We start from the raw sequence: 57671 nt of genomic DNA on the forward strand, positions 1-57671 counted from the left end.
GAGTGTTTTGAGCAGCGTCTGAAAGAACGCTGGTCAAAATGTATCGAGAACCGTTTTTAATTCTTTTTATAAATAAGCTTCTCGATAATTTTTTCAACCACTACCATATTTGAAAAACACTCGAAGTGACAGCGAGATCATTTTGTCAGTTCGAGTGTTTTGAGCAGCGCCTGAAAGAGCGCTGCTCAAAATGTATCGAGAACCGTGGTTCGATTTTGGCTGTTATACGCTTCTCGATACTTTTTTCAATCACTGCCGTGCTTGAAAAACACTCGAAGTGACAGCGCGAGATTGTATTGTCAGTTCGAGTGTTTTGAGCAGCGTCTGAAAGAACGCTGCTCAAAATGTATCGAGAACCGTGGTTCAATTTTGGCTGTTATACGCTTCTCGATACTTTTTTCAATCACTGCCGTGCTTGAAAAACACTCGAAGTGACAGCGCGAGATTGTATTGTCAGTTCGAGTGTTTTAAGCAGCGCCTGAAAGAGCGCTGCTCAAAATGTATCGAGAACCGTGGTTCGATTTTGGCTGTTATACGCTTCTCGATACTTTTCTCAATCACTGCCGTGCTTGTAAACACTCGAAGTGACAGCGTAAGACTACATTGTCAGTTCGAGTGTTTTGAGCAGCGTCTGAAAGAACGCTGCTCAAAATGTATCGAGAACCGTGGTTCGATTTTGGCTGTTATACGCTTCTCGATACTTTTTTCAATCACTGCCGTGATTGAAAAACACTCGAAGTGACAGAGCGAAATCATATTGTCAGTTCGAGTGTTTTGAGCAGCGTCTGAAAGAACGCTGCTCAAAATGTATCGAGAACCGTGGTTCGATTTTGGCTGTTATACGCTTCTCGATACTTTTTCAATCACTGCCGTGATTAAAAAACACTCGAAGCGACAACAGAGTATTTGTTTAATACCGCATTACTCAATAATATTCAGAAATTTCAATCCAAAAATAACGGCATCACCTTGGTAACCATTTTGGTAGGAACGTACATAATCCACTCTTAAGAATCTGAATTTTTTAAACCCAATATTGTCTAAGCCTATTGAAAATTCTTGATATGGTTTTTGGCGTTCTGTAGCGAAAGCATGTGCCCCAATAACCAAGTTGTAATTTAGTTTATTGAGTAAGGGCACTCGGCTTAAGAGCAAACCTTTAAAATCGTGTTCCGCGTGCATTTCTAAATAGGATGTATTTGTGCTCAATGCGTAATACGGCAGATTATTGAATACATTCAAATAGGTGCTAGAAGTTCCCACATGGGTTTCATTGCCGTTGGGATGATAGTAATCCATAAATCCGATGTCATCTGCGTTGATAAAAGTGCCTGCTTTAATATTGTATTTAAAATCGCCTTTATTACAGACATTAAATTGTTGGGCCAGTCGTAGTTTGAGCTGATCATAATTATACTGTTGTTCTGAAGCGGCAAATCCCTTTTCGTAACCTGCATAAAGTGTGGGGAATCTACTATTAGGAATGTTCACCTTACTATCTGGGTAACTCAAATAGTCTTGGCCGAAATTAAAACGCATATTAAAATTAAACTTTAATAGCTGATGGGTATCAAATGCCGGCACCTCAAAGGAGTAGGGCAATTGCGGATTGTTACTGGTATAAGCATCTTCTTCCTCATTAAAAAACACTTGATCTGTAGTGTTCACTAAAGCTTTACGACGTTCATAGGCCAAATTGCCATACATATTTATACCATTAGAAATTTCTTGGGAGTAGCCCACTTCTGCGAAACTCCGATCAAAAATCTTCATATAATTGTCCTCGAAAAAAAGTGAACTTACTGAATTTAATAATGGCAAAATAGGTTGGGCTTTATTAAACTGTTGTGTTTCTACACCTCCTGAAATGGATAAAAAGGGTTTGTTGATATTGTTGAACTTATATCGAAATCCTGCAGTAGCTCTTAAACGTTCATCGGAAACGCCATATTGTAAAGTGGCATTCGCAGAGAAAAACCGTCGGTATTCATCTTGATTTCTCCGGTAGTAAAAATTTAATTTCGAATTGTAGCCTTGAACCGTATTGAATTGAAAATCTGATAACGGTGAGCTGTAGCCTATTGACCAATCTTCAAAGGAATTTCTATGACTGTAACCAAAAAGCAAATTTTGTATTTTAAAGCTATTATTTTTTGCATCGATAGAATCGAGGTAAGGTTTAGATTCCCTAACCGTTTGAATACTATCTTTTACTAAGTAATCACTCACTTCTTCATCCGTTAACGGCACTGGCCGGATACCTTTCCAATAAATAGAATCCTTTTTATTGGCTTCAGAAGCGAAAGAAAGAATTTCCTTTCCAAATGATTTTTTAGTGAGTTCTGGTGAAAAATTATAATCGCTATACACGGCAGTATAACGGCCATCACCTTTAAATCCAAATAATGAATACCCAAAATCAATACCCTGTGACAGTTTTACCCACAGTTGATCTTTGTCTGAGTACGAAAAGTTTTGGGTGATGGTAATAACTTCTGCTGGCGGAATCTGGGCTTGAATTCCAGTAATGTCCAGTGTTACTGCATAAATGGTCCACTGATTATCCACAATATAGATATGTCCAGAGAAAATGCGGTCATTCTCACGTTTCGGGATCACTTTAATTTTGTTTATCAAATTCCCTTTGTCATCATAAAACACACCTTCCAATTTGTATCTGTAATAATTGAAGGCATAATCAGCAATGGGTGAAATAATTTGATTGCCCAATTCGATCGTATTGTTATAAAAATTGAAATCGACATCACTGGCCGTGTTAAAACTGAATCCATTATTATCGCCGCTGACTTTGGATGCTATAATTTTTTCCTTCAATTTATCTGGCCGCAGATACGCTATTTCGGAAATAGTTTCAGATAGATATAAAATGCCGGTGCGCGTAGAATCTAGTCCAACCATAAAGTCATCCAGTTCCTGACCAAAAAATTTCTCGGGAGCGTTTTTTATGCGAATTAATCCGCGCGAGTAGAAATTAGCCTTAAAAGCATTGATTTTTTCCAGATTTGATTTTCGAGAAGCGATAGCTTTTCTCATGATGATATCCGCAGGATTTTCTTCACTATTGATCACGACTTCATTTAAGGAAATCTGTTCTTCAATAAGTGTGGCATCCAATGTATAAGGGAAAGCATTGATCTGAACTTCTTTTCTAACCGTTTTGTAGCCTAAAAACTGAAAAACTATAGTATAAGTATCCGTGGAGCTGAGGTTAAGTTCATAATAACCCTTATCATTGCTGGTGGTTCCCGTGAAGGAGTTTTCGAGATAAATATTGACAAAGGGGAGGGGTGCATTATTTTGGTCGGTAATTCTTCCTTTTAATTGTGAAAATGCTGAAAAGCTTGTAAAAATAAGACAGAGCGTGAGTAATTTTTTTGTCATTTAGTTGGATTTAATTCAGCCTTTTCACATATACAATTGATCCTATGGATTTTGGGTCTCTCAAACTTAACGATAAAAAGCACTGCTGTTTGTTATAGCAATCTTAAATTACTTGCTGCATGACGTATTTTTACAAGAGAATCTAACTGTAGATTTTTTTGATTCTGTCAAGGTTTCTCTTATTTTCACGATCCCTGATGGTGTCGCGCTTGTCAAAGAGTTTTTTACCTTTTCCTAATGCAATTTCCACTTTAGCGAAACCCCTGTCATTAATAAACAAGCGTAACGGTACAATGGCGTACCCTTTGGTTTGTACATCCTTATGCAGCGATTTGAGTTCTCGTTTATTCAGCAGCAGTTTACGCTCTGCTTTTGGTCTATGATTGTAGTAATTGCCAAAAGCATATTCTTCAATATTCATATTGATGACAAAAAGCTCGCCCTTCTCATTAAATTCGCAAAAACTCTCAGCGATGGAAGCTTTACCGCTTCTAATGGATTTAATTTCCGTGCCCGTTAAAACGATACCGGCGGTATATTTATCCAACAGTTCATAATTAAACCGTGCTTTTCTATTTTTTATGTTGATGTTTTTCTGCATAGGAAGTCAAAGGTAAAACATTTAAGATAACTTTTAAAGAAGAGCCGTCTGTTATCTTTAATTTTGCACACTCAACATGAAACTACACATGATATTACGTAATGCACTAATTATAGCCTTAATGCTGACTTTCTTCAATTGTAAGGAAGAAACAAAGAAACCTGTAACTTCGGAAACAGCTGAAGACATCATTAATAAATCGATAAATGCTGCAGGAGGTGACGTTTTTGATCATTCTAATATTAATTTCGATTTTCGCGACATACACTACAAAGCTCAGCGTGATAGTGGTAAATTCCGCTTGGAACGTTATATAAAGGATTCCGTTACTGAGATTAAGGATGTCCTGAGCAATTCCGGATTTGAGCGTTTTGAAAAAGATGCCAAAGTAGAATTGTCAGATTCGTTGGTGGCGCTTTACAGTGCATCTGTCAACTCCGTGCATTATTTTTCCGTATTGCCATACGGACTGGATGGAGGCGCAGTTTTTAAAGAAGATTTAGGAACCGAAGAAATAAAAGGCACCAACTATCATAAGATAAAAGTGACCTTTGCTGAAGATGGCGGAGGGGAAGACCATGAAGATGAGTTTTTGTATTGGATTAATAAAAACACCTACAATGTCGATTATTTGGCCTATTCTTATGAAGAAGTTGATGGTATGGGCTACCGATTTAGAGAAGCTTATAATGCGAGAATGGTAAATGGTTTACGTTTTGTAGATTACAATAATTACAAACCTACCAGCGTCAATTTTAATTTTGAAGACTTAGGTCTCATGTTTAAGAATGGCGAATTAGAGCTCCTTTCTAAAATAGAACTTTCAAATATTACGGTGGAGCAGTTTAATTAATGCGGAGCACTATATCAGTGACGTTGCCGTTATTTAGCGTTACAATATAGAGATTGCCATTATTGTCATCGTCCATATGGTCGTATTTTTTTCTTCCTAAAACTGCATTTACAAATTCGGGCGACGTATTGCTGTGTCCCACAATGAGTACTGTTTTTCCTTTAGTTGCTGTTTGAAAAACGTCATCAAAATAGTGTTCTGTTGTGTATATAGTAAGGTCTAATTTATTTCTATCGGCAATAGGTTGCCCCGTTTGTTTTGTCCTATAATAATCCGTAGAATACACGGCGTCAAAAGTGACGTGTTGTAAAACAGTATCCCAATTTTGAGCTCTTTCGTGACCTTTTTCTGTGAGATGCGGATTGCCTTCAGTGGGGTCAGTACGGTCTTTTTCGGCATGACGGATAAAATAATAGGTCGTAACATCAGAATTGGTTTTCACTTGCGCTTTACAGCCCATAGCAAATAATGAAATACAGATGATAGTCAATTGTCGTAACATACAAAAGCTGTTTTTAGTGGTTTGTCTTAGGTCAATTCGAGCGCTACGTCAATCATCTCTTTAAAAGTTGTTTCTCGCTCTTCAGCAGTGGTGCGCTCACCGGTGACCAACGAATCAGAAATGGTAAGAATACTTAACGCCTTTACTTTATGTTTGGCTGCTATGGTATAGAGACCTGAACTTTCCATATCTACACAAAGTACACCAAATGCTGACCATTTTTTATATGCTTCAACATCATCACCATAAAACTCATCGCTGGTTAAAACATTTCCCGCTTTTAATGTGATGTTTTTGATTTTTGCCACCTCCAATGCCTTCTGGAATAATCCAAAATCGGCGGTAGGAGCGTAGTCTGCACCATTAAACCGCAACCTATTGATCCCCGAAGTAGAGGAAGCTGCCATAGCCAAAACAATATCTCTGACCTTGATTTCTTTTTGATAGGAGCCGGCACTGCCAACCCTAATAAGGTTTTTAACGCCATACTCCGTAATTAATTCATGAGCGTAAATGGAGATACTTGGAACACCCATACCGGTACCCATTGTCGAAATCGGTTTGCCTTTGTATATGCCGGTATAACCAAGCATGCCTCTCACATCGTTAAATAATTTAGGATCTTCAAAATAGGTATGTGCAATCCATTTTGCTCGTAATGGATCACCTGGAAGAAGTATGGTTTCAGCAATTTCGCCCATTTGGGCTTCAATATGTACACTCATGGGCTTGAATAAACCCTAAAGATAAAAATTAATCTGGTTTTAAGATACTTTGTCAACCATCATTGCAACACCAGAAGAGGTGCCAATACGGTCAGCTCCTGCATCAATATATTTTAATGCCGTCTCCAAATCTTTGATGCCGCCTGAGGCTTTAATTTTAGCCTTGTCCTTTACGATTTTTTTGATAATCTTGACGGCGGTAAGCGTTGCGCCGCTTTTGGAGAATCCGGTAGATGTTTTTATAAAATCGACTTTAGCATCAATACAAATTTCACAAGCTTTTACGATTTCATTTTTCGAAAGCTCGCTAATTTCAAGTATAACTTTTAAAGGTATGGTACCTAATGCTGTTTTAATATCGGAAAGTTCTTTAAATACGGTCACGTAATTTTGGCTTCTTATTAAACCTATGTTGATGACCATATCAATTTCATCCGCACCATCTTTAACCGCATTCTTTGCTTCAAAAACTTTAGCTTCCGCAGACATCGCTCCTAATGGAAAGCCTATTACAGAAACTATTTTAACTTCAGAGTCTGAGAGCAGCTGTTTGGCTAAAGCAACGTAGCAACCGTTAACGCACACCGCGTAGAATTGGTTTTTTTTTGCATCATTGCACAAATCGATAATTTGTCTCTCCGTGGTATTCGGTTTTAAAAGCGTATGCTCAATAAAGGTATTGATATCCATTACAAATTCATAGGTTAAGTGTCGCAAAAGTACGTCAAACGGTGGTTTCTAGGGAGTTTATTTTCATCTTTTAGACGAATGGTAACCCTTGCTTTTTTAAACCTCATGCAATGAGTCCAATAGCAGTGCACTTTCTAATTTTTAAATTTCAGATTTAAATGAACGCTGACGTACGCCTACAAAAAGACTATGAAAATCTTAGATCTGGACTAACTTTTTATATTGTTTAACAATTTCAGAACCATTCGATCATGATCAAGCTTATGAAAATTCTTTACGAATCTCAAGCTTATCTAAGCTCATTATAATTTTTCTAAAAGACTGTGGGCCCAATCCAATGCGCCGCTTAAATCGTCAAAAATTTCATAAGGTTTGTCAAAAAACGCGCGTTCATACTCGGCATTTTTACGCATCAGCTGGGTTTTAGGAATCATTGCGATGGCCACCAAATTCGGAATTTTTTCTGCTTTAGGATAAATTAAGGGATCAACTGCATAGGATTTAGCGCGATTGGAAATATAAACCATGTTTTTTCCACTAAAATGTTTCTTTATACAATTGTTTAAAAGCACGTTGTGTTGGGTCTCGATTACAGCACCTTCCTTAACCTGATTAATGATGAAGCCATCAAAAATAAAAGCTTCACTATCTTTAAAATCATAATATTTTATTATGCCCATATTCTTAAGAGTTTAGATTAGAGTTTATGAATTTATTATAGAAACTCCAGACCCATTGCCCTTATCGAGAGGAACACTATCACAATAAAAAAACGGCACTCCTCCTTTTAAAGAGTTGTGCCGTTAATTACCAACTAATTGCATATCGCTTTGATATACATGACTATATTATGTAATTCTTATTCTTTTGCCTCATCTACCAATTGGCTTTGGTTTCTAAAAACCAATTTATTATTGAAAGAATCCAATAAAACGATACTATCTGTAGTGATATTGCCAGAAAGTAATTCCTTGCTCAATTCATTGAGGACTTCTTTTTGAATAACTCGTTTAACTGGTCGTGCGCCATATTCAGGATTGTAACCTTTTTCTGCTAAATACGCAGTTGCCTCATTGGTCGCATCAAAGGTAATACCTTGATTGGCCAACATACGAGTTAGGCCTTTCAGCTGCAAGCCCACAATCTCCACAATATTCTCTTTTGAAAGCGGCGTAAACATAATAATGTCATCAATACGGTTTAAGAACTCCGGTCTCACACTTTGTTTTAACAAGCCTAATACATCTACTTTTGCCGACTCTAGGGCCGATTCAATATCCTGAGTAGCTTCAAAACGTTCTTGGATAATTGAGCTTCCCATATTTGAGGTCATGATAATAATCGTATTTTTAAAGTCTGCAACCCTACCTTTATTATCTGTCAATCGGCCTTCATCAAGAACTTGAAGTAAAATATTAAAGGTGTCTGGATGTGCTTTTTCAATCTCATCAAGCAATACCACGGAGTAGGGCTTTCTTCTTACGGCTTCAGTTAGCTGACCGCCTTCGTCATAACCCACATATCCTGGAGGTGCACCTACCAACCGACTCACACTATGACGTTCTTGGTATTCACTCATGTCAATACGCGTCATCGAATTTTCATCATCAAACAAATATTCTGCCAACGCTTTTGCTAATTCCGTTTTACCAACACCAGTGGTTCCCAAAAAAAGGAAGGTTCCAATTGGTTTCTGCGGATTTTGTAGCCCTGCACGACTTCTTCTCACGGCATCACTCACCGCGATAATCGCTTCTTCCTGACCAACCACACGTTTGTGTAATTGTTCTTCGAGTTTCAAAAGTTTTTCTCTATCACTTTGTAACATTTTGGTAACTGGGATTCCGGTCCATTTTGCCACAACTTCTGCAATATCTTCATACGTTACTTCTTCTTTAATTAAAGAATTTCCGGATTGATTTTGTTGTAATTCCTTTTGAAGTTTTTCAAGCTGTTCTTGTACCTCTTTTATTTTTCCGTAACGTATTTCCGCTACTTTTCCATAATCGCCATCACGCTCCGCACGTTCTGCTTCCAACTTAAACTCTTCAATGCTCGATTTTGCAATTTGAATATTGTCAACAACTTCTTTTTCGCTTTTCCATTTTGCATTGATTTCGTTGCGCTCTTCTTTAAGATTGGCTAATTCCGAACGCAAGGTTTTGAGTTTAGTTTCATCTTTTTCACGCTTAATCGCTTCAATTTCAATTTCCAACTGCATGACCTTTCTGTCCAAAACATCCAATTCTTCAGGTTTCGAATTGATTTCCATACGCAACTTAGAAGCCGCCTCATCCATTAAATCGATGGCTTTATCCGGTAAAAATCGGTTGGTGATGTAGCGCTCTGAAAGTTCAACTGCACCTATAATGGCTTCATCTTTAATACGCACCTTGTGGTGAGTTTCATACTTTTCTTTAATACCCCGCAAAATGGAGATTGCACTTTCCGTATCCGGCTCATTAACCATTACTTTCTGAAAACGACGCTCCAACGCCTTGTCCTTTTCAAAATATTTTTGGTATTCATCAAGGGTCGTGGCACCTATAGCACGAAGTTCTCCTCTGGCCAATGCAGGTTTTAATATATTTGCTGCATCCATTGCACCTTGTCCGCCACCAGCGCCAACAAGGGTGTGAATTTCATCAATGAACAATATAATATCGCCTTCACTAGACGTCACCTCTTTTATGACCGCTTTCAAGCGTTCCTCAAATTCGCCTTTATATTTGGCCCCTGCAATAAGCGCACCCATATCTAAAGCAAACACTTGTTTGTCTTTCAAGTTTTCAGGAACATCCCCATCAATAATACGGTGAGCAAGCCCCTCCGCGATGGCTGTCTTACCAGTACCTGGTTCTCCAACAAGAATCGGATTGTTTTTGGTACGACGCGATAAAATTTGAAGGATTCTTCTAATCTCTTCATCACGTCCAATGATCGGGTCTAACTTTCCACTCTTCGCCATTTCATTGAGATTCTTGGCGTATTTATTCAGAGAATTATAAGTGTCCTCTTGACTTTGCGAAGTCACTCGGTCGCCCTGACGTAATTCATCAATACCTGCAGTCAACGCTTTTTCGGTGACGCCTTGGTCTTTTAGCATTTGTGCAATCTTACTGTTCGATTTAAATACTGCAAGGATCAAATGTTCAATGGACACATAATCATCCTTTAATTTATTGGCAATGATTGCCGCCTCATTTAAAGTTTTGTTGGCTTCTCTAGACAGCATAATATCACCTCCAGAAACTTTCGCATAGCTTTCCAATTGCTTGTCTAAGGTCTGTTGTAAAAGGCTCATATTGACATTCAATTTTTTAAGAAGGAATGGCAATACATTTTCGTCTACTTCAAAAATGGCCTTAAAAATATGCTCATTTTCTATTTGTTGGTGACCAAGACTTTGAGCAAGCTGTTGCGCATGCTGAATGGCCTCCTGTGATTTTATGGTATAATCGTTAAAATTCATAATTTTGTCCCGCTAATGGGTATGTTTTTATAGGTTAGTAACACTAATTTAATTTTTTATTGTGCGATAATAATTACACTATTCATCATACTATGATGTGTGCGTATGCGGTATAAGTCAATTACCTTACCAATTGGAAACCACCGACAAAAAGTCACCTAAACGCAGTGATAGCAAGACATTAAGTCAGTTTGTAAGCATTTAAGATTGTTGCGACTGATGTAATAAAGATAGTTATTATAGGAACTGCGTTCCGTTAATCTAATTATAAAATCTAACTTTGAATTCAGGAAATTCCGAAGTCAAGGGATAAAACACGAAACATATTATGGGATTATTTAATAAGTTATTTAACAGCGATTCAACTGAATCAAAAAGTGGTGAAGGGAAAAAATCAACAGGCGATTTACCTTGGATAGAGCTCAACACTTTAGCGCAATTAGACGAGATAAAAGAGCGATCTAAAACCAAAACACAGTTTATTTTTAAACACTCTACCCGTTGCGGAGTGAGTAGAATGGTAATTAGCCAATTTAAAAAAGACTACCAACTTGAAGAAAGTCAAGCCGATTTATACTATTTGGACTTGCTGAACCATCGTGATATTTCCAATGGGATCGCGAGTCAATTTAATGTCATGCACGAGTCACCTCAATTATTGGTATTGAAAAACGGCGCAGTGGTAAAACATGATAGCCATGGCGGCATCAATAACTTGAATTTTGAAACATTTATTTGATAGTCTTTGAATAAAAGTTGCACCGCATTTTTAAAATTAGTTAGCTTAGAAGCTTTATTACGTTATTTATAAATTGTATATTGATTAATAGAACGATATATAATGATGGACAAACTATTTAATATTGATAAAACGAAGTACGCTTCAAATTTAATTGGTGATCAATTAAGGCAGCATATTGAAGAGGTTTTTGGGCGAAGTGGCTTAAACTTTGTTGGAAAATTTACAGGTGCTAATGAATTTGCCGTCTATGATAAATGGACCTACATCACCTGGAATGTCCCCAATTTTAAAAGGAAATCGGCTTATTTAACAGGGAAACTCATAGCGTCAGGCAAAGGCACCTTGATAAAATTAGACCTTAAACCAAATCCTGTGATCTCTGTTTTTCCTATTATAACTGTTTTACTTGGCGTAATTTCCATCATTATCGCACAATCAACTAACCAAAATGATAGCGTCATAATTTTTGGACTCATATCAGTAGTAGTCGGATGTTTATTTTATCTGTTAGGAATGTTTTTCAGAAATAGGCTGAAGAATAATTTTAAGAAGTCATTGACTTTGTAACAGCTGTAATACGAGAAAATACGCTTCACATCCAAATTATAATTTACAAAAAAAAATCTTCAGTCGTTTTCGGGCTGAAGATTTTTTAGTTGAGAGAATATTGTAATAAGCTATTGGGTAATTGCTAATTCCGAATTTTATAAGAATTAATAATCTGTTTTAATTGGAGTTTCAAGTCTTCTCCTGTATCATAAACCATCTCAATATCACTTGGGAATAGGAGTGGTTTAAAGCGAAGTAAATCAAAATCAGCTTGATTTAGTGCCCGTTTATCGCCTTTATAAATCGCATAATGGTTTTCAAATACAAACTCACTTTTAATTGGAAACACATCTAAGGTGCGGTTGTTTTTGAGGTCTACATATACCACCTCAGCTAGCACTTGAGTTGATTTTACTTGACGATATTCAATGTATCCCGCTCTTGCAGTAACAATTTTATCAATTTTAATATCCTTACCCAAGCTGTCCTTCATCACATTGCCAGCGCGATCTAATTTGTATTTCCAGCCATCCACAAATTCTTTTTCTCTTAGAAATTCTTTTTCATGAAATCGCTCTGGAGAAATATTAATCTGTTTTAGTTGCAATGCCATCGCATAATCATAATCAATATCACTATCAGGATTGGCATGATACACCGTCCAAAATTGACTTAAACCATAAGTATCAAAATTAAGCAAGTCGTCTTCCAACCGTCTTGGGATAATTTGCCTGGTCTGGTTCTCTATCGTTACAATCACATAATCCGTTCCGCGGTGGTACGCTTCTTGCTTTAAATTACGGACATTTTTATAGTTAGGATTGATTTGATCAATGTAATGAAAGGTGTTATAAGCGTCCTTTAAATCGTCTTTAAAATTTGATTTTAAAAGCTGTAAACCTTTAGTGTAAAAATGCTCAGAAACGTCAGCGCGAGAGCTTACAATGGCGTCAGAATAATCGGGAAATTCTAAAACAATAGTCTTGCCGTTAAGCTGTAAGGGGACAACAGGTTTTACGGCGTTTTGACGCGCCTCCAAATTGAGATATAAATCATAGATTGTTTTATACTGCTCAGGATTAGCATCTTTTTGAAGATGTTTAATATTTTTTAAATCGCGCTCATTCGCCTTTTCATAAGCCGTTTGTAGCATTACCACAAAATCTTGCTTACGTTCATTATCCTTGTTGTTTTCGAGCTTTCTTAGTGCATCTTGTAAGGCTTGATTGTAATTACCAGAATAGAGCGCCTTTTCAATTTGCTTTTTACCGCTGCAGGACATTAAAAGCAAAATTAATACCGCATAAAGTAGTTTTGACGTCATAATTCTGTGAGTTTGAAGGTTAAAGTTAGAGGATTTCAATTTATATGCCAAATGTAAAGGGAGTGGCTAACTTTATCTGACGCCTAAACATAAAAAAGCACGAAGATCAGTGATGTGACGCGTCGTGCTTCAGTTTTAAATATGTTAAAATGTTATTTTTTCTTGTTTTTCTGCGAATTATAAATTGGTAACAATTGGGTAGAAACTTCGCCGAAACCAATTCTCGTACCGTCTTTCTCACAATGTCCTCTCATGATCACTGTATCAAAATCATTGATAAATTTGCGTTCCGTGCCGTCTTTCATGGTTAATGGTTTTTCGCCTCTCCAGGTCAATTCCAACATAGATCCATACGATTCTTCCGTAGGACCTGAAATTGTACCACTTCCCATCATATCACCAGAATTTACCGGACAACCATTAACCGTGTGATGTGCCAATTGCTGGGACATATTCCAATACATATATTTAAAATTGGATTTGCTGACAATGGCTTCTTTTGCATTTTTTGGACGAATGGCGACTTCTAAATTGATGTCATAACCTTTTTTGCCTTTAGATTTTAAATAAGGCAGCAATGGTTTGATTGGTTTTGGACTTTCTACTTTAAAAGGTTCTAAAGCATCTAAGGTTACAATCCAAGGCGACATAGAAGATGCAAAGTTTTTAGCTAAGAATGGTCCTAAAGGCACGTATTCCCATTTTTGGATATCACGGGCAGACCAGTCGTTAAATAGGACCAATCCAAAAATATATTCCTCGGCTTCATTTACTGGGATTGGTTCTCCTAAATCGTTGGCATCTGTTGTAATAAAAGCCATTTCCAATTCAAAGTCGATCAATTTGGAAGGACCAAAAATCGGTTCGGTAGCTCCTTCTGGCATGGTTTGACCTTGTGGTCTATGTATCGGAATTCCCGAAGGAATTATCGAAGAGCTACGCCCGTGGTATCCCACAGGAATATGCAACCAATTTGGCATTAACGCATTATCAGGATCCCTAAACATGGTGCCCACGTTGGTGGCATGCTCCATACTCGAATAGAAATCAGTATAATCACCAACTTGAACCGGCAATTGCATTTCAATTTCATCCAATCTAAAAAGGACGATTTCTTTATGTTTGGTATTGTTTTTTAAGATGGTGTTGTTGCTGTCAAAAATTTCAGCAATTCTATCTCTTACGGCACGCCATGTTTTGCGGCCATCAGCAATAAAATCATTCAAGGTGTCCTGCAGAAAAATATCATCCGTCAGTGGGATACCTTCAAAATAGCCTAATTGATGCAAAGCACCAAGGTCAATGGCGGTATCGCCAATTCGAGATCCAATGGTAATGATGTCATCTCGTGTTAAGAATACACCAAAAGGGATGTTCTGTATAGGAAAATCAGAGTTCTTTCCCACGTGAAGCCACGATGTTCTATCGGGGTTATTTGCTGATAAAGGCATAGTGTTGCGATTAATTAGTTTTTGTTTAAATGTATTCAAACCTACATATTTTTTTTAATTAAAATCCCAAAAAAGACTTAAAATTATGTGGCTTCCAATCAATTTCAAGTTCGATTTAAATGATATGAAAAATTCTTTTTTTGTCTGAAATAAGTATTGTATTTAGTACTTTTGGTTAAACTAAAAATATTCATTAAATCCTTTATTTAAGGGGACTAAAAACACAACATTTATGCAACGTGACCAACAAATATTTGAGCTTATAGAAGCTGAAAAAGAAAGACAATTACACGGTTTAGAACTTATTGCTTCAGAGAATTTTGTGAGCAATCAGGTAATGGAAGCCGCAGGATCAGTTTTGACCAATAAATATGCTGAAGGCTATCCTGGAAAGCGCTATTATGGTGGTTGTGAAGTGGTAGATGAAGTGGAGCAATTGGCCATTGATCGTGCTAAAGCGTTATTTGGTGCAGCATATGCTAACGTGCAACCGCATTCAGGAAGCCAAGCCAATACTGCAGTATATTCTATGTGTTTAAAGCCTGGTGATAAAATACTCGGGTTTGATTTGTCGCATGGAGGACATTTAACTCACGGGTCGCCCGTAAATTTTTCTGGAAAACTTTACAATCCTTCATTTTATGGTGTTGATAAGGAAACAGGATTAATTGACTATAATAAATTAGAAGAAACGGCAAAAAAAGAAAAGCCAAAGATGATTATTGCAGGCGCATCTGCTTATTCTCGCGATATGGATTTTGAAGCCTTCAGACAAGTTGCTGATCAGGTGGGGGCGGTATTGATGGCTGATATTTCCCATCCTGCTGGTTTAATCGCCAAAGGGATCATGAATGACCCAATGCCACACTGCCACATCGTAACTACCACGACCCATAAAACTTTAAGAGGCCCAAGAGGAGGTATGATTTTGATGGGCGAAGATTTCGAAAACCCATTTGGCATGAAAGCACCAAAAGGAAATTTAAGAATGATGTCTTCTGTTTTAGATTCGGGTGTATTTCCTGGAAATCAAGGAGGACCTTTAGAGCACATTATTGCAGCAAAAGCAATTGCGTTTGGTGAGGCATTGACGGATGAGTTCATGCACTACATGCTGCAAGTTAAAAATAATGCGGCGGCTATGGCCAAGGCATTTGTGGATAGAGACTACCACATAATTTCTGGTGGAACAGACAACCATATGATGTTGATTGATTTAAGAAACAAAAACATTACAGGAAAAGATGCTGAACAAGCTTTAGTGAAAGCTGATATTACCGTAAATAAGAACATGGTGCCGTTTGATGATAAATCGCCATTTGTAACTTCTGGGATTAGAATAGGAACCCCGGCCATTACTACGAGAGGTTTAAAGGAATCTGATATGGATGCTATCGTCGGTATGATTGATGAAGTACTTTCCAATCACGAAAACCAAGATAAATTGGATGCCATTGGCGCCGAAGTGAATGAAATGATGAAAGGAAAACCTTTGTTTGCATAAATAATTGGCCCCCTTTTCTGGGCACGGATAGACCTCACATGTTTTAATACTTGTGAGGTCTTTTTATTTTATGCAATAATCGGGGTAGAGCAGTGGTTTACTCTTCAAATACCATATGTTGGTACGCACCTAAATCTGGTGCAGCAGTTCTTGATTGTTTGAGAAGGTCAAAAGGCACCTGATTTGAATATAAATTTGGCCCAACCACATTTATGGCGGCTGAATTCTGGCCAATGCTCAAATTATTCTTTTGAGGATCTCGGAAATCAGGATCTTGGTTATACACCACGTTGTCGTATAAGGCCGTGTTTTTAAAATCGTAATTTGCGTCGGTTCCAAAACGGTTATTGGGATCGTCAAATTTGACCAAACTATTGGTGAATTTAAAGTTGAAATCGGCGCCCGGTTCTTCTTCTAAGAGAAATTCAGGATTGTCATTTCCGTAAATGATGCAATTATTAAAATTGGCTGCTGAAAGGGCATTGGTTTTAACTGAATCATCTTCTAAAATTTCAAAATTATTAAGGTAGAGGGCAGGAAATTGTCGGAAACTATTTGACCAGTAATTGGCTATGGTGCAATGGGTGAAATTATAAGATCCTCCGTAAGTGCCTGCAAAAGCTGATTGCCCCGCGATATTAAACACCACGTTTTCTGCAGTAATTGAAGTGGCGCGACCTAAAATCCCGAAATTACTCGAGTTATAGATTTTAGAGTTTTTGATGGTTAACTTCGGGATGTTTGTGTTTTGATTATTCTCCGCAAGAATTCCAATGGTGGCATTCTTAATGGTTGCATAATTAAACTCATTTTCCTTGCTCCCCTGAAACAACCAAATAGTGCCCCATTGTCCTGGAATATTTTTAAACAACGGTTCTAAACGGTCGCTTTCAAAAATGACTTCATTGACCATAGTGGTTTGGTCAGGGCTAAATGCACCGTTCACCTTTAAGGATGCGTTTTTAGTTATCAAAATACCTGAATTAGAATGAAAATGGACGCGTGCGCCTGCATCTATTGTGAGGGTTTTATTCTCAGCGACTCCCGCATATCCATAAATGACGTAAGGTTTAGCGTTAGTAAACTTCAATTCTGAATCGTTTAAAAATCGACCTTGAATCTCAGTTTTATCGGCAACACCATCGTCATCTAAGTCGAAGGTTAAGGTTTCTACTAGTCCTTGCGAATCTTTATTCGGATAGATGAAAACGGCATCTTTCACCAGGGTGACCAGATTAACTTTCTGCAGATTGGTACCACGATCAAATTCAATCACATCCGTATATAAAAACTGATTTTTTGAAGTGACGAGAGTCTGAATATCGATGGTTGTTTCAATAAATATGAACAGGCTGTCTTTGGCTAATATTTCAACATTCTGAAATTCTTTTCCCGCCATACCATCAACATTAAGTCGGTAGCTTGAAGCCTGACCTTGACCCAATCGTAAAGTTGGAATGGAGATGTCCTGATCTGATCTATTAAACACTTTTAAATTATAGGTGCTGGAGCCAATATTTGTAAATACAGTATCTAAATATACCGTGTTTTTGGAAAAGGTTAATTCACCTTGACTCGGTTGAAAGTCGAAATCTTTACGGCATGAACTCCATAAAATTAGGGTAAGACATGTAAGACAAAAGTAAAGGCTTCTTTTCATTGTGACGTTCCGTTCATATAAGATTCAAAAATATAACTTTTGAAATTATGAAGTTGCTTGAACGCTTTAATTAATTTAGTAATGTCTCAAGTAAAGCAATTTTTATAAGCAGATTCTCAAAAGATTAGAAAGAGTATTAAAGCAGCAGATGCAAAACTTTGGTTAACGCTGTTGACTTTCGGCAAGGATTACTCTAAATCCCTCACTATATTCTAAAAATTTGTCAATTAGATAAATGCTGTTTTCGGACTGTAGAAGTAAGGAAGACATGTTTTTCGTCTCACAATATGTAAAGAAAAGATGTTTATAATCTTTGGTAATATTCAAATTTAGGAGTAGAAAGTTGTCGTTAAAAAAAGGATCCTTTTCAAATAAAGTGGCTAAATCTGATGCTTCTACCGTGGTTTCAACAACTTCTTCTGGCTGGTTATCTTTTGGCGTTTTACGAGCGAAAAGTTTTTGAATGCGCCTACCAATCTCTAAAAAATCAATTGGACCGGCGTTCGCATTTGGTCTTCTGTACAAGTGGGGGTTGCGCTCGACATCCGTCTTAAATTGTTTGTTAATCCTATTGGTCTCTTCCTTTTCGTCCATTTTTTTTTCGGCAATAGGTCCTTTAATATCCACTTCGTCCAATTCATTGAGGATTTTTTTAAGTTCGAAAACCTGATCGCCTTCCATATGTGTTTTTAAAACGACAACTTGTTTGGTGTGATGAAATAGCGAACTGAAGAGCAGCGTATCGTTGATTTGCGCGTAAATTGTAAAATTACCACGACCGTCAGTTGATGTGATACTTTTGGAACTGACGTTCATTATTTTGGCACCTGAAATAGGCGCTTCCGCGTCATATAGCGTTCCTGTAATTTGTTGTGAAAACATTATTGAAGTGCACAGACAGAAGAAAAACGTAATTTTAAACACTAGGGATTGGTTTGGTTGAGAGTAAATTAAACCAATTTAGGGGTACGCAAGTGGTTTGTTAAGAGACTTTAACAGCTTTTTTAATTTTAATTTAACTAAAAAGTGTTCGGATCTCGTCGGTAATTCGTGCGGGTTTCATATTATGTTGTGCCACCAAGCACCATTTGGTCGCTGAAGACGCCAAAAGCTTATCGGTATTCTTGTTATAAATTTCGACCATTCGGATGCAAGTAACTCCACCAGATTCTTTAATATACGTTTTAAGAGTCAACACATCACCTAGAATAGCAGGATTTTTGTAAGAGATGTCATGATTTAGAAGTACCCAAAAATAGTCTTCGAGCATTTGTTTAGTAGCAGTGGTATTCCAATGTTGTTCCGCGACATCTTGCACCCATTGCACATACCGGACATTATTGACATGGTTGAGGTGATCCAGATCATCTTGTGTGACAATGATATGTATTTCGAAAGTTTGCATAGGATTTCAGTTAATCGTTATTTGACAATGTAAAGTTATTCTGACCTCATAAATAACTGTAACTATTTCACGAAAACTTCTACTTCAAACAATTTATCCCAATCTTTTCCCGTCACAAAAATGGTCTTTGTGGTAGGGTTGTAGGCAATACCATTTAACACGTCCAAATCTGGATGTTGTTTTACTAGCTTTTGTAGTGGTGAGAAATCAATCACGCCTTCTACTGCGCCATTTTCGGGATTAATGATCAACACGCCATTTCGTTGATAGATGTTCGCGTAGATTTTGCCGTTGATGTATTCTAATTCATTCAAATTATCAATTTTTCCGGTATTGGTAAAAATTTGGATATAGTCCTCTTCAGCTAAAGTTTCTGAATTAAGCTTCCATATCTTATTGCTGCCATCTGATTTATAAATAACTTTTCCGTCATTACATAATCCCCAGCCTTCTTTGCTCTTCCCGTAATTAAAACTTCCAGTTTTCTCTAATGTTTCTGCGTTGTAAACTAAACCAATGCCTTCTTTCCAAGTGAGTTGATATACCTTATCATTCAGTACCGTAAGACCTTCGCCAAAAAATTGATTGTCGAGATTGATACTTTTAATATTCTCTCCAGTTTCATGCTTTACCTTGCGCAATTTAGATTCGCCATATTGCCCTGTACTTTCATACAATATTCCGTTATAAAATTCTAAGCCTTGAGTATAGGATGTGATGTCGTGTGGATATTCATTAAGAATTTTGTAGCTATAAATAACCGGAGCTTTATCATTTAAAACTGTAATGTTTGTAGAGGTTTCCTCCGAAGTATCCTCATACGTTACTTTGGCCGTCAATTGATGCACGCCTAAAGGTAAATTGTTGGTCGTAAAATTATCTTCTACTGTTTTACCATTTAAGTGATAGGTGATTTCTGAGATGGTTTTGTTTTTTGGATTGTCAATAGACAATTTAAGGGTCTCACCTAAGGCAATTGTATTGTTCGTAGCACCTGTTTTAAGAGAAAAGTTGCTTTTTTTACCGTTTGGATTATCACCACATGTCCATAATAAAAGACTTAAGACAGTGATTATAAAAAGTTTAGTTGAAGACATCATTGTTTTAATTTTTAAAGCAAGGTATTTAATTAAATTCAGTTTAAAAAATCATTGCAAAAGTAGTAAAAGATTGTATCTTTGCAGCTGGCAAGTCCTACACAACCAGCTCCTGCTGAATCCTCCAGGGCGGGAACGCAGCAAAGGTAAGTGGTCGTAGCGGTGTGATGTAGGTAGCTTGCCTTTTTTTATGCGCTATAGTGAAATCCTTTTCTTAAGGAAACTTCTTTTACATATCTTCTTCCTATTTTAGCTTCCAGAAACGAGTTCAAACTCAAATTACACATTTTTTAATCAGTTAGTTTACATGTCTAAAGTTGTATTAATTACCGGTGGATCATCAGGAATTGGTAAATCTGTGGGTGAATATTTATCCCAAAAGGGGTTTACGGTTTATGGCACCAGCAGAAGCCCTGAACGTTACCCTGACAGTATGTTTAGTTTGGTGAAATTGGACGTGGCGGATTCAGATTCTATAAATGAAGCCGTTAAAACCGTTTTAGCGAAGAGTGGACGTTTGGATGTTTTAATCAACAATGCTGGCGCTGGCATCACTGGACCGATTGAGGAAATTCCAGATGCTGAAATTAAACGCAATTTCGAGACCAATTTCTTTGGACCAATCCGTGTTATTAAAGCAGTATTACCACAAATGAGAGTCCAAAATTCGGGTCTTATTATTAATGTCACTTCAATTGCGGGATATATGGGCTTGCCTTACAGAGGTGTGTACAGTGCTAGTAAAGGAGCGTTAGAATTAATTACCGAGGCCTTTCGAATGGAAATTAAAGCATTTAATATTCACATGACCAATGTGGCACCGGGAGATTTTGCCACCAATATAGCTGCAGGACGGTATCATGCTCCAATTTTGGAGAATTCGCCTTATAAAAAACAATATGCAGACACCCTAAAATTGATGGACTCCCACGTCAGCAGTGGCAAAGATCCGCAGCTCATGGCCGATGCGATTTATAAAGTCATCACGATAACACATCCTAAAATTCATTATAAGGTAGGGGAGTTCATGCAAAAATTTTCTATCGCACTAAAGCGCATCTTACCAGACAAGGTGTACGAACGTATGCTGATGAATCATTATAAATTATAAGCCTAAAATCCGCGCTAAGCTGTTGATATGTTTTAATTAAATTAAAACAGACCTCGTACATATTAATTGTAACTTTGCAGCACTTTAAAAACACAACTAATATATATTATTTTCTATGAAATTTTTTATCGATACCGCTAATTTAGAGCAAATTAAAGAAGCCCAAGACATGGGTATTTTAGATGGTGTTACCACCAATCCGTCATTAATGGCTAAAGAAGGCATTACAGGAACGGACAATATCATGAAACACTATGTTAACATTTGCAATTTGGTAGATGGAGATGTTAGTGCAGAGGTTATTGCTACAGATTTTGAAGGCATGGTAAGAGAAGGAGAAGCGTTAGCGGAACTTCATGAGCAAATTGTGGTGAAGTTACCAATGATTAAGGACGGCGTAAAAGCGTGTAAATATTTTAGCGATAAAGGCATCAAAACAAATATGACTTTAGTGTTTTCTGCAGGGCAAGCGTTATTGGCAGCAAAAGCGGGTGCCACTTATGTGTCGCCATTTATTGGTCGTTTGGATGATATCTCAACGGATGGATTGAACCTTATTGCAGAAATCAGAATGATTTATGATAACTACGGTTTTGAAACTGAAATTTTAGCGGCTTCCGTGCGTCACACAATGCACGTCATTGATTGTGCTAAATTAGGAGCTGATGTTATGACTGGTCCATTAAGTTCTATTACAGGCTTGTTGAAACACCCATTGACGGATATCGGTTTAGAGCAATTTTTAGCAGACTACAACAAAGGAAACTAATTTTTTAGCACCTATAGATTAAAAGAGGCTCCAAAACGGAGCCTTTTTTTATTGATTTAATTCTTTCAGTTTATCTTCAAATGTATTGTGGAACATGTTGTAGTATGTATCTACAATGCGTAAATCCTCATCTATCATAATCATTTTGTAAACACTATTAATGACCAGGGTTTGCTTCGCGTTGATAGGATCTTTAAATTGATATTCATTCTCACTGGAAAACTTGAATTCATCTAAAGTTTTTTTCCAATATTTCTTATCATTATCGTTGATGTTAATGGCTATAAAATTAATATTAGGATACTTTTTCTTTAAGTCCATGATCTTAAAATGGCTGTTCTTATAATGTATCTTCAGATTAGAAGACCAGAAATAAATAACTGTGGGCTTGCTAATGATGGTGCTGAGCGCGAGGACTTCGTTATCATAATTTACCAAGTCGACATCAGGAATAACCTTGCCTGGTTTCAATTTCCGAATAGCGGTAGCTAAACCTTGGATGTATTCTTTATCTTGAGGGTTGGTGCTTTTGCTGAGGTAAGAGTCTACAATTACCGCCACATCTGTAGAGTCTTCGCAAACCGAAATAAAATCACGTGCCGTATTTCTTAATAATTTATTTTTTATGGTGTCATTGGAAACGCGATCGTTCATCAATTTTAGTTTCTCCAAATTATAAATCACGGAATTTTTATTAAAGATGGCTTGCTCATCTGAATTTGCGTAAAATTCTTCCAGAGCCATATTATTGAAATGGGAATATAAAAAGCGATTGTAAATAAAGAAATCGCTAAGAGTGCTAATGTTGTAGTCGATATCATCTCTATAGGCGTAAAATTGGGCAGGCAATTCTTTATAGTTCCTTAAATTTCTGTAACCATAATACGCAAAAGGATACATTTCCTTGGTGCTGTAATAACTATAATTAATACTTGTTTGTGCAATTTTATCAAAAAGAGGAGAAAGCGTTTTTTTATCGGAAAAGTCGGAAAGTTCAGTAAGGCGTTCAGTGCGGGCAGAATCAATGTATTTTTCAAAACGTTCTGGTTGCATCTGGGAAATATTCATGAAATTGCCCTGATCGGCTTCATTTTCAAGAAATATTTTCACTAAAAAATTATTCTTTTTAGCACCTGAACCTGTAAAAACCAACGATTCGTCAAAATCAATAGTATTTAATCGCAGCATCACACTATCCTGTGGTTCTAAAAGCACCATTTGGTATTGTCCACCATGGATGAACGTGTAAAGGCCAGATTGTAGTGGGTCTAACTTGGTAAAAAAACGATTGCTTTCGTTTAAAAATAAAGTGTCCGAAGTTTCAGATTGGCTGTTTGGAGAGTAAAGTAACACATAGTCGTTGGTTGGGTTGATAATTTCACCTCCAAAGTAAGCAGCACCTTCCGCATCATTAGTGTTTTTTTTGCAACCCATGAGCATTGACAAAAGCATTAATGACATAATGTAGATTCTCATAAACTAAAAAGATTAGGTGCTGGGTGCGTTGCAAACAAAAATAAAACTAGTTTGTGCACTTTGTTGTTAAGGCGCTGTTAAATGTTTAGATATACCCTGTCGTAAATGTCTTTTATCTCAGGTAGATACTGATATTTCCGAATATTCACCACTGTAAGTTGACCTCTTAAATAGCGACCAATAAGTTTCATAAAATGGTTGTAATTTTATACTTTTGCAGCTTATTTAAAACCTATAAAATGTTATCAGTTTCTAATCTTTCAGTTCAGTTTGGCAAACGCATCCTTTTTGACGAAGTCAACACTTCTTTCAACCAAGGCAATTGCTACGGTATTATTGGCGCTAACGGTGCCGGAAAGTCCACTTTCTTAAAAATATTAGCTGGCAAAATGGACCCAACTTCTGGCCATGTGCATTTGGAGGCCGGGAAGCGTATGTCAGTTTTGGAGCAAGACCACAACTTGTATGACGAGCATACGGTATTGGAAACCATCATTATGGGGAACAAACCTCTTTATAATCTTAAAAGTCAGATTGATGCATTATACGCGGATTATACCGATGAAAATGCTGATAAAATTGGTGAGCTTCAGGTGCAATTTGAAGAAATGAACGGATGGAATGCGGATAGTAACGCTGCTGCCATGTTATCTAATTTAGGGATTAAAGAAGAGTACCATTACACGTTGATGAAGGATTTGGATGGGAAACAAAAAGTACGGGTCTTATTAGCTCAAGCGTTATTTGGAAATCCTGATGTATTGATTATGGATGAGCCTACCAACGACTTGGATTATGAAACCATTTCGTGGTTAGAAAACTTTTTGGCGAATTACGAAAACTGTGTGATTGTGGTATCTCACGATAGACACTTTTTAGATTCGGTTTGTACGCATATTTCTGACATCGATTTTTCGAAAATTAACCATTACTCCGGTAACTATACATTTTGGTATGAGTCTTCTCAATTAGCGGCGAGACAACGTTCACAACAAAATAAAAAGGCTGAAGAGAAGAAAAAGGAATTGGAAGAGTTTATACGTCGTTTTTCTGCCAACGTTGCAAAGTCTAAACAAGCCACTAGTAGAAAGAAGATGATCGAGAAATTGAACATTTCGGATATCAAACCTTCTAGCCGACGTTATCCGGCCATCATTTTTGAGCGCGATAGAGAAGCTGGAGATCAGATTTTGAACATCAACGGTCTTACGGCATCTTTAGAAGGGGAGATATTATTTCAAAATGTAGATATCAACTTAGCGAAAGGCGATAAAGTTGTCGTTTACTCCAAAGATTCTAGAGCTACCACAGCCTTTTATCAAATTTTAAATGGTAAGGAAAAAGCAGATAAAGGGGAATATAATTGGGGAATTACCACTACGCAATCTTATTTACCATTAGACAATAGTGAGTTTTTTGACAACAATTTGACACTTGTCGATTGGTTACGTCAATGGGCTACTACTGAAGAAGAGCGCGAAGAAGTTCATATTCGTGGCTTTTTGGGTAAGATGATCTTTAGTGGCGAAGAAGCTTTAAAGACATCAAATGTTTTGTCTGGAGGAGAGAAAGTACGATGTATGTTAAGTAGAATGATGATGATGAGAGCTAATGTATTAATGTTGGATGAGCCTACCAATCACTTGGATTTGGAAAGTATTACAGCATTCAATAATTCTCTAGCTAACTTTAAAGGAACGGTGCTGTTCACCACTCATGATCATGAGTTCGCACAAACCGTAGCCAATAGAATTATTGAATTGACTCCGAATGGTGCTATTGATCGTTACATGACTTTTGACGAGTATATGGACGACAAGAAAATAAAAGAATTAAGAGATAAGATGTATGCAGTAAACGCCTAATCTTAAAAATATATTTAATATAAACCCTGAGTCTATTCAGGGTTTTTTTGTGCTTTTAAGTCAGAATTTGCAAGCTCTACAATAGGAAGAGCCTTGGTAAGTTCGTCCTCACTGACGTAAATGTCTTGAAACCCTTGAATAGGAGAACCAAAGCCTGCCAGTCTTCCGGATTCAGACTCATCCTTAACAACGGCACGGATGCCGACTTCCTCCAGCCGATTGATGATCATTTGTGCATAAATGAAATTTCCTGAAAAAACTTTGATATAATTAGTGTCCGCCATGTCGTGATCTTTAATTCATAAGTAAGATACGCAAAAAATTTAATTGCGAATAAAAACGAAGCCATTTAGTCCATCAAATTAAAACGGAAAATATAAAACCGTCATTTAAATATTATCGTAAGTGTTTCAGAATACAAACTTAAAATTCACAACTATGAAAATGACAAAATTATTTACCGCAACCTTATTATTTGGAGCACTATTTATTGGACTAACAGGTGTTGCTCAAAACAAGATGATGAAGCAAGACACCAAAATGGTTGGTGGTGCTGAAATGTTCCCAACTAAAATATCGTAGAGAACGCGATCAATTCAAAAGACCATACTACTTTAGTAGCGGCCGTTAAAGCAGCTGACTTAGTAGACGTGTTGTCTGGTAAAGGACCGTTTACCGTGTTTGCACCAACAAATGCAGCTTTTGATAAGTTACCAATGGGCACAGTGGAAACCCTAGTAATGAAAGAAAATAAAGCGCAGTTGCAATCTATTTTAACTTATCACGTAATTGCAGGTAAATTGACTGCTAAAGAAATATCAAAATTAATTAAGAAAGGGAAAGGGAAAGCGGCAATTAAAACGGTTAGCGGCGGAACATTAACGGCTTTTAAAAAAGGTAAGGCTATTTATATTACAGATGAAAATGCTAATTCTGCCATGGTAACCATTGCTGATGTCATGCAATCGAATGGGGTGATTCACGTCATTGATGCTGTACTTTTGCCAGGGGCTAAAAAATAGATTTACAATACTAAATATATGTAATACAAAAGCCACCTCAATTGAAGTGGCTTTTTATATTTTTATGCTGAAGTTATTTGTCAATAGATCCCAATACACGAGACATAAAACTGTTTAAGGCTTCTTTTTTAGGTGTACCATCCTTTACCATCTTGTGGACTTCTAAGGCGCCGTACATATTAGAGATTAACTCTCCAATAACATCCAACTCTTCATCTTTTAAAGAAGGCACTTCGGTTAGGTTTTCCAAGGTTTCGATAGTCTCTACTACAAAATCTTCATCATTGTCCTCAATAAATTGAGTCAAGTGTTTAATTACTGGTAACTTCATTGACTAAATCTTTTAAAACTTCATATTTGTTGGTCTGTACCTGATTAACAAAAGCTCCATTTTTGAAGATGGCGAACGTAGGTAAATTATCTACTGAGGCCAATTTTCTTGAATCTGGAAACTTTTCAGCATCAGCCATCACAAAAGTCATATGTTCGTTTTCCGTTGCTAATTTTTTAAATTTTGGTTTCATAATTCTGCAATTACCACACCAAGTAGCGGAATATTGTACCACTACAGTATCATTTTCTGACACTAATTGTTCTAAATTATCTTGTTCTAATTCCTTTACCATAATATCTGTTTTTTAAAAAGTTAACTAAGGAAAATGAGACAATCTTAATACACTCTTCAAGATTGCCTCTTTGCATATCTTATAACAATCTAAATTAGTTTAAGTGCGCTTTTAAGTATTCAGCAGTACCTTTGGCATTAGCTTGCATCGCATCTTTTCCTTCTTCCCAGTTTGCTGGACAAACTTCACCTTTTTCCTGTACGTGCGTGTAAGCATCAATTAAACGTAAAAATTCATTTACATTTCTACCAAGTGGCATATGGTTAACACTTTCATGAACTACAGTACCCTCTTCATCAATGATGTAAGTGGCTCTGTAAGTCACGTTGTCTCCATCTACTGTTACATGTCCTGTTTCTTCGTCGTAAGTTTCATTGGTAATATCTAAAATCCCTAACGTAGAGGCAAGATTTCTATTGGAGTCAGCTAAAATTGGATAAGTAACGCCTTCAATTCCACCGTTATCTTTAGAGGTGCTCAACCACGCAAAATGAACTTCTGCAGTGTCACATGATGCACCAATGACTATCGTATTACGTTTTTCAAACTCACCTATGGCTGCTTGAAAAGCGTGTAACTCCGTTGGACATACAAACGTGAAATCTTTTGGATACCAAAAAAGTAAAACTTTTTTATTATTTTTTTTTGCTTCTTCAAGAACGTTAAGTTTGAAGGTGTCACCCATCTCATTCATTGCGTTCACTGATAAATTTGGAAATGTTCTTCCTACAATTGCCATATTCTATTTTATTTTAAATTACTATTATTTTCTCCTACAAAACTATCTCTTTAGTTTTGCAATAGCTATAGTAATTTATTATATAAAATTATATTGCAATAAATTTTAGCTATGGTAAAATTGTTTTAAGATGTTAGGTTAATTAAGCTTGCTTGTTAAGATCGGCCGTGGTGAGTTGTCTAATTTTAATTCGGAAGGCGGCAAAGAGAAGCGTCATAAACGGACTTAACCAGTTAAAAATGGCATAGCCGGCATAGTGCATGGTATCTACCCCCAAAACGCCACTGTGGTACGCGCCACAGGTATTCCATGGTACTAATACTGAAGTTACGGTGCCACTATCTTCTAATGTTCTGGATAGATTTTCAGGTGCAAGTCCCTTATCGCGATACGCTTGAGCATACATTTTTCCTGGTACCACAATTGCTAAATATTGATCACTAGCCGTAAGATTCAATGCTAAACAACTGGCTACCGTACTTGCGAAAAGGCCAAATGTGGTGTGAAATAATTTCAATAGTGCTTTACTAATTGCAGACAGGGCACCAATGCCATCCATAATACCTCCAAATACCATGGCACAAAGTATTAACCACACTGTTCCTAACATGCTAGACATGCCTCCAGAGGAGAACAGATCTTTCAGAGCTTCATTATTCGTTGGGATGGAGGTTTCTATAGTAATAGCATCCATAAGGCCTTTATAACCTGTATAAAATGTTAAGGAGCCGCCGCCGCCAACTGCGGCAACAATATTAGGTTGAAAAATGAGTGCCGCAGCAGCCGCGGATAGCGTGCCTATAAGAAGTGCTACTAGAGGCGGTGTTTTTCTGATTATTAATATGATGACGAGTAATGGTACTACAAATAACCATGGACTCACGTTGATGGCTTCATCTACAGCTTTTATGATACTTTCAGTATTTGCAGTTCCTGTGGTGTCAATGTTTAAACCAATAACAATGAATACGATCAGAGTGACAATAAGTGTTGGTACTGTAGTATAGAGCATATAGCGAATATGGGTAAACAAATCTGTGCCAGCCATAGCTGGAGCTAGGTTGGTCGTGTCACTCATTGGCGAGATTTTATCCCCAAAATAAGCGCCTGAAAGAATCGCACCTGCCGTCATGCCCAGAGACACACCCAGGGCTTCTGCGATGCCTATCAATGCAATACCTACAGTGGCTGACGTCGTCCAGCTGCTGCCCGTTGCAACTGAAATAATCGCACAAATAATGACGCAGGCGGCTAGGAATATGGTCGGATTTAAGATTTGTAATCCGTAGTAAATCATGGTCGGAATAATGCCACTGATCAGCCAGGTTCCAGCCAATGCACCCACCATGAGCAGAATGAGAATGGCACTGCCGGTACTTTTAATGTTTTCAGAGACCTCTTCCAACATTTGTTCAAAGCTCACTTTGTTGAAAACTCCTACCACAGCCGCAACGGCACCTCCCAATAATAATATAAATTGATTGGATCCTCCTAAAGCATCACCTCCATACACATACACATTATACGCAAGCATGCCTACTAAAACGAACACAGGAATTAGGGCTTCCCAAATATTAAGTTCTTTATTTTCAATGATGTGTTCATCCTGAGGTTCTCTTGGTTTAATGTCTTTACTTTCCATTAAGAAGTTTGGTATTTTGATTAGGTGAATGTTCGAGTACGTAATGTTACGATTTTAGGCAAACCTATGCAAATCAAATTGAGATCTGAAGCTATAGGATTGAGTTTTAAAAATTTCTTAAAGGTGAATTCTATTGGTGAATGGTCTTAAAATGTCAGCAATTATTCTAAAAATAATAAATAATCAAACCAAAACACCAGTGCATATACACTGGTGTTTTTCAAATAGGATAATGAGAAGTGTGAAGTTAAATATGGACATCAACACATTAGTATAATTTTAAAAAGGCTTACTCTACTATTTTTAATTCTTTCATACAGGCATGCATCATGGAATAGGTTCTTTCAATATCCGCGTCCAAACCGATAGAAAATCGGATCAAGCCATCACTAAGGCCCATTTCCCTTTGTTCGTCTTCAGGTATTTCGGAAGAGGTTGAACTCCCTGGTGCACTAAACAAGGTTTTGTAAAATCCTAGACTCACGGCGAGGTATCCTAGGTTTTGCTTTTGCATTAATTCCATTAGAGCATTGGCGTTGTCAAGAGAGCCAACGTCTACCGTAAGCATACCTCCAAACCCGTATTTTTCATTCATCATCATTTTAAACAATTCGTGTGATGGGTGTGACTCGAGACCTGGATAAACCGTTTTCAATCCGTCCTTTTCAAATTTTTCGGCTAAATATTTAGCGTTCACGCTGTGTTGTTGCATACGGATATGCAAGGTTCTTAAATTCTTTAAAATAGAAGCCGCTCGTAAACTGTCCATGGTAGAGCCCAAAAGCATGCAGGCGCCGTCATTGACACTTCTTAAGTCGTCAATAAATTGTTGCGTGCCACAAACCACCCCTCCAACAGTATCACTAGAGCCGTTAATAAATTTGGTTAAACTGTGAATCACGATATCCGCTCCCAATTGGATAGGCGAGATGGACAATGGTGAGAAGGTATTATCTACCACCAACTTTAAGTTATGCTTTTTTGCCAGTGCGGATAAAGCTTTGATATCCGCAACTTCCAATAAGGGGTTGCTTACGGATTCGCAATACAAAACTGTTGTCTTTGCAGTAATTGCGGCCTCTACAGTTTCCAACTTGGTAATATCTACAAACGAGGTTTCAATATTAAAACGAGGCGTAAAGTTTTTCAGAAAGGCATACGTGCCGCCATAAATTGTGCGGCTAGATACAATATGATCTCCAGCGCCACACAATTGCATCAATACTGCCGTAATAGCGCCCATTCCAGAAGCAGTTACATTAGCGGTTTCTGTGCCTTCCATAGCAGCCAAAGCTTGACCTAAATGCAGATTGGAAGGGGTTGAATGACGCGAGTAAAGGTAGCACCCATCTGCGTTGCCCTCAAACGTGTCGAACATGGTTTTTGCCGATAGAAAGGTGTAGGTTGAAGAGTCGGATATGGAAGGGTTGACACCTCCAAATTCTCCAAAATATTGTAAATCTTGTATGTTATTTGCTGGTTTGAATGCCATAAGTATATTATAATTTAGGTGAATATTTGAATCAAATATCCCTTTTTTTAGAAGATTAATCAATAGATGTGAGTAATGTTAGATAATAAATCTAACATATAGTAGTTTTTTAGAGGTTAAATCTTTTTTATGTCATATTTTTGTGTTTCATTAGAAAAATTTTCCTTTATGAATTTTGATGCCATCGATAAAAAACTGTTGAAACTCCTTCAAGCCAATAGTAAACAAACCAACAAGGAGCTGTCCAATAAATTGAATCTTTCTGTTACAGCAGTCTACGAACGGATTAAGAAACTGGAAAAGGAAGGAGTGATTTCTAATTATGTGGCCTTGATTCAAAAGGAAAAAGCAAACAAGAATTTTTTAGCGTTTTGCCATATTAAATTGGTGCAGCATACCCAAGATTATGTCATTAAGTTTGAGCGAGAAGTAGCGAATTTGGAAGAAGTGATGGAATGTTACCATATCAGTGGAGACTATGATTACCTTTTAAAAGTTATTGTTTCAGATATGGAGGCGTTCCGGGAATTTATGGTCAACAAATTAACCTCGATCAATCATATAGGAAGCACTCACAGCATGTTTGTAATCAATGAGGTGAAACATACAACCGCCATCATGATATGACGTATTTGAAGGGCTTTCCTAGTCATCAAACGAAGATCTATTTTTAAGTTCTACTGCTATCAAACAAAATGCACACCAATATCTACCTATCTTAATAGTGTAGGGCACCTTTTTATTAATCTTGTAGGAGCGACTGTCATCCCTTCAAAGTTTTTTAAAATCCTAGGTGGTTATTCGTAAAACGTGAATCAAAATCGTATTTTTGTGGTTGAATTTAACAAACATCAAAAAACAATTTTATGAATTCATATGATGTAGCCATTATTGGCTCTGGTCCTGGAGGATATGTAGCTGCAATTCGTTGCGCACAATTAGGCATGAAAACTGCAATTATTGAAAAATATGCAACACTTGGCGGCACCTGCCTTAATGTAGGTTGCATCCCAAGTAAAGCGCTTTTAGATTCTTCACATCATTATGAAGATGCAGTTAAGCATTTTGAGGAGCACGGTATTGATATTCCTGGTGATATTAAAGTGAATCTTAAACAAATGATTGCCCGTAAACAGTCGGTAGTTGATCAAACTACTGTGGGTATTGAATTCTTGATGAAGAAAAACAAAATTGATGTTTATCAAGGCATAGGAGCATTTAAAGATGCTACCCATATCACTGTAACAGGTGAAAAAACAGAAGAAATTGAAGCAAAACATATCATTATCGCTACAGGAAGTAAACCATCAAGCTTACCATTTATCACTTTAGATAAAGAGCGCGTAATTACGTCTACTGAAGCTTTAAAGTTGAAAGAAATTCCAAAGCATCTTATTGTTATTGGTGGTGGAGTTATTGGTTTGGAACTTGGTCAGGTGTACAGAAGATTAGGATCTGAAGTGACCGTCATTGAGTATATGGATCGTATCATCCCTACTATGGACGCGGGATTGTCTAAAGAGTTGACTAAGGTATTTAAGAAAGCTAAATTCAATGTGAACGTCTCTCACAAAGTGAAATCTGTAGAACGCAATGGCGATGAAGTGATTGTTAAAGCGGACAATAAAAAAGGTGAAGAAGTTGAATTTAAAGGTGATTATTGTTTGGTATCAGTAGGGCGCCGTCCTTTTACTGATGGCTTAAATGCTGAAGCTGCTGGTGTAAAATTGACCGACAGAGGCCAAATTGAAGTAAATGAACACTTACAAACCAACGTTAAGAATATTTATGCGATTGGTGACGTGATTAAAGGCCCAATGTTAGCCCATAAAGCTTCAGAAGAAGGTACTTTGGTGGCTGAGGTTATCGCTGGTCAGAAACCACATATCGACTATAACCTAATTCCAGGCGTGGTTTACACTTGGCCAGAAGTTGCCGCGGTAGGGAAGACTGAGGAAGAATTGAAAGAAGCAGGTGTTGCTTATAAAACAGGCCAATTTCCGATGCGTGCTTTAGGCAGAAGCAGAGCGAGTATGGATTTGGACGGTTTTGTTAAAGTTCTTGCAGATAAAACTACAGATGAAATATTAGGTGTTCATATGATTGGCGCACGTGCAGCTGATATGATTGCAGAGGTTGTGGTTGCGATGGAATACAGAGCATCAGCAGAAGATATTGCCCGTATGTCTCATGCGCATCCTACATTTGCTGAAGCTACCAAAGAAGCAGCACTAGCGGCGACTGAAGACAGAGCGTTACATATTTAAACACACAAAATTATACAGAATTGAAAAAGGCAAACCCATTAGGATTTGCCTTTTTTGCTTTAATTGAGTTCATGCATCAAATCAATAATGCGAAGTTTATGGGTGTAATCGGACTCATTGACATCTCTAACTAAACAATATGCGTTGACAGCCTTGTTTTTCACCTTCTTTAAAAGCTCTTTTAAAGTATAGGGTCCATATTCCTTAAAACGTTGAATATAGTAAAACTGATGCTCAGTAATGAGTTGAGTAGCCTTTTTAAGATACTTGTCCTTAAAGTATTGTTGCACATCCTCTTTAGTGTCGATGGTAGTTTCATAGGCGCTGGAATTGATAAAGAACGCATAGTCTTCAGATTCCTTTTGATTCAATACTAACATGTCCTTGTCTTTATAATACGCTTTAATCAAGATCATACCATCTGCCGTAGTAATGGAAATGAAATTGGAGTTAATAAAACTCCAACGGGTTTTGGTCACCTGATTATCTTCAGAAATTAGCAGTACATTATTAGGTTTAAAAAGATACACTGCCTTGGCTTCGTCAATGCCATTAATTAAAACCCACTTTTGATTTATAAACTGCGTGTCATAATGCAGTGCGTATTCGAATGGTTGTAATCGTGGGACAATATCGTTTAGTATAGCTCTCAAAATACAGGTAGGTTAAAGATGAAGGCACAATTGCGCGTTTATGATTTTCAACTTAAAGCTACTCTTTATATTCAATTAACCATATTTCAACGACTTAGGGAGCTTTTTTTAGGTGAAGTGAATTTTTAGGGTATGAAATTCATCTTTCACCTATAAAAGTTACCGCTTAACACCCAAAAACCTCTAGAAAATAACAAAGGGAACAACAATATTAAAATTGTTTATTCCCTTTGCTTGTTGTATTCCTATTACTAGCATTACCTAGCAAGTACAATGGGTGTGTTCTCAGCTCATTAAATGGGCACCCCAATACTTACACTAAGATAATCAAAATTTTGATTCAAACGCACTAGTTTTCAAAACTTTAACATTTTTATTTTGTTTCTGCTTTATCCGCCACAATGCGATTTGGTCTGTTGGCTAATTCCCACGCTGTATGAAATACTAGTCTTGCTCGGTTCTCCAACAAATCATATTCAATCTTGTCTGGCGTATCTGACGGTTTGTGATAATCGTCGTGAGTCCCGTTAAAATAGAAGATAATTGGCACATTGTTTTTGGCGAAATTATAATGATCAGAACGGTAATAAAAACGGTTAGGATCATTCTCATCATTGTAAGTATAGTCTAATTCGATATTGGTAAATTGTTTGTTCACCGCTTCAGAGACATCGTGTAGCTCCGTACTTAATTTATCAGACCCGATTAAATAAATATAATTTCTATCGCCTTTGCGTTTAGGATCTATACGTCCAATCATGTCAATATTAAGATTGGCCACGGTGTTTTCCAACGGGAAAATAGGATCAATATCTGCATAATAGCTAGATCCTAATAAGCCTTTTTCTTCACCAGTGACGTGTAAGAATAGGATTGATCGTTTAGGACCGTGTCCAGCTTCTTGAGCCATTTTAAAAGCTTCAGCAATTTCTAGGATGGCTACTGTACCTGATCCGTCATCATCAGCGCCATTATAAATTTCACCATTTTTGATGCCTTCGTGATCTAAATGCGCAGAGAGCACAATAATCTCGTCTGGTTTTTCTGAACCTCTAATAAAGGCCACTACGTTTTCAGAATTAACATCTTCCGAATTGCTAGTCACCTTAATTTTTAAATTTGACGCTACCTTTTTCGAGGCGTCATCTGTAGCAATACCTTTTAATAAGGCTTCTCCTAGTTTATCACTAATCAAGATTTGAAGCATGGCCTCTTCTTTATCTTTTAGTGAGATACGACCATCATTTCCTGATTGTGCCGCAGATTCCATATACTTGGATACCATTTTTAAATACGAATCGTCCATAACCAAGAGCGCTTTTACTTCTTTTTTACGCGCCACATCTCTTTTAGAAGATAAGGCTTGACGACCTACTGACCATTTTGTGTCCTCTTTAGTACCAGAGGTAACATAGGTGCCATCAGCATTTCTTGGCTCACCAGCCTTAATTAAAACAATTTTACCTTTTACATCTAGATCTCTGTAGCTTGAGTATTTAGCATCTTCAATTCCATATCCAGCATAGACAATATCAGCTGCATTTATAGTTTGTGTTGCAGCGGAACCAGACATTACTAAATCTTCATAATTTTTAAAGACCACGCCATTAACGGTAAGTTCTGTTTCAGGTGCTTTTTGGTTTAATAAAGGTACTTCCTGAAAATAATCACCTTCCGCAATTGGCGAAGGAATTCCCATGGTGATATAATGTTGCTTTAAATATTCCACTGCCATTTTCTGACCTTTCTCTCCAGTGTGGCGTCCTTCAAATTCGTCGGATGCAAAGGTGTATAACATCTCCTTTAATTCATCACTGGTAATACTCTTGGCATATGCTGCAGGATCTGCAGGAAGCATTGGTTCAACTTTGGTAGTCTCCTGGGTTTTGGTGCCACAACTGAATGTTGTGAGGGCGATACCCGCAATTATTAATAGCTTTTTCATTAATATTTTATTATGTGTTAGAATAAGATGTGCGATAATACAAAAAAACCGTGCATGCTTAGATTAAGCGCCAATTCATTTAACAAACTTTAACAATTGAAAGTCCGCATTTTAAAGCTCGTCAAGTTTAAGTTTATGATCGCTATTTACCAAATACCAAGCGGTGGCAAATATGAGTTGGGAGCGTTTCTGTAGAAGTGGGTAATTAATTTTATCAGGCGTATCTGTGAGCTGGTGATAATCTTTATGTTCGCCATTAAAGTAAAATATAACTGGAATTCCACGAAAAGCAAAATTATAATGGTCAGAACGGTAGTAATATCTATTGGCTTCCTCGTCGTCATTATATTTATAATCGAGCTCTAAGTCTGTAAATTGCGCGTTGGCCGCTTCAGAAACATAATGTAGCTCCGTACTCAGCCGATCCGCTCCAATAATATAGATGTAGTTATCATTTTGGAGTGTTTCATAATGCGGGTCGACCCGTCCAATCATATCAATATTTAAATTCGCGATCGTATGATCTAAGGGATAAATAGGATGTTTCACATAATAATGAGAACCCAATAGTCCTATTTCTTCGGCAGTTAGGTGTAAGAATAAAATACTTCGTTTAGGACCGTGACCTTCATTTTTGGCGGTCATAAAGGCTTTGGCAATCATCATTACCGCTGCAGTGCCCGATGCATTGTCATCCGCACCATAATATGTAGTCTCATCGGTAACACCCAAGTGATCGAGATGTGCAGAAATAATTAGGAGTTCTTCAGGATGTGTCGAACCTTCAATATAGGCGAGCACATTTTGAGAAGATGGGCTGCTTTTATTAAAATAAGACTCGGGAATGTTCTGATAATAGTTGTCACCACTTAAAGGCGATGGAATGGCATTTTTCAGGTAAAAATCCTTTAAATATAAAGAAGCTTTATCGAACCCTACACGTCCTGTTTCTCTGCCTCCAAATTCGTCAGACGCCAAGGTGTGCACATGTATACTCAATGCCTCAGCTGTGATTGTTTGGCTATATTTAGTTACTGCTTCTGGATTTTCAAATGCAATGCTTTCTTTTAGATCTTCAATTTTTTGGGTATGACTGGGGATGGCACATGAGCCAACTAAAGAGAAGGCAGTTACAATAAGGAGGATTTTCATGTATAATTGGGTGTTACTTTCTTTTGAGAATCGATAACTATGGTTTAAGGTCTGGAAATAATAGTAGAGATACTTTATCAATTTACTGTTCTTGCATTTGATCTTGTCGCTCAGCTTCTAATTCCTCTAAAGTTTTTGGAGGTCGCTCCATACTGGAATCATCCAACTGTTCCTTGGGTTCAATGATTTCAACCTCTGGAGTGGGAAATAGCGATTTGTAGCTAGTAATGCCTAAGGAGATGAGCGTTAATAGGAAAATAAGTTGAATTGTTTTTTTAGGAAGTTGAGGTTTTTTAGATAAATAGAAGGCGATCAAACCAAAAATTAAGGCTAAAACCGTAAGTATATAAGCTATTGGGAATTGCGGAGTGACTGATAAAATCAATGCTAGGGCGGCCGCACAAATTCCTAGAATGATGAAAAATTGTCTCATAAGTAATTATATTGTAAATATGTAATTGTTGTCCATACTCATAGAATCCTTTGGGATGGACTAAGCAAAGTCAAATATATTTCATTTAAATAACATACAGTTTTAAAACCAAAGTGGAAATTATAGACTCTTGTTAAACATTTCCCAAATTAGTAATAGCATCAATTTTTCACTCTATTGGGTCACCGCTTGGGCAATTCTAATTGTAATTTTATAAAACAGAAAAATAAAATATAAATCTAAAACTCAAATATTATGAATTCAGATCAATTCGAAGGAAAATGGAAACAGATTAAAGGTGATTTCAAAAAGAAATATGGTGAAATTACTGATGATGAATATACGGAAGCTGAAGGTAACTTTGATAAGTTAGCTGGGAAAGTTCAAGAACGCTACGGCAAATCAAAAGAAGATTTAAAAAATGAAATCGATAGTTGGTAGAATCTAAAGCGATTTTAATGAAAGAGTTCTCTAGTCTTATTGATTTGAGAACTTTTTTTATACCGCTACTTTGGAATACAAACTCCTATTGTAGAGAGCACTTAAAAAACTGTAATGATAAGAGACGATTTGCGACTATAAGACGTGCAACTTAGCGCTTATTTTGAGTGGTCGTAAGTTATATAGCGCACGATGTTGAGACCAAAAAAATGAAATGGAACTAATGGAAAATCAAGAAGATAAAAAGCAGAATAATAGAAAAGATGATGAAAAGCGTCAGCCAGAATCTGATGCGACTCATCCGAACACACCTAATGAAAAAGAGTGGGATCCTGATAGGGATGACCATACAGAGACGGAGAAAGATAAATTAGACGCCATCAAGAGCATTAGAAAAAAAACGAAATCGTCTGATAAATAATACCTAAAAGATATTACATGAAGAATAATTTTAAAACCATCATAGAATCAGAAACGCCAGTATTGGTGGATTTTTATGCAGATTGGTGTGGCCCGTGTAAGACATTGGCGCCCATCCTTAAAAGTGTCAAAACTGAACTGGGAGATGCAGTGAAAATCGTCAAAATTGACGTTGATAAAAATCAGCTTTTAGCTTCCAATTATCAAGTAAGAGGGGTGCCAACTATGGTGCTTTTCAAGAACGGACAACAAGTTTGGCGGCAGTCAGGTGTGCTGCAAAAAGAGGACATCATTAAGGTGATAAAATCACATTAGAAATGTGTTGTTTCTTCTATTTGATTGGGTGTTAACTGATTAATATCATATTCAGGAGCGTATAATAGCATTATATTGGTGATCTAAAATACGCCATCATGTACATTACTCTCGAAGCAAAAGAAAGCAAGTTTGTATTAGAAAACAACTATTTGGGACACTTGTCCTATATCTATCAGAATAGACCCTATGTGGTGCCTATTACGTATTACTACGATACTGCAAAGAATGTCATCATTTGCTATTCTGGTGAAGGCCATAAAATGCAAGCTATGCGACAGAACAATCGAGTAGCAATGAACGTGATTGATGTGGCTGCACTTACAAAGTGGAAATCTGTAACCATACATGGTATTTTTGAACAGCTTTTTGCGAGCGAAGCCAAATCGTATTTACATGATTTTTCGTTGGGCATTAAAGCTTTGGTAGAGGAAAAAGAATTGAAAGAATTAAGCTTTATAAGTGAGTTTTCCAGTAAGATGGTAAACGAAAATTTGCCCATGATATTCATCATAAAGATTGATGAAATCACGGGCAAATTACGTAAGGACTAGTTTTTAAAGTTTATTTAAGCTATTACTATTTCATAATACGGGTCAAGTGGAAGAATTTTTTATAGCTTTCAGGAATCGTATTGATATCTAATAAAGATCCAGGTTCCATTGAAGGATATATTTCGTCAAAAGTTTTCACGTCCAACAATCCAATTCTCTTGCTGATATGACCACGTGTCAATTCACTTGGATCATTTAGTCCTGCTGCAGCAACAAGTTCTAAGAAACTGTGGATGGTTGCTTCGTGGTAACGTTTAGCTCTAGGCGCTTTATCTTCAACCACCAATCCTTTAACCAAGGATGGGTTTTGAGTTGCCACACCTACAGGACAAGTATTCGTATTACATTGTAAAGCTTGGATACATCCAATAGAAAGCATCATGGCACGTGAACTGTTACACCCATCGGCACCAAATGCAATGGCGCGAGCCATATGGAAACCAGTGATGATTTTTCCTGCTACTATAATTTTAATATCATCTCTTAATCCAAACCCTACTAAGGTATCGTGAACAAAAATCAATCCTTCACGTAATGGCATGCCCATGGAGTTAGAGAATTCCACTGGCGCAGCTCCGGTACCACCTTCACCACCATCAATAGTGATAAAGTCTGGACGAATGCCCGTGTAGATCATAGCCTCACAGAAATCCATAAACTCCTGTTTTCTACCAATACATAATTTAAAACCAATTGGTTTGCCATCAGAAAGATCTCTTAAGCGTTTGATAAAATACATAAATTGAATAGGATCAGCAAAAGCAGAGTGGGAAGGTGGGGAGTGCACCGCGATTCCTGGTTTTACGTGTCTAATTTTTGCAATCTCCGGGGTGTTTTTTGAAGCTGGTAAAATACCACCGTGCCCTGGTTTTGCACCTTGAGACAATTTAATTTCTATCATTTTTACTTGAGGGCGTAGCGCATTAGCCGTGAAAGTAACTTCATTAAAAGTTCCGTCATCATTTCTACAGCCAAAATAACCGGTTCCAATCTGCCAGATTAAATCGCCACCGTGCTCTAAATGATAATCACTAATACCACCTTCGCCAGTATTGTGCGCAAAATTCCCCATTTTAGCACCTTGGTTTAAGGCGAGAACTGCATTTTTACTCAACGATCCAAAACTCATCGCTGAGATATTCAATAAACTTGAAGAATAAGGTTGTTTACACTCTTTTCCACCAATTAATAATCGAGGAAATTCTCCAATTTCCTTTGGGTTATTCTTAGCATACATAGAATGTTCTAGCCACTCATAACCGGAATGGTATAAATCCATTTGTGTTCCAAAGGGCTCCGTATCATTTTCTCCTTTTGCTCTTCTATAAACCAAAGATCTCAGGATACGATTTAAAGGTCGTCCTTCAGTATCGGTTTCCACAAAATACTGCATAATTTCTGGACGAATCGACTCTAAAATATATCTGAAACGACCTATTAAAGGAAAGTTTCTACGGATGGTATGACTCTTTTGAAAAATGTCAAAAACACCGAGCATTATTAGTGGAATGACCAAAATAAAAGCCCATAAAATGGGGCTCCAGACCAATGAGATTCCAATAATGACTACAGTGACAATAATCGAAATTAAAATAAATTTTTCGCGAACTTTCATCTTTTAAATTGATTTAAAATGCAAATATACTACTACAAAATCGGATTGCATACTAAAACGATATAGTTTCAATTAATTTCTTTATTCATTTACACTATCTATGGTAACGCGCTATGCAAATCGTGGGTCAAAAGTATTTATTTTCGGCAGAATCCGAAATAAAAAGTCGGGTAAATAAATTTTCCTTATACCATAATAATAAGCTGTCCATTATTCAAAAATAATTACCCTGTTCTACTGTCTGTTTTTTAATAATTAACAGGCTATTAGGAGATCATAAGATTTTCAGTTTGGAACCATTAACTTTAGACTAATGGTTGTTGCACATATGTGAAGAATGCTTTTGCTTTCTTTAATTATGTCAAGGGGTGATTTAAAAATTTAGAGGTTTGGGGTGGCACTTTTGTATAACACTTAAACTCCTGTTGTAATCCAACTAATATTATTATGCTTTCAGTCAGCATCTTAAAGGTTTGTTGATTACTTTTCGTGTTTCACGGTTTGGATTGAAAAAGCATATTCGTAGGTATATATTCAATTTAGGTTTGGAAGCATTGCATAATACCATATTGCTGCTGCCAAGGACTATTATATTTTAAGAAATAAATTTTAATCCAAATAATTTAGATATTGGCATGCAACTCCTTCAGAATGAATATGGCGGATTGGCTTATTACATTTCTCAGATAGGACGCTCACGTTAAATAGATACTAATAAGATAGTGTTTTATTATAAGGGCATGGTAATTGAATAGTGCTGTAGTCAATCATTCAAATCATTGGTGAAAGCCCGTGATTACTATAAAAATTAACTTTAAAATAAATCAACATGAAAATTAAATTAGCCTCAATGGCTCTGATTGCCATTACTGTGATGGGTTGTAATTCTAGTAAATCGACTACGGATTCGTCCGCAAATACTCAAGATAATTCAGATATGTCCATGGTAGAAAACACCAAATGGGTCATTTCAATTTTAGAAGGCGAAGCGGTGACCAGCAAGGAGCAGAATGGAAAAGAGATTCACTTTACTTTAAATTCTGAAACCAATAGCGTAACGGGTTTTTCAGGATGTAACACTTTTATGGGAACTTATACCTTAAAAGAAGGGAATCGCATCTCATTCTCAAAGATGGCGTCAACTCGTATGGCATGTCCTGAAGGTGATTTTAATGAGCAACAGTTGTTAAACATATTTGAAACGGCTGATAATTTCACAATAGTTGGAAATACTTTGGCGCTTAACAAAGCCAGAAGAGCACCTTTAGCAATTTTTAAAAAAGGCGCGATGGAGCAATCCCTAATTGTAGAAAAATATTGGAAATTGAAAACCTTAGAAGGTAAAGACGTCAAGATGGCAGACAATCAAGAACGCGAAATCTTTTTCACCTTAAAGTCTCAGGATAATAGAGTGACAGGTTTTGCTGGTTGTAATAGCATTAATGGCGAGTTTACTTTGGAAGAAGGCAATAGAATCCGTTTCCATCAAATGGCCACGACCTTAAAAATATGTCCTGATGTAGATGTGAATGAATCAGAATTTTTGAAGATTTTCGAAATTGCGGATAATTATACAATCACTGACGACGAATTGCGTTTAAATGTTGGTAGAAGAGCCCCATTAGCAGTTTTTGAAGCAGTTTATTTTGACTAATTACGGAGTAGCCCAAACTGGTAAACGAGAGCAATAAATAAATCAAAATTTATAAGATATAGACGTGTAACTTTTGTAAGCCTCACTAATATTGAAAACGGAAAAACACATATGGACCATTGGTCATTCCACCAGAACTCTGGAGGAGTTTCTCAATCTGCTTAAAGCAGATGCCATTGAACATTTAATTGATGTCCGACGTTTTCCAGGATCGCGCAAATTTCCGCAGTATAATTTGGAGAATCTAGAACGATCAATACTGGAGCATGGCATGCTGTATACACATCTAGAACCCTTGGGAGGTCGAAGAAAGGCTTCCCAAGATTCTAAAAATACCGTTTGGAACCATCCGTCCTTTAGGGGCTATGCAGATTATATGGAGACGGACGATTTTCAGCAGGCTTACAACACGCTCGAAACTTTAGCGTTACAACATCGGAGTACCATCATGTGTTCTGAAGCCGTTTGGTGGCGTTGCCATCGCTCCATGATTGCAGATGTGCTTAAAGCGAAAGGTTGGGAAGTCATTCATATTTTAGGAGCACAACAACATAAGGAACATCCCTATACCAAACCCGCCAAGATTATTAATGGCCAATTGTCTTATCATTACAACGTTTAATTTAATAATACTTATAAATAGCAAATTTTATGACCACATTATTTCTCTATATAGCACTCAGCCTCGGGTTCATAAGCTCGGAAAACCCTAAACTAACTTTAAATATCACCAATATTGAATCGGTGAAAGGCAACTTGGTTATCGGCGTTTTCAATACGCATGAAAATTTTCTTGAGGATGGTTCAGCCATCAAAACCTATACGTTTAAAGTGGATGCCACTTCAAAACAAATTATTCTTTCTGATTTACCAAAGGGGGAATACGCTATTTCCATGTATCATGACGAAAATTCTGATAACGAATGTAATCGTAACTTTTTAGGAATCCCTAAGGAAGGCTATGCGTTTTCAAATAATGTAAAACCTAAATTTTCTGCTCCAACCTTTGATCAATGTAAGTTTACATTGTCTGGTGATACCTCTTTAGCCATAAAAATGCTAAATTAAATCGGCTCTAATCCTTTTAATCATTTAAACCCATAGCATGATTACCATTCGTAAAGCTACATTAGCTGATCTGGAAAGCATTCACGAGATCGAAGTTTTAAGTTTTAATCAGGGGAGTTATCCACTTTTCGTCTTAAGGCAGTTTTATGATATTTCCAATGATTATTTCTATATAGCTGAACATCAGCGGAACGTAGTGGGATATGTCCTCGGCAATCTTACTAAGCACCTGAATCAGGGTTGGATGCTATCCTTAGGTGTGCATCCAGACTATCGCGGTAAAAACATCGGTAAACTTTTGTCTGAAACGTTGTTAGAAGCGTTGGAGTCTAGCTTTAGTTCAGAAATTTGCTTAACAGTTCACCCTGATAATAGTACAGCTATCAGAATTTATGAAGCTTTGGGATTTGAGAATTCAAAATTCCATGACGCATACTACGGCGTTAATGAGCCCAGATTACTCATGAAAAAAAAGTTCATGTCTAAGCCATTTAATACTTAGTTGTTTTTGATTGCATCCACTCCACACAGTTCCTGAACTTCCCTAAGTATTATTAGGAAATTTACTTGTAATAGCTTATATTCTTCCCATAAGAAATGTGCATTCAGAACCCATGTTCTGAGCTCTTTTTCTGAGAGCACTACATTTTTTCTTAAGCTTCATTACCGAAGCTTTTTCCAAAACATAAACATTTTATTAATAGTTTGTTTAGCTGTCTGAATATTGGACAGGTTCGCAAACAAAAACTTATGATTATATATGAATAAGATCAAAAACAAAAACACTAACAAGAAACGCGTAGGAATTATTGGTTCCGGACCAAGTGGATTAGCACAATTAAGAGCTTTCGAAGCCGCAAAAAATGCAGGTTTAGAAGTCCCCGAAGTTGTTTGTTTTGAAAAGCAAAGTAATTGGGGTGGGATGTGGAACTATTCGTGGCGTACGGGCGTAGGCAAATACGGAGAGCCTATTCACGGCAGTATGTATAAATATTTGTGGTCTAACGGTCCTAAGGAGTGTTTAGAGTTTTCAGATTATTCCTTTGATGAGCATTTTAAAAAGCCCATCTCTTCGTATCCACCAAGACCAGTGTTGTTTGATTACATTCAGGGGCGCATCAAAAAGAACAACGTGCGTGATTATATCCGCTTTGATACCACAGTGCGTTGGGTAAACTTTAATGATGAAACTCAAAAGTTTGAGATGGTGTTAGACGATTTAAAAATCGACAAAACCTATACTGAAGAGTTTGATTATTTAGTGGTGGCTAGCGGTCATTTCTCCACGCCTAATATGCCGTATTTTAAAGGTATTGAGCAATTTCCTGGTCAGGTCATGCACGCCCACGATTTTAGAGGCGCAGATCCTTATAAGGATCAGAATTTACTGATTATAGGGAGTAGTTATTCAGCTGAAGACATAGGTGTCCAATGTTATAAACACGGCGCAAAATCAGTGACCTTGAGTTATAGAAGTAACCCCATTGGGGTGAATTGGCCCGAAGGTATTTCTGAAGTGCCATTATTGACTCATTTTGAAAATGACGTTGCACATTTTAAAGACGGCACTTCTGGGAAGTATGACGCCGTCATTATGTGTACAGGGTACCAACATAAGTTTCCGTTTTTACCGGATGAATTGCGTTTAAAAACGAAAAACAATCTGTATCCTAACCACTTGTATAAAGGTGTTTTCTTTAACAATTTGCCCCAATTGATTTATTTGGGAATGCAAGATCAATATTATACGTTTAATATGTTTGACGCCCAAGCTTGGGTAGCGAGAGATTTTATGATGGATCAGTTACCATTGCCATCAAAGGCGGAGCGTCGCTTAGATATGGACAAATGGTTAGAAGCAAATGACAAATTAGAAACGAGCTTTGATCATGTTGATTTCCAAAGTGACTATATAAAAGATTTGTTGGCCTTATCTGATTATCCAGATTTTAATGTTGATAAAGTTGCAGAAATGTTTAAGGAATGGCTCAAGGATAAAGATGAGAACATTTTGACCTACAGAGATAAAACCTTTCAAAGTGTAGTTACCGGTACCAAGGCAGAAACCCACCACACCGAATGGATGGATGAATTGGATGACAGTAAAGAACGGTATCTGTTTCAGGATGAGAATGAAGAAGCCTTGGAAGAAATTATGGAAAAGCAACCGATATAATTCCACTTCTGTAAAATTTACAACATTTTTTACTCTATAAATTCCCATAGCTTTTAACAACGCGTTAAAAGCTGTGGGTTTTTTTTGTATATATTTGAACCTTACCTATACAGATGGTTGGCGCATTATGCACATTTATGATTTTAAAAATGAACCTTAGCTTGTAACCGAAAATAGATTTACAAATGAATTGGCTGCTGCTCGGACAAATAGTTTACATCATCTTTATCATCTTCGTGATTTTACGAGTGATTTTTGATACCCGAAGCAGTGTCAAAGCTTTAGCTTATATTCTCTTTATCATATTTGTACCCATCATTGGGGTCATTTTCTATTTCTCTTTTGGTATCAATTACCGCAAACGCAAATTATACACTAAAAAAATCATTAAGGACGAACAGCTCCGTCAGAATCTAAGGGGTCGGATGAATGCCTATTCGCAACGGGTGAGTGATTCCGGATTGGTGCCAAAGGAATACGATAAGTTAATCGCTTACATTCGTGGGGCTGGCAGCAGTCCATTAACCGCCAACAATACCGTTAAACTTTTAATCAATGGGGAAGAAAAATTCCCTGAGTTATTAAAAGCTTTAGAGAAGGCTACCTCACACATCCATATTGAATACTATATTTTTGAAGATGACATTACTGGCAATTCTGTGGCAGATGTGCTCATTAAAAAGGCTAAGGAAGGTGTTCAGGTCCGGTTTATGTACGATGATTTTGGTAGTCATGGTCTCGGTCAAAAGTTTATCAAAAAGCTTCAAGATGGTGGTGTTCAAACCGCTCCTTTTTATAAAATTATTTGGTATGCCTTTGCCAACCGACTCAATTATCGGAACCATAGAAAGATTATAGTTATTGATGGCGAGGTTGGCTTTATTGGGGGCATTAATATGAGTGATCGTTATAGAAATGATTTAAACACAGAGAATCATTTGTACTGGCGGGATACTCATTTGATGCTTATAGGCCGGGCTACCGCATACCTTCAGTACCTTTTTATTGGCGATTGGAACTTTTGTAGCCCTACCCAATTGGAATATAACGACACCTATTTTCCTGATCAGTCCAAGCAAATCTCCATGAAAAATGAGGTGGTACAAATGGTGGCCTCAGGGCCAGATAGTGTGCAACCCGTCATTTTTTATTCCATTTTACAGGCTATCAGCTCGGCCAAAGAGAGTATTTATATTACAAGCCCATATTTCATTCCAGGAGAAAGCTTGATGGATGCTTTAATTATTGCGGTACAGAGTGGGGTAAGGGTAAAAATCATTGTGCCCGGAATTTCTGATTCGCGCATGGTCAATGCTGCAGCAAGCGCTTATTACACCGAATTATTACAGTTTGGAGCGGAGATTTATCAATACACAAAAGGGTTTGTGCACGCAAAAACCATGGTTATTGACGATAATTTAGCTATTATTGGCTCAGCAAATATGGATTACCGTAGTTTTGATTTAAATTTTGAAGTTAATGCCATGGTGTATAGTACAGAAATAGCAAAACAATTGACCGATGCGTTTAAAAATGATCTTGAAGGATCTGTTAAAATTAACCCAAATTTGTGGTTAAATCGACCAAAAATTGCTCAATTGCTGGAAAAAATTGTGAGATTACTATCGCCTTTTCTTTAACTTTACCGAAAATGAATTATAAATGATTAGAAAGCTATTCCTTACACCATTACAGAAGTTTATTAAAATTGAAAGTTTCAGTGGTATATTGCTGATGCTAAGTACCGTACTGGCCCTTATTTGGGCAAATTCTCCACTCGGAGATTCCTATCGAGATCTTTGGCAATACGATCTTGGGATTGTTACAGAGAGTTTCGAATTCAAAAAACCTTTAATCCTTTGGATCAACGACGGGTTAATGGCTATATTCTTTTTTTTAATTGGTCTCGAGATTAAACGAGAACTTTTGATAGGTGAATTGAACTCAACCCGGAAAATAATGTTTCCGTTGGTTGGAGCTTTAGGAGGCATGGTCATACCAGTCGTATTTTTCTTGGTGCTCAATCAAAATCCTGAAACTGTAAAAGGTTGGGGTATTCCAATGGCTACAGATATTGCGTTTTCCCTAGCCATACTAAATGTGCTTGGCAATAGGGTGCCGTTAAGTCTTAAAATCTTCCTGACCGCTTTCGCTATTGTTGATGATATTGGTGCTGTTTTGGTAATCGCAGTCTTTTATAGTGGCGCGATTAATACAACGCTACTAATGATAGCATTAGGCTTGTTAGTATTTCTATACTTTCTATCTTTTAAAGGTTACTTTTCAAAATTTGTACTGGTCTTTGTAGGGGCCATCATTTGGTTCCTATTCTTAAAATCAGGAATTCACCCTACTGTGGCAGGTATATTATTGGCCTTCTCAGTGCCAATCCGTCAAAAAATTGACACCTCAACATTTTTAACGCATCTTGATGTCGTTTATAATAACATCAAAAACTCGAGTGTTTTACAAACGCCCATATTGTCTGATGAGCAGATTAAAAATGTATATGAGCTGCAAAATTGGTCGTATAAGTTCAGATCGCCCTTACAACATATGGAACACAGTCTTCACGGATGGGTCGCCTATTTTATCATTCCGATTTTTGCGCTCGCCAATGCTGGTGTGTTGATTGACAGTTCAGTAGAGTTAGACACCGCCTTGGTGATTAACATCATCTTGTGTTTGATAATTGGTAAAGGTGTTGGAGTTTCATCATTTGTACTATTGGCAAAGAAAATTGGAATTATTGAAATCCCGCGAGAAATCAGTTTTACCCAAATTTTAGGGGTGTCATTCTTAGCAGGTATCGGATTTACGATGGCTATTTTCATTGCGAGTTTAGCCTTTGTGACGCATCCAGAATATATAGATTCTGCTAAAATTGGTATTCTTATAGGGTCATTCATATCTGCAATTATCGGATATATGATATTGCGAATGGGTTCTAATACCATACCAACGAAATCAAAAATCGCCGCGTAGTGTAAACCGTTTTCGTTATTTCTAAATACATTAAAATGCTTGCGCTTCCTTTCGAAACATTGAAAGGAATTGTAAGCATTTTTTTATGCGCATAGTTTTAAATATGCATTAAAAGGCATAGGGGTGCTGATGCAATGCTTGAATTTGCTTCGCCATAAATAGTGCTTAAAAGAGCCGTTAATGGCCATGGCAAGCTTGGGCACATTATTCCTGAATGCGTCAATACTATTGTGTTTCCGGACTTGTTTTACAGGGAAAAGTCTTAAATTTATGGAGTGATGGGATAGTATTGTAGTAAGCAATGTTTAAGAAAGAGGCCCATCTGAAAAACAAGGCTTTAGAATAGCCGAATTTTTACAAGAAAGACTATGGCAGATAAACAGATAATTGTACTAGGAGGTGGTTTTGCAGGCATAAACTTAGCTAAAAAATTAAGTGGAGCTGAGGGTTTACAAGTCACTTTAGTAGACCGGAATAATTATAATTTTTTTCCACCATTACTCTATCAGGTGGCTACTGGAATGTTAGATATTTCCAGCATTACCATTCCTTTCAGAACTTTATTTACAAAGAAAAAGAATTTGCACTTTAGGTTGGGTGAAGTGGAGGCTATTGATGCCACAGTTCAAACCGTAAAATTGTCTACTGGAACTATAAATTATGATTATCTAGTAGTTGCTACAGGTACAGAAAGTAATTTTTTCGGGGTGGATAATATCGAAAAAAATGCGCTCGCCATGAAAAATGTAAACGATGCTATCAAACTGAGAAATTATCTCATTATGGAAGGCGAGAAGTATACGTTCTGTACAGATGAGGATGAAAAACGTAAGATGCGTAACATTGTTATTTCTGGAGCAGGACCTTCAGGCGTTGAGATTGCCGGTATGATTGCGGAAATGCGCAAGCGTAAGTTGATGGATATTTATCCGGAGTTAGACGGACAGCAACTAAATATTTATCTCGTGGACGGCGCTCCTTCGGTTTTGCCACCGATGAGCGAAAAATCACAAAGATATACCCAGAAAACACTGGAAAATTTGGGCATCATCGTAAAGCTCAATAAATTGGTTTCAGATTATACTGACGATAAAGTCTATTTTAAGGATGGCGAAACTATAGAGACCAAAACGCTTATTTGGACTGCGGGGGTCACGGGAATCAAAATAAAGGGGATCGCGGACGATGCTTATGAAAAAGGAAATAGGCTGCAAGTAGATGCTTTTAATAGAGTTTTAAATTACGACACCATCTTCGCCATAGGCGATGCCTGTATACAAAAGACAGATCCTGAATTTCCTGAAGGTCATCCACAATTGGGAAGCGTCGCCCAACAACAGGGCAAAGCGTTGGCCGATAATTTTGTAGCGCTAGTAAAAAATGAAAAATTACAGCCTTTCCGTTATCAGGATAAAGGCGCCATGGCCATCATAGGCGATCAGAAGGCTGTGGCGGATATGACCTTTCCAAAAACTACACTTACCGGTTGGATAGCTTGGTTTTCGTGGTTGTTTGTTCATTTATTCTTATTGGTTAGCTACCGCAATAAATTCAGAACCTTCTGGAATTGGTTCAATGCTTATGTGGGTAAAGGTCATTCTCAGGGAGTTATGGTAGGGCAAACGGTTACGGATCCTACAGCATTGGAATAATGTCAATCACGTAATAATTGCAGAACCCTGAAGCAGTCAATAATCATAGCAATCAAGCACCCAAATGCGAGTAATAATGGGTATTTTGTGGGTAAGCCATGAAGCGACGTGGCAGCTAATTTATCAAAAACAATAATTAATAAATTTAAAATTTCATATGAAAACAAACATCGGAATTACAAAAGCAAATAGAGAAAAAGTAACAGAAGTATTATCAAAATTATTAGCAGATGAGTTTGTTCTGTATACTAAAACCTTAAGAGCACATTGGAACTTAGAAGGACACGACTTTCACACTAAACACTTATTTTTTGAGGACCATTATAACGCTATCAAAAAATTCACCGATACCGTTGCAGAACGTATCAGAAAAGTTGGTAATTATGCACCGGGAACTTTGAAAGAATTTTTAGAGTTAACACACTTGTCAGAAAAATATACAGGTGACAATTCTAGTCATGATTATTCTGCAGCTTTATTGGACGATCACGATACGATTATTCAATACATTCGTGAAAACATCTCAAAAGTTGAAGACGATTTCAAAGATGCAGGTACCGCAGATTTCTTAACCGGAATTATGATGGAGCATGAGGAAATGGCTTGGATGCTTAGAGCGACTATCGCTAAATAAATATTATTTTATCCATAATTTGAAAAGGCTAAATTCAACTATTGAATTTAGCCTTTTTTTTTACAGTATCTCTTCTTCATGATAATTATGACCATTAGCGTAAAGGTTTCTAAAATTGTAATTTAAAAATTGTAAATTCTATATCTTTGACCAGAATTGGTTTAGGGTGCTACGGTTGCGGGTTTAACAAAGCGTAAATCTTTAAATTACAGCGTGATCAAACGCATCAGCATCTCTAAACTTTTCGCTAATCGTGTGGTTAATTTACAAAATTAGCGCAAAAATAAATTTTAATACAAATGACTGAATTTTTTGAAACTTACAGATCCCATATTATCTATGGGGTGGTAGTCATAGCAATTGTCTCCACCCTATTTCTGCTCACAAATTTTATAAATAGATGGTTATTGCGAAAGGAAGCGGAGAAACAACCAGGCGTTCCCGTCAGACCTTTAAAAATTTTAAAGCAAACCCTCAATACCTTGTGGTTGGTGTTAGGGTTTATTGCTTTGAGCTTTATTTTTGTGGATGGCGACAAGAACGAAACTTTAAAGGAGTATTTCAGATTAGCGGTGCATTTAGGCTTGGTGACAGTCACCACAATTGTATTGGCCACAGTTGTCAACATGTGGTTTAAGCGTAAGATTGAAGAAAAAATAGTCTATCAGTATGATCCCACCAGCTACAAGTTCCTGCGCTATGTCGCAGTCTTTACAATTTGTTTTCTCGGGGTGCTTTTTGGTTTATTAGCATTTCCTTCGCTAAAAGGTGTTGCGCAAACCGCACTAGGTGGGGCGGGGGTCATCGCGATAATCGCTGGTGTGGCCTCTCAAGAAGCCTTGTCGAACTTGGTTGGCGGTGTGTTCATTATTTCCTTTAAGCCTTTTAAAATTGGCGATGTCATCAAACTAAGCGATACCATGGTGGGCACCGTCACGGATATTACCTTACGGCATACTGTAATTCGGAATTTTGAGAATAAGATGATCGTCATTCCTAACGCCGTCATAAATAAAGAAAAATTGATCAATTATGATTTAGGAGAACTGAAGTGTTGCGAACACATTGAAGTAGGCATTTCTTACGATAGTAATATCGCGACGGCCAAACAAATCATGCAAGAAGAGTGTGAAAAACACCCTTTAATTTACGATAACCGTTCTGAGATTGATAAACAGAATGGAAAACCGATTGTGAGGACCGCACTTACTAAAATAAATGATTCGTCTTATACTATAAGAGCTTGGGCTTGGGGCCGAAATTTTACCGATACTTTTAATTTAAAGTGCGACGTTTTTGAAAGCATCATCAAACGCTTTGATGAATCGAATATTGAAATGGCTTACCCTACCCGTACCATTTACACCATAAGTGATACCAATAATAAAGTTACTGTTGAAGCACCGTCCACAGAAAATTAAGTAAATGAAAAATGTGCTATTACCATGAAGTCACCTCCATTTTAATAGCACATTTTTATTAAATAGCGCTCTTAGTTGTAGTTAGAAAAACCACCTTCTAAATCGTAAATTTCTTCAAAGCCCAATTCGGATAGGATTTTTGCGGCTTTGCCACTTCTGTTACCGCTTTTACAGTAAATGTAGATGGGTTGATCTTTGTCCATAGTTGCAAAAGCCGATTTGAAATCATCTCTGAAAAAATCAATGTTCAGAGCAGTGTCAATATGGCCTTCAGCATATTCTTCTGGGGTTCTCACATCTACTAATTGTACTTGCGTTTCGGAAATAGCAGCTTTATACTCGGCGGCAGTCAGTACTTCAGATTGCGCGGCGGCATTGGCGTCTTTCTCTTTACAGGAAAAGCTGATTAAAACAAGGAGTAGGATTAATTTTTTCATAATATATAGTGTTTAAGATTAAAATCGGAACTTGAGAAAATATTAAGAGCTTTAAAAGTATTATTTTTTTTTTGAGGACGCTTTCGTGATGCGCATTATCTTTTAAAAACCCAAATTGGGTAAATGTTTTAGTTACAATCCTGACTGCATAATTGCTGCACCTCATTCAATACCCGATCTATCTTACTATCCGATAAACCGATGTTTACTAATTTTTCCTTGCCGTTAAATAATTCCTTTACCAATATCACGTCAGATTCTATGAGGAGATGCTTTTCCCGTTTGTTTAACGTTGTTAGGGTGGTTACGGGGTAAAGCGCTAAGGAGTCGATATTGGCCTTTAGTCCATTGTCTTTTGGGTAATCCCAACTGAGCATGGTCAAACCCACACATTTTCCGTAGTTGACGGCATCTGCGGTAAATCGGGTATTGGTCACCAGCCAGCCTTGTTTTAAATGAGACGTGTTTTTGGAGTTGGCATTCCACTGTTCTTGAATGTCTAAAAACCTCGAATTAATATATAAGGGTATTTTTACATTGCTAGTGGCCCTAGCATCGGAATGGAATTTACACTCAATGGTATACACGTTGCCATCTTTTTCTGCTAGGACATCAATTTCATGTGTGACACATGCACCAGCTAAGGTTACACTCACTTTGGTGTCATAGCCTTTCTCTTTTAATAAAGCGCCGATCAATCTTTCAAACGGATAGCCGGTGGGCCCCAGTTCTAAGATAGCGCGTTTTAAACTGTAGCGCGAGGCAGTGCTTTTATGTTTACCCTTTAAGATACTAAAGGCTTTTCTATATATGGTGTTAGAAGACATGCCGTCATAAATTTGGCTTTGAATTTTTTCGACAATGGTCTCGACCATTTCTTGGTTGGCACCGGCTGATCGCAAAGATCTTCTAAGTTTTTCAAAGGAAAATAATTCCGTTTCTCCGTTACTTTTTTTAATATATACTTGGTGTTCCATAGGTTGTTAAATATGTTGAAATCTGATAATTTTGAAAAGTGTTGCTTAGGTTTGCTAGATGTTAGCACAACTCTGGTTTTCATTTTAATTGCCCCCTAAATATAGAAGATTTATAACAGTTTTAGGTGGTTTTTTTATAACTCCATACTGCCAAACCATTCATGAGAATAGCGTATACCAAGGTTTTGATGAGTTGCGGTAGTATATCTAAAAACCCGGAACCTTTGAGCATCACCATCCGCATCACTTCTACGTAATACTTAATGGGATTGAATTCGGTCATTAGCTGCGCCCATTTTGGCATGCTTTCAATTGGTGTAAATAGCCCACTCATCAAAATAAAAATCACCATAAAAAACCAAGCAATAAACATGGCTTGTTGCTGGGTGTCGGTGAAATTTGAGATAAATAGTCCAATGCCTAATACCACTAAAATGTAAATTGAGGTGTAAAGGTAGAGCAGTAGTAAACTGCCCAGCATTGGGATGTTAAAAATGAGTTTCGCGATGATCAGTCCGATGCTCAATAATGCCATTCCAATTGCCCAAAACGGAAAGAGTTTTCCAATTATGAATTGACTTTTCTTTATGGGCGTAACATTAATCTGCTCCAAAGTCCCTATTTCTTTTTCCCGCACAATATTCATTCCCGAAAGGAAAAGGGTAATCATGGTGACTAATAAGACCAAAATTCCCGGGACCATGAAAGTTTTGTAATTTAAGGTTTCATTATACCAGAATAATGGAATGGTCTCAATCATGACCGGTTGAATCTGAGCATCGGAAATTTGAGATAAATCTATTATAATAGACTGATTATAGCTTTGGACGATTTGTGAGATATAAACATTTTCCACCCCTGCAGCAGCGCCGTCAATGGCATTAATCGTAACGCCTAATGTATGGTGTTGTTCTGTTTGTAAGTCGCGCGCAAATTGTTGGGGAATTTCCATGACGACATCAACTTCACCTCGCAACATGGCGGCGCCTGCTCGTATTTGCGTAGGATAAGCTTGCAGCACATTAAAATAAGTGGACGCTCCGAATTTTTCGATTAGTGCCCGCGAGGTCGCGCTGCGATCGTTATCAATATAGCCGAACTTAATATTCTTGACCTCAAAGGTGGCGGCATTGGAAAGTATTACCAGTTGGAGTAGGGGCAATATAAAAATGATAGGAAGCATACCCTTATTTCTAAAGATTTGCTTGAACTCTTTTTGTATGATGTAAAGGATTGTTTTCATAATATTCCCGCAAAGGCGGAAATCTCTTTTTTAATTATTAATACCTTAAAACTTCACCACTGCCCGATAGCTATCAATCCCAACTAATTTAATTTTTTATCGCTTACTGCCTACTGCTTACTGCCTACTGCCTACTGCCTACTGCGGACTGCCTACTATTTCACTCCAATCGTATTTTATACTTCTTCACACTCAACGCAATAAAAAATACCGTCATTCCCAATAAAATCAAGGTTTCTTTCCATATAAACTCTAAGCCTACACCTTTCAGCATAATGGCTTTTAAAATGATGATAAACCATTTGGCGGGGATAATGTTACTTAAAATTTGAAGCGGCATTGGCATGCTGGAAATGGGGAAAATAAATCCGGACAATAAGATCACGGGCAGCATCAATCCCATTAATGAAATCATCATTGCGGTTTGCTGTGTGGCGGAAATTGTGGATATTAAAATGCCTAAAGCGAGTGAAGTGATGATAAAAAGCACACTCTCCAATCCTAATAGCAAAAGACTGCCTTGAATGGGCATATTTAAAATAAAAATGCTCAACATGACAATTACAATGGCATTAATAATGGATAGGAAAATATAGGGAATCACTTTTCCGATAATCACTTGAAAAGGTTTTAAAGGCGACACCAACAAGATTTCCATCGTGCCTAACTCTTTTTCTCTGGTAATCGAAATAGAGGTCATCATTGCCGAAACTAACATCAGAATAATGGTCATTACGCCGGGGACAAACATGTACACACTCTTAAGTTCAGGATTGTAAACCATGCGGGTTTGTGGGATTATTTGATAAGCCACGTGGACGTCTTTATTCAGCTCTTTTTGATAGTGCTGAAGAATGGCATTAACATAATTGGTAATTGTATTTGCCGTATTTGGGTCCGTGGCATCCGTAATTATTTGGATGGTAGCCTTGTTTTCTTTAATAAGGTTTTTACTGAAATTTCTTTCAAAATTTAGAACCGCTTTTACGTTTCCTTTTTCAAATACAGAGGCGATATCCGCTTCGCGAGTGACCATTTGTTTGATGCTAAAATACTTTGAAGCCGCAATTCTGTTGATGATTTCCTCTGTTGTGGTATCTTTAGATGTGTTTAAAATGGCGATATCCACATTGTTGATTTCATTGGTAATGGCAAATCCAAACAGTAAAATTTGGGCAATAGGCATCCCGAAGAGAATAAACAAGGAGCGTCTATCCCTAAAAATGTGGTAGAATTCTTTTTTTATGAAGCCTATAAATCTTTTCATCGTAAGTCCCTGCGAAGGGAGGGATCTCTTATTAAATTCTTAATTTTATATTTCCCGCAGATGACGCTGATTTGCGCAGACGGAGAAGTATGCTGGTGGCGTTCTTTTTTCAACGAGTATTTATATTATCAGACGAATCTTATAATCCGTTTACTTTTCTAAAAATCCCTTCCGTTATATTATCAACATTAAAGTTGACTAAAATTCCGAGTTTTAAGCCAGTTAGTTTTAAATAGGTCAAAATTTGTTTATGATGTACTTTCTCTATTTTTTCTACGGATTTGATTGCAATTATAACTTTATTATTAACTAACACATCCAGTCTAAAGCCAATTTGCAATTTTACATCTTCATAAATAATTGGTAGAGGAACTTGTCGTTTAATGGATAATCTTTGTTTTTGTAACTCGAAACATAGAACAGCTTCATAGACTGATTCTAATAGACCTGGACCTAATTCATTATACACCTTGAAAATGGCTCCTCTAATGATATATGAAATATCATTTTCTGATTTTGATTCCATAATTATTAACTTTTTAAGGTTCTCCCGAAATTACTCCGGTTTCTTTATAGACTATCTTTTTATTTCCGCGTAAATCCGCGAAATCTGCGGGATTATTTTTCTACCCGCGAGCCAACTTTAAAAACACATCATTCATGCTCTCCGCCTGAAACTGTTCTTTAAGTTTTTTTGGCGTATCCAACGCTTCAATTTTTCCATTCACCATGATAGAAACACGATCGCAATATTCGGCTTCATCCATATAGTGTGTAGTTACAAAAATGGTTGTGCCTTGGTGGGCTGCTTTATAAATCATTTCCCAAAACTGACGTCTGGTAATTGGGTCAACGCCTCCTGTAGGTTCATCTAAAAACACAATTTTAGGATCGTGAAACAAGGACACTGAAAAGGAAAGTTTCTGTTTCCAACCTAGAGGCAATGCGCCAACCAATTGATTCGCAACATTTTCAAGACCAAGCTCCTGAATTAAAGCCTCTGATTTTTCTTTAATTCGTTTTCGGGTCAAGCCATATATACCTCCAAAAAAGTTGATATTTTCTTTCACGGTTAAATCGTCATACAAGGCAAACTTCTGACTCATATACCCGATATTTTTTTTAATGTCCTCAGCCTGAGTATACACATCAAATCCCGCCACGGTAGCACGACCAGAGCTTGGATGCGATATTCCAATTAGCATTTTCATGGCTGTGGTTTTTCCGGCACCGTTAGCGCCCAAGAACCCAAAGATTTCTCCTTTTTTAACCTCAAATGAGATGGCATTTACAGCTGCAAAATCACCAAACATTTTGGTTAAACCTTCAACTTTTATGACTTCGTCATGGCTCATTTTTTAGTGAATTTTGTTTCATCGGCTTAGCAGATTTGTGTTGTGGTTTTTAACTGCGTTCAAATTGATTTTTATGTTGATAATTCCATAAAGCTGTCTTCAATGGTAGCCTCTGTTCTTTCAATTTGAATATCGGATAAGGTCTTAGATTCTAAATAAACTTTTAAATCTTCCGGATTAAAATCGGAGCGAGTGTCCGTGTAATGTACAAACTCGCCAAAAGGGTAAACACTATGGTGGTGTTCATAGGTTTTTAAACTTGTGATCAGCTGGTACATATTTGTTGAC

55 protein-coding genes, 1 other RNA gene and 1 pseudogene (1 of these 57 only partly in view) are annotated in these 57671 nt (G+C 37.2%); 25 read left to right on the forward strand and 32 right to left on the reverse strand.

The genetic code is table 11. The features are described from left to right. Positions 1–921 precede the first annotated feature (921 nt). Positions 922–3402, reverse strand: a complete 2481-nt coding sequence (locus tag ES711_RS09580; protein WP_146893000.1) for a DUF5686 and carboxypeptidase regulatory-like domain-containing protein — start codon at positions 3400–3402, stop codon at positions 922–924. 142 nt (positions 3403–3544) lie between these two features. Continuing rightward, positions 3545–4003 carry an SsrA-binding protein SmpB gene (gene smpB / locus ES711_RS09585; protein WP_146893002.1) on the reverse strand — a complete coding sequence of 153 codons (459 nt, stop codon included), beginning with the start codon at positions 4001–4003 and terminating at the stop codon, positions 3545–3547. A gap of 76 nt (positions 4004–4079) precedes the next feature. Between smpB and ES711_RS09590 the strand changes: the two genes are divergently transcribed. After that, positions 4080–4856: a DUF6503 family protein gene (locus tag ES711_RS09590; protein WP_246139167.1), complete on the forward strand. Its 777-nt coding sequence runs from the start codon at positions 4080–4082 to the stop codon at positions 4854–4856. Here ES711_RS09590 and ES711_RS09595 read toward each other — a convergent pair. The 5 genes from ES711_RS09595 to clpB form a co-directional block, all read right to left on the reverse strand. Next, positions 4849–5358, reverse strand: a complete 510-nt coding sequence (locus tag ES711_RS09595; RefSeq protein ID WP_246139168.1) for a phosphoglycerate mutase family protein — start codon at positions 5356–5358, stop codon at positions 4849–4851. The genes ES711_RS09590 and ES711_RS09595 overlap by 8 nt on opposite strands. A gap of 26 nt (positions 5359–5384) precedes the next feature. Then, positions 5385–6083: a purine-nucleoside phosphorylase gene (gene deoD, locus ES711_RS09600; protein ID WP_146893004.1), complete on the reverse strand. Its 699-nt coding sequence runs from the start codon at positions 6081–6083 to the stop codon at positions 5385–5387. Positions 6084–6122: 39 nt separating this feature from the next. Continuing rightward, complete coding sequence (gene deoC / locus ES711_RS09605; protein WP_146893006.1) at positions 6123–6773, reverse strand: deoxyribose-phosphate aldolase; 651 nt, start codon at positions 6771–6773, stop codon at positions 6123–6125. A 302-nt stretch (positions 6774–7075) separates the two neighbouring features. Next, positions 7076–7453, reverse strand: a complete 378-nt coding sequence (locus ES711_RS09610; RefSeq protein ID WP_146893008.1) for a hypothetical protein — start codon at positions 7451–7453, stop codon at positions 7076–7078. Positions 7454–7632: 179 nt separating this feature from the next. Then, a complete protein-coding gene (gene clpB, locus ES711_RS09615; protein WP_146893010.1) occupies positions 7633–10245 on the reverse strand; it encodes an ATP-dependent chaperone ClpB in 2613 nt (870 codons plus the stop codon). A 328-nt stretch (positions 10246–10573) separates the two neighbouring features. Here clpB and ytxJ point away from each other — a divergent pair, with 328 nt between their 5' ends. Together ytxJ and ES711_RS09625 are read left to right on the forward strand one after the other, a co-directional pair. Next, positions 10574–10984 (forward strand): bacillithiol system redox-active protein YtxJ, encoded by a 411-nt coding sequence (gene ytxJ / locus ES711_RS09620; RefSeq protein ID WP_146893012.1) that lies wholly within the window; start codon positions 10574–10576, stop codon positions 10982–10984. A gap of 102 nt (positions 10985–11086) precedes the next feature. Continuing rightward, entirely contained in the window at positions 11087–11554 is a 468-nt protein-coding gene (locus tag ES711_RS09625) for a hypothetical protein (protein ID WP_146893014.1), read from the forward strand. A gap of 124 nt (positions 11555–11678) precedes the next feature. Here the strand turns inward: ES711_RS09625 and ES711_RS09630 are convergent, their stop codons facing one another. Together ES711_RS09630 and fahA are read right to left on the reverse strand one after the other, a co-directional pair. Beyond that, positions 11679–12860 carry a hypothetical protein gene (locus ES711_RS09630; RefSeq protein WP_246139169.1) on the reverse strand — a complete coding sequence of 394 codons (1182 nt, stop codon included), beginning with the start codon at positions 12858–12860 and terminating at the stop codon, positions 11679–11681. A 152-nt stretch (positions 12861–13012) separates the two neighbouring features. Beyond that, the gene (fahA, locus tag ES711_RS09635; protein ID WP_146893016.1) at positions 13013–14311 is read right to left on the reverse strand and encodes a fumarylacetoacetase; all 1299 of its coding nucleotides are present in this window, start codon (positions 14309–14311) and stop codon (positions 13013–13015) included. Between the two features lie 232 nt (positions 14312–14543). Here fahA and ES711_RS09640 point away from each other — a divergent pair, with 232 nt between their 5' ends. Then, on the forward strand, positions 14544–15815 hold the full coding sequence (locus ES711_RS09640) for a serine hydroxymethyltransferase (RefSeq protein WP_146893018.1): 1272 nt from the start codon (positions 14544–14546) through the stop codon (positions 15813–15815). A 97-nt stretch (positions 15816–15912) separates the two neighbouring features. Here ES711_RS09640 and ES711_RS09645 read toward each other — a convergent pair whose 3' ends face one another. The 4 genes from ES711_RS09645 to ES711_RS09660 all read right to left on the reverse strand — a co-directional run bounded on the left by ES711_RS09645 (position 15913) and on the right by ES711_RS09660 (position 19980). Then, positions 15913–17475 carry a right-handed parallel beta-helix repeat-containing protein gene (locus tag ES711_RS09645; protein WP_146893020.1) on the reverse strand — a complete coding sequence of 521 codons (1563 nt, stop codon included), beginning with the start codon at positions 17473–17475 and terminating at the stop codon, positions 15913–15915. A gap of 162 nt (positions 17476–17637) precedes the next feature. Further along, on the reverse strand, positions 17638–18357 hold the full coding sequence (locus tag ES711_RS09650) for a carboxypeptidase-like regulatory domain-containing protein (protein WP_146893022.1): 720 nt from the start codon (positions 18355–18357) through the stop codon (positions 17638–17640). Between the two features lie 133 nt (positions 18358–18490). Beyond that, the gene (locus ES711_RS09655) at positions 18491–18880 is read right to left on the reverse strand and encodes an acyl-CoA thioesterase (RefSeq protein ID WP_146893024.1); all 390 of its coding nucleotides are present in this window, start codon (positions 18878–18880) and stop codon (positions 18491–18493) included. A gap of 62 nt (positions 18881–18942) precedes the next feature. Continuing rightward, positions 18943–19980: a glutaminyl-peptide cyclotransferase gene (locus ES711_RS09660; RefSeq protein ID WP_317129866.1), complete on the reverse strand. Its 1038-nt coding sequence runs from the start codon at positions 19978–19980 to the stop codon at positions 18943–18945. Between the two features lie 85 nt (positions 19981–20065). Here ES711_RS09660 and ffs point away from each other — a divergent pair. From ffs to fsa, 3 genes are all read left to right on the forward strand, one after another. After that, positions 20066–20164, forward strand: an RNA gene (gene ffs, locus ES711_RS09665) — signal recognition particle sRNA small type. A gap of 120 nt (positions 20165–20284) precedes the next feature. Beyond that, positions 20285–21088 carry an SDR family oxidoreductase gene (locus ES711_RS09670; protein WP_146893026.1) on the forward strand — a complete coding sequence of 268 codons (804 nt, stop codon included), beginning with the start codon at positions 20285–20287 and terminating at the stop codon, positions 21086–21088. Between the two features lie 115 nt (positions 21089–21203). Then, positions 21204–21857 carry a fructose-6-phosphate aldolase gene (gene fsa, locus ES711_RS09675; RefSeq protein WP_146893028.1) on the forward strand — a complete coding sequence of 218 codons (654 nt, stop codon included), beginning with the start codon at positions 21204–21206 and terminating at the stop codon, positions 21855–21857. Positions 21858–21905: 48 nt separating this feature from the next. Here fsa and ES711_RS09680 read toward each other — a convergent pair whose 3' ends face one another. Beyond that, a complete protein-coding gene (locus tag ES711_RS09680) occupies positions 21906–23333 on the reverse strand; it encodes a hypothetical protein (RefSeq protein WP_146893030.1) in 1428 nt (475 codons plus the stop codon). A gap of 239 nt (positions 23334–23572) precedes the next feature. On the opposite strand from ES711_RS09680, the gene ES711_RS09685 reads away from it, so the two are divergent. Beyond that, positions 23573–25198, forward strand: coding sequence for an ABC-F family ATP-binding cassette domain-containing protein (locus ES711_RS09685; protein WP_146893032.1), 1626 nt, complete (start codon positions 23573–23575; stop codon positions 25196–25198). 32 nt (positions 25199–25230) lie between these two features. Here the strand turns inward: ES711_RS09685 and ES711_RS09690 are convergent, their stop codons facing one another. After that, positions 25231–25482 carry a putative signal transducing protein gene (locus tag ES711_RS09690; protein ID WP_146893034.1) on the reverse strand — a complete coding sequence of 84 codons (252 nt, stop codon included), beginning with the start codon at positions 25480–25482 and terminating at the stop codon, positions 25231–25233. A gap of 154 nt (positions 25483–25636) precedes the next feature. Here ES711_RS09690 and ES711_RS09695 point away from each other — a divergent pair. After that, positions 25637–26220, forward strand: a pseudogene (locus ES711_RS09695) (fasciclin domain-containing protein). A 73-nt stretch (positions 26221–26293) separates the two neighbouring features. Here the strand turns inward: ES711_RS09695 and ES711_RS09700 are convergent. The 5 genes from ES711_RS09700 to ES711_RS09720 form a co-directional block, all read right to left on the reverse strand. Beyond that, a complete protein-coding gene (locus ES711_RS09700; RefSeq protein ID WP_146893036.1) occupies positions 26294–26551 on the reverse strand; it encodes a DUF6952 family protein in 258 nt (85 codons plus the stop codon). Then, complete coding sequence (locus tag ES711_RS09705; protein WP_146893038.1) at positions 26532–26846, reverse strand: thioredoxin family protein; 315 nt, start codon at positions 26844–26846, stop codon at positions 26532–26534. The genes ES711_RS09700 and ES711_RS09705 overlap by 20 nt, the downstream gene beginning before the upstream one ends. Positions 26847–26940: 94 nt before the next feature. Further along, a complete protein-coding gene (locus tag ES711_RS09710) occupies positions 26941–27585 on the reverse strand; it encodes a peroxiredoxin (protein WP_146893039.1) in 645 nt (214 codons plus the stop codon). A 142-nt stretch (positions 27586–27727) separates the two neighbouring features. Continuing rightward, a complete protein-coding gene (gene nhaC, locus ES711_RS09715) occupies positions 27728–29227 on the reverse strand; it encodes a Na+/H+ antiporter NhaC (protein ID WP_146893041.1) in 1500 nt (499 codons plus the stop codon). Positions 29228–29516: 289 nt separating this feature from the next. Beyond that, the gene (locus ES711_RS09720) at positions 29517–30719 is read right to left on the reverse strand and encodes an aminotransferase class I/II-fold pyridoxal phosphate-dependent enzyme (protein WP_146893043.1); all 1203 of its coding nucleotides are present in this window, start codon (positions 30717–30719) and stop codon (positions 29517–29519) included. Between the two features lie 168 nt (positions 30720–30887). Between ES711_RS09720 and ES711_RS09725 the strand changes: the two genes are divergently transcribed. After that, on the forward strand, positions 30888–31346 hold the full coding sequence (locus tag ES711_RS09725) for an Lrp/AsnC family transcriptional regulator (RefSeq protein ID WP_146893350.1): 459 nt from the start codon (positions 30888–30890) through the stop codon (positions 31344–31346). Positions 31347–31585: 239 nt separating this feature from the next. Beyond that, a complete protein-coding gene (gene lpdA, locus ES711_RS09730) occupies positions 31586–32986 on the forward strand; it encodes a dihydrolipoyl dehydrogenase (RefSeq protein ID WP_146893045.1) in 1401 nt (466 codons plus the stop codon). Positions 32987–33045: 59 nt separating this feature from the next. On the opposite strand, the gene ES711_RS09735 is transcribed toward lpdA, so the two are convergent. The 4 genes from ES711_RS09735 to ES711_RS09750 all read right to left on the reverse strand — a co-directional run bounded on the left by ES711_RS09735 (position 33046) and on the right by ES711_RS09750 (position 37169). Next, complete coding sequence (locus ES711_RS09735) at positions 33046–33639, reverse strand: hypothetical protein (RefSeq protein ID WP_146893047.1); 594 nt, start codon at positions 33637–33639, stop codon at positions 33046–33048. Between the two features lie 373 nt (positions 33640–34012). After that, positions 34013–35584 carry a M28 family metallopeptidase gene (locus ES711_RS09740; protein ID WP_146893049.1) on the reverse strand — a complete coding sequence of 524 codons (1572 nt, stop codon included), beginning with the start codon at positions 35582–35584 and terminating at the stop codon, positions 34013–34015. Positions 35585–35695: 111 nt separating this feature from the next. Beyond that, positions 35696–36736: a M28 family peptidase gene (locus ES711_RS09745; RefSeq protein WP_146893050.1), complete on the reverse strand. Its 1041-nt coding sequence runs from the start codon at positions 36734–36736 to the stop codon at positions 35696–35698. 82 nt (positions 36737–36818) lie between these two features. After that, complete coding sequence (locus ES711_RS09750) at positions 36819–37169, reverse strand: sulfite exporter TauE/SafE family protein (RefSeq protein WP_146893052.1); 351 nt, start codon at positions 37167–37169, stop codon at positions 36819–36821. 255 nt (positions 37170–37424) lie between these two features. Between ES711_RS09750 and ES711_RS09755 the strand changes: the two genes are divergently transcribed. The 4 genes from ES711_RS09755 to ES711_RS09770 all read left to right on the forward strand — a co-directional run bounded on the left by ES711_RS09755 (position 37425) and on the right by ES711_RS09770 (position 38899). After that, complete coding sequence (locus ES711_RS09755) at positions 37425–37610, forward strand: CsbD family protein (RefSeq protein ID WP_146893054.1); 186 nt, start codon at positions 37425–37427, stop codon at positions 37608–37610. Positions 37611–37824: 214 nt separating this feature from the next. Further along, on the forward strand, positions 37825–38031 hold the full coding sequence (locus tag ES711_RS09760) for a hypothetical protein (protein WP_146893056.1): 207 nt from the start codon (positions 37825–37827) through the stop codon (positions 38029–38031). 17 nt (positions 38032–38048) lie between these two features. Next, a complete protein-coding gene (gene trxA, locus ES711_RS09765) occupies positions 38049–38345 on the forward strand; it encodes a thioredoxin (protein WP_146893058.1) in 297 nt (98 codons plus the stop codon). A 98-nt stretch (positions 38346–38443) separates the two neighbouring features. Beyond that, positions 38444–38899: a pyridoxamine 5'-phosphate oxidase family protein gene (locus ES711_RS09770; protein WP_146893060.1), complete on the forward strand. Its 456-nt coding sequence runs from the start codon at positions 38444–38446 to the stop codon at positions 38897–38899. A 25-nt stretch (positions 38900–38924) separates the two neighbouring features. Here ES711_RS09770 and ES711_RS09775 read toward each other — a convergent pair whose 3' ends face one another. Continuing rightward, positions 38925–40514: an FMN-binding glutamate synthase family protein gene (locus ES711_RS09775; RefSeq protein ID WP_146893062.1), complete on the reverse strand. Its 1590-nt coding sequence runs from the start codon at positions 40512–40514 to the stop codon at positions 38925–38927. Positions 40515–41343: 829 nt separating this feature from the next. On the opposite strand from ES711_RS09775, the gene ES711_RS09780 reads away from it, so the two are divergent. The 10 genes from ES711_RS09780 to ES711_RS09825 all read left to right on the forward strand — a co-directional run bounded on the left by ES711_RS09780 (position 41344) and on the right by ES711_RS09825 (position 52104). Next, entirely contained in the window at positions 41344–42168 is an 825-nt protein-coding gene (locus tag ES711_RS09780; RefSeq protein WP_146893064.1) for an META domain-containing protein, read from the forward strand. A 91-nt stretch (positions 42169–42259) separates the two neighbouring features. After that, the gene (locus ES711_RS09785) at positions 42260–42790 is read left to right on the forward strand and encodes a DUF488 domain-containing protein (RefSeq protein ID WP_146893065.1); all 531 of its coding nucleotides are present in this window, start codon (positions 42260–42262) and stop codon (positions 42788–42790) included. 29 nt (positions 42791–42819) lie between these two features. Continuing rightward, positions 42820–43236 carry a DUF2141 domain-containing protein gene (locus tag ES711_RS09790; protein WP_146893067.1) on the forward strand — a complete coding sequence of 139 codons (417 nt, stop codon included), beginning with the start codon at positions 42820–42822 and terminating at the stop codon, positions 43234–43236. Between the two features lie 37 nt (positions 43237–43273). Continuing rightward, on the forward strand, positions 43274–43738 hold the full coding sequence (locus ES711_RS09795; RefSeq protein ID WP_146893069.1) for a GNAT family N-acetyltransferase: 465 nt from the start codon (positions 43274–43276) through the stop codon (positions 43736–43738). A 258-nt stretch (positions 43739–43996) separates the two neighbouring features. After that, on the forward strand, positions 43997–45412 hold the full coding sequence (locus tag ES711_RS09800; RefSeq protein WP_146893071.1) for an NAD(P)-binding domain-containing protein: 1416 nt from the start codon (positions 43997–43999) through the stop codon (positions 45410–45412). Positions 45413–45597: 185 nt separating this feature from the next. Further along, positions 45598–47052, forward strand: a complete 1455-nt coding sequence (gene cls, locus ES711_RS09805; protein WP_146893083.1) for a cardiolipin synthase — start codon at positions 45598–45600, stop codon at positions 47050–47052. A gap of 22 nt (positions 47053–47074) precedes the next feature. Further along, a complete protein-coding gene (nhaA, locus tag ES711_RS09810) occupies positions 47075–48397 on the forward strand; it encodes a Na+/H+ antiporter NhaA (protein WP_146893085.1) in 1323 nt (440 codons plus the stop codon). Positions 48398–48765: 368 nt separating this feature from the next. Then, positions 48766–50049 carry an NAD(P)/FAD-dependent oxidoreductase gene (locus ES711_RS09815; RefSeq protein ID WP_146893087.1) on the forward strand — a complete coding sequence of 428 codons (1284 nt, stop codon included), beginning with the start codon at positions 48766–48768 and terminating at the stop codon, positions 50047–50049. A 157-nt stretch (positions 50050–50206) separates the two neighbouring features. Next, entirely contained in the window at positions 50207–50683 is a 477-nt protein-coding gene (locus tag ES711_RS09820; protein ID WP_146893089.1) for a Dps family protein, read from the forward strand. A gap of 299 nt (positions 50684–50982) precedes the next feature. Continuing rightward, entirely contained in the window at positions 50983–52104 is a 1122-nt protein-coding gene (locus tag ES711_RS09825) for a mechanosensitive ion channel family protein (protein WP_146893091.1), read from the forward strand. A gap of 71 nt (positions 52105–52175) precedes the next feature. Here the strand turns inward: ES711_RS09825 and ES711_RS09830 are convergent, their stop codons facing one another. The 7 genes from ES711_RS09830 to ES711_RS09860 form a co-directional block, all read right to left on the reverse strand. Further along, on the reverse strand, positions 52176–52541 hold the full coding sequence (locus ES711_RS09830) for a rhodanese-like domain-containing protein (RefSeq protein WP_146893093.1): 366 nt from the start codon (positions 52539–52541) through the stop codon (positions 52176–52178). A gap of 128 nt (positions 52542–52669) precedes the next feature. Continuing rightward, positions 52670–53518, reverse strand: coding sequence for an ATP cone domain-containing protein (locus ES711_RS09835; RefSeq protein WP_146893095.1), 849 nt, complete (start codon positions 53516–53518; stop codon positions 52670–52672). 121 nt (positions 53519–53639) lie between these two features. Then, positions 53640–54761, reverse strand: a complete 1122-nt coding sequence (locus tag ES711_RS09840; protein WP_146893097.1) for an ABC transporter permease — start codon at positions 54759–54761, stop codon at positions 53640–53642. A 160-nt stretch (positions 54762–54921) separates the two neighbouring features. Further along, positions 54922–56028: an ABC transporter permease gene (locus ES711_RS09845; protein ID WP_146893099.1), complete on the reverse strand. Its 1107-nt coding sequence runs from the start codon at positions 56026–56028 to the stop codon at positions 54922–54924. Positions 56029–56167: 139 nt separating this feature from the next. Further along, positions 56168–56554, reverse strand: coding sequence for a GxxExxY protein (locus ES711_RS09850; RefSeq protein ID WP_146893101.1), 387 nt, complete (start codon positions 56552–56554; stop codon positions 56168–56170). 100 nt (positions 56555–56654) lie between these two features. Further along, positions 56655–57383 carry an ABC transporter ATP-binding protein gene (locus ES711_RS09855; protein WP_146893103.1) on the reverse strand — a complete coding sequence of 243 codons (729 nt, stop codon included), beginning with the start codon at positions 57381–57383 and terminating at the stop codon, positions 56655–56657. Between the two features lie 71 nt (positions 57384–57454). Continuing rightward, a protein-coding gene (locus tag ES711_RS09860; RefSeq protein ID WP_146893105.1) for an ABC transporter ATP-binding protein crosses the window boundary here: on the reverse strand, positions 57455–57671 show its end. The gene runs 686 nt beyond the window's last position; 217 of the gene's 903 nt are visible here — the last part of the coding sequence; its start codon lies off the right edge, out of view — the gene reads right to left on this strand; its stop codon occupies positions 57455–57457.

This window comes from Gelidibacter salicanalis (assembly GCF_007997285.1).
Classification (GTDB): domain Bacteria; phylum Bacteroidota; class Bacteroidia; order Flavobacteriales; family Flavobacteriaceae; genus Gelidibacter; species Gelidibacter salicanalis.

What these genes read in the sequence shown, in the direction of transcription:
- ES711_RS09580 (WP_146893000.1), bottom strand. Translation starts at nt 3,402, where the DNA reads ATGACAAAAAAATTACTCACGCTCTGTCTTATTTTTACAAGCTTTTCA.
- smpB (WP_146893002.1), bottom strand. Translation starts at nt 4,003, where the DNA reads ATGCAGAAAAACATCAACATAAAAAATAGAAAAGCACGGTTTAATTAT.
- ES711_RS09590 (WP_246139167.1), top strand. Translation starts at nt 4,080, where the DNA reads ATGAAACTACACATGATATTACGTAATGCACTAATTATAGCCTTAATG.
- ES711_RS09595 (WP_246139168.1), bottom strand. Translation starts at nt 5,358, where the DNA reads ATGTTACGACAATTGACTATCATCTGTATTTCATTATTTGCTATGGGC.
- deoD (WP_146893004.1), bottom strand. Translation starts at nt 6,083, where the DNA reads ATGAGTGTACATATTGAAGCCCAAATGGGCGAAATTGCTGAAACCATA.
- deoC (WP_146893006.1), bottom strand. Translation starts at nt 6,773, where the DNA reads ATGGATATCAATACCTTTATTGAGCATACGCTTTTAAAACCGAATACC.
- ES711_RS09610 (WP_146893008.1), bottom strand. Translation starts at nt 7,453, where the DNA reads ATGGGCATAATAAAATATTATGATTTTAAAGATAGTGAAGCTTTTATT.
- clpB (WP_146893010.1), bottom strand. Translation starts at nt 10,245, where the DNA reads ATGAATTTTAACGATTATACCATAAAATCACAGGAGGCCATTCAGCAT.
- ytxJ (WP_146893012.1), top strand. Translation starts at nt 10,574, where the DNA reads ATGGGATTATTTAATAAGTTATTTAACAGCGATTCAACTGAATCAAAA.
- ES711_RS09625 (WP_146893014.1), top strand. Translation starts at nt 11,087, where the DNA reads ATGATGGACAAACTATTTAATATTGATAAAACGAAGTACGCTTCAAAT.
- ES711_RS09630 (WP_246139169.1), bottom strand. Translation starts at nt 12,860, where the DNA reads ATGACGTCAAAACTACTTTATGCGGTATTAATTTTGCTTTTAATGTCC.
- fahA (WP_146893016.1), bottom strand. Translation starts at nt 14,311, where the DNA reads ATGCCTTTATCAGCAAATAACCCCGATAGAACATCGTGGCTTCACGTG.
- ES711_RS09640 (WP_146893018.1), top strand. Translation starts at nt 14,544, where the DNA reads ATGCAACGTGACCAACAAATATTTGAGCTTATAGAAGCTGAAAAAGAA.
- ES711_RS09645 (WP_146893020.1), bottom strand. Translation starts at nt 17,475, where the DNA reads ATGAAAAGAAGCCTTTACTTTTGTCTTACATGTCTTACCCTAATTTTA.
- ES711_RS09650 (WP_146893022.1), bottom strand. Translation starts at nt 18,357, where the DNA reads ATGTTTTCACAACAAATTACAGGAACGCTATATGACGCGGAAGCGCCT.
- ES711_RS09655 (WP_146893024.1), bottom strand. Translation starts at nt 18,880, where the DNA reads ATGCAAACTTTCGAAATACATATCATTGTCACACAAGATGATCTGGAT.
- ES711_RS09660 (WP_317129866.1), bottom strand. Translation starts at nt 19,980, where the DNA reads ATGATGTCTTCAACTAAACTTTTTATAATCACTGTCTTAAGTCTTTTA.
- ES711_RS09670 (WP_146893026.1), top strand. Translation starts at nt 20,285, where the DNA reads ATGTCTAAAGTTGTATTAATTACCGGTGGATCATCAGGAATTGGTAAA.
- fsa (WP_146893028.1), top strand. Translation starts at nt 21,204, where the DNA reads ATGAAATTTTTTATCGATACCGCTAATTTAGAGCAAATTAAAGAAGCC.
- ES711_RS09680 (WP_146893030.1), bottom strand. Translation starts at nt 23,333, where the DNA reads ATGAGAATCTACATTATGTCATTAATGCTTTTGTCAATGCTCATGGGT.
- ES711_RS09685 (WP_146893032.1), top strand. Translation starts at nt 23,573, where the DNA reads ATGTTATCAGTTTCTAATCTTTCAGTTCAGTTTGGCAAACGCATCCTT.
- ES711_RS09690 (WP_146893034.1), bottom strand. Translation starts at nt 25,482, where the DNA reads ATGGCGGACACTAATTATATCAAAGTTTTTTCAGGAAATTTCATTTAT.
- ES711_RS09700 (WP_146893036.1), bottom strand. Translation starts at nt 26,551, where the DNA reads ATGAAGTTACCAGTAATTAAACACTTGACTCAATTTATTGAGGACAAT.
- ES711_RS09705 (WP_146893038.1), bottom strand. Translation starts at nt 26,846, where the DNA reads ATGGTAAAGGAATTAGAACAAGATAATTTAGAACAATTAGTGTCAGAA.
- ES711_RS09710 (WP_146893039.1), bottom strand. Translation starts at nt 27,585, where the DNA reads ATGGCAATTGTAGGAAGAACATTTCCAAATTTATCAGTGAACGCAATG.
- nhaC (WP_146893041.1), bottom strand. Translation starts at nt 29,227, where the DNA reads ATGGAAAGTAAAGACATTAAACCAAGAGAACCTCAGGATGAACACATC.
- ES711_RS09720 (WP_146893043.1), bottom strand. Translation starts at nt 30,719, where the DNA reads ATGGCATTCAAACCAGCAAATAACATACAAGATTTACAATATTTTGGA.
- ES711_RS09725 (WP_146893350.1), top strand. Translation starts at nt 30,888, where the DNA reads ATGAATTTTGATGCCATCGATAAAAAACTGTTGAAACTCCTTCAAGCC.
- lpdA (WP_146893045.1), top strand. Translation starts at nt 31,586, where the DNA reads ATGAATTCATATGATGTAGCCATTATTGGCTCTGGTCCTGGAGGATAT.
- ES711_RS09740 (WP_146893049.1), bottom strand. Translation starts at nt 35,584, where the DNA reads ATGAAAAAGCTATTAATAATTGCGGGTATCGCCCTCACAACATTCAGT.
- ES711_RS09745 (WP_146893050.1), bottom strand. Translation starts at nt 36,736, where the DNA reads ATGAAAATCCTCCTTATTGTAACTGCCTTCTCTTTAGTTGGCTCATGT.
- ES711_RS09750 (WP_146893052.1), bottom strand. Translation starts at nt 37,169, where the DNA reads ATGAGACAATTTTTCATCATTCTAGGAATTTGTGCGGCCGCCCTAGCA.
- ES711_RS09755 (WP_146893054.1), top strand. Translation starts at nt 37,425, where the DNA reads ATGAATTCAGATCAATTCGAAGGAAAATGGAAACAGATTAAAGGTGAT.
- ES711_RS09760 (WP_146893056.1), top strand. Translation starts at nt 37,825, where the DNA reads ATGGAACTAATGGAAAATCAAGAAGATAAAAAGCAGAATAATAGAAAA.
- trxA (WP_146893058.1), top strand. Translation starts at nt 38,049, where the DNA reads ATGAAGAATAATTTTAAAACCATCATAGAATCAGAAACGCCAGTATTG.
- ES711_RS09770 (WP_146893060.1), top strand. Translation starts at nt 38,444, where the DNA reads ATGTACATTACTCTCGAAGCAAAAGAAAGCAAGTTTGTATTAGAAAAC.
- ES711_RS09775 (WP_146893062.1), bottom strand. Translation starts at nt 40,514, where the DNA reads ATGAAAGTTCGCGAAAAATTTATTTTAATTTCGATTATTGTCACTGTA.
- ES711_RS09780 (WP_146893064.1), top strand. Translation starts at nt 41,344, where the DNA reads ATGAAAATTAAATTAGCCTCAATGGCTCTGATTGCCATTACTGTGATG.
- ES711_RS09790 (WP_146893067.1), top strand. Translation starts at nt 42,820, where the DNA reads ATGACCACATTATTTCTCTATATAGCACTCAGCCTCGGGTTCATAAGC.
- ES711_RS09795 (WP_146893069.1), top strand. Translation starts at nt 43,274, where the DNA reads ATGATTACCATTCGTAAAGCTACATTAGCTGATCTGGAAAGCATTCAC.
- ES711_RS09800 (WP_146893071.1), top strand. Translation starts at nt 43,997, where the DNA reads ATGAATAAGATCAAAAACAAAAACACTAACAAGAAACGCGTAGGAATT.
- cls (WP_146893083.1), top strand. Translation starts at nt 45,598, where the DNA reads ATGAATTGGCTGCTGCTCGGACAAATAGTTTACATCATCTTTATCATC.
- nhaA (WP_146893085.1), top strand. Translation starts at nt 47,075, where the DNA reads ATGATTAGAAAGCTATTCCTTACACCATTACAGAAGTTTATTAAAATT.
- ES711_RS09815 (WP_146893087.1), top strand. Translation starts at nt 48,766, where the DNA reads ATGGCAGATAAACAGATAATTGTACTAGGAGGTGGTTTTGCAGGCATA.
- ES711_RS09820 (WP_146893089.1), top strand. Translation starts at nt 50,207, where the DNA reads ATGAAAACAAACATCGGAATTACAAAAGCAAATAGAGAAAAAGTAACA.
- ES711_RS09825 (WP_146893091.1), top strand. Translation starts at nt 50,983, where the DNA reads ATGACTGAATTTTTTGAAACTTACAGATCCCATATTATCTATGGGGTG.
- ES711_RS09830 (WP_146893093.1), bottom strand. Translation starts at nt 52,541, where the DNA reads ATGAAAAAATTAATCCTACTCCTTGTTTTAATCAGCTTTTCCTGTAAA.
- ES711_RS09835 (WP_146893095.1), bottom strand. Translation starts at nt 53,518, where the DNA reads ATGGAACACCAAGTATATATTAAAAAAAGTAACGGAGAAACGGAATTA.
- ES711_RS09840 (WP_146893097.1), bottom strand. Translation starts at nt 54,761, where the DNA reads ATGAAAACAATCCTTTACATCATACAAAAAGAGTTCAAGCAAATCTTT.
- ES711_RS09845 (WP_146893099.1), bottom strand. Translation starts at nt 56,028, where the DNA reads ATGAAAAGATTTATAGGCTTCATAAAAAAAGAATTCTACCACATTTTT.
- ES711_RS09850 (WP_146893101.1), bottom strand. Translation starts at nt 56,554, where the DNA reads ATGGAATCAAAATCAGAAAATGATATTTCATATATCATTAGAGGAGCC.
- ES711_RS09855 (WP_146893103.1), bottom strand. Translation starts at nt 57,383, where the DNA reads ATGAGCCATGACGAAGTCATAAAAGTTGAAGGTTTAACCAAAATGTTT.